Below are 57,114 nucleotides of genomic sequence, written 5' to 3'. Positions count from 1 at the left end.
AGCGCCGAGCTGACCCGGCTCGCGGGGTGGATGGCCTTCGACACCGGGCAGCAGGAGGCGGCGCAGCGGTACTACATCCAGGCCCTGCGACTGGCCCGGGCCGCGGCGGACGTGCCGCTCGGGGGCTATGTCCTGGCGTCGATGTCCTTGCAGGCGACCTACCGCGGCTTCGGTGACGAGGGTGTCGACCTCGCCCAGGCCGCGCTGGAGCGCAACCGGGGGCTGGCCACCGCCCGCACCATGAGCTTCTTCCGCCTGGTCGAGGCCCGCGCCCACGCGCGCGCGGGAGACGCCCAGGCGGCCGGGGCGGCCCTGAAGGCGGCGGAGGGCTGGCTGGAGCGGTCCCGCGAGGGGGACCACGATCCGTCCTGGCTCGGTTTCTACTCGTACGACCGTTTCGCCGCCGACGCCGCGGAGTGCTACCGCGACCTCAAGGCACCGCGGCAGGTGCGGCGGTTCACCGAGCAGGCGCTGTCGAAGCCGACGGAGGAGTTCGTCCGCTCGCACGGGCTGCGCCTCGTCGTGTCCGCGGTCGCCGAACTGGAGTCCGGGAACCTCGACGCGGCGTGCGAGCAGGGGGTGCGGGCGGTGGAGGTCGCGGGGCGGATATCGTCCGCGCGGACCACGGAGTACGTGAAGGATCTGCTGCACCGGCTCGAGCCGTACGGGGACGAGCCGCGGGTGGTGGAGTTGCGGGAGCGGGCCCGGCCCCTGCTCGTGGCCCCGGCGTAGGGCCAGGGTCCCGGTGCGCCCGCCCGGCCGGGAGCCCTACCGGGGCACCGGCCACCGGGGGCCTGCCCCACGGTTCTCATCGCCCGCCCGCGGCCCCGTCACGGCGTGCGGGTTTGAGGGCGTTGTCAGTGGCGCAGTGCACTATCGATAGCGGGAGGTGGTGCGGGTGCGGGCTGTCGCTCACGACTGTGACGTGCTGGTGATCGGCGGCGGGATCGTCGGCCTGTCGGCCGCGTACGCGATCACGCGTGCCGCGCCGGGGACACGCGTGACGGTGCTGGAGAAGGAGGCGGGCCCGGCCCGGCACCAGACGGGGCGCAACAGCGGGGTCATCCACAGCGGGGTCTACTACCGCCCCGGCTCGCTCAAGGCGCGGTACGCGGTGCGGGGCGCGGCGGAGATGGTCAAGTTCTGCGCGGAGTACGACATCGCGCACGCCGTCACCGGCAAGCTGATCGTCGCCACCGGGCGCGCGGAGCTCCCCCGGCTGCACGCGCTCGTGCAGCGCGGCCGGGAGAACGGCATCCCGGTCCGGGAGCTGGTCGGCGCCCAGATAGCGGAGTACGAGCCGCAGGTGCGCGGCCTCGCGGCGATACACGTCGGCACGACCGGGGTGTGCGACTACGTCGCGGTCGCCCGGCAGCTGGCCGAGTCGTCGGGGGCCGAGATCCGGTACGGCTCGCAGGTGCGGCGTATCGACCGGCGCCCGGACCTGGGGGTCGCCGTACGGACCGCGGACGGTGCCGTGGTGCGCGGGCGGGTGCTGGTGAACTGCGCCGGGCTGTACTGCGACGAGATCGCCCGGATGACCGGGGACGATCCCGGGATGCGGATCGTCCCGTTCCGGGGGGAGTACTACGAGCTGGCGCGGCCCGAGCTGGTGCGCGGCCTGGTCTATCCGGTTCCGGATCCGGCGTTCCCCTTCCTCGGCGTGCACCTCACGCGCGGCATCGACGGCGGCGTCCACGTCGGCCCCAACGCCGTCCCGGCGCTCGCCCGCGAGGGCTACGGCTGGGGCGTGGTCCGGCCCCGCGAGCTGGCCGGGACGCTGGCGTGGCCCGGATCGTGGCGGATAGCGGGCCGGCACTGGCGGTACGGAGGCGGGGAGCTGCGCCGGTCGGTGTCGAAGGCCGCGTTCACCAAGGCGGTACGGCGGCTGCTGCCCGCGGTGACGGAGGAGGACCTGGTCCCGACGCCGGCCGGGGTCCGGGCCCAGGCGGTGCTCCGGGACGGCACGCTGGTGGACGACTTCCTGATCCACGAAGGCGCACGGGCGGTCCACGTCCTGAACGCCCCGTCCCCGGCGGCCACGGCCTCCCTCCCGATCGGCCGTGAGGTGGCCCGCCGCGCGCTGGACGCGCTGGGCCGCGCATGAGCGGACGCACTCCGGCACCGGCAGGCGCGCCGGCCGCCCGCGTGTGCGGCACGGCACCCCACGCCCCGCCCACCCGGCGCACGTACACCCCACGCCCGCCCACCCGCGGCACGCACACCCCACGCCCGCCCACCCGCGGCACGCACACCCCACGCACACAGCGATCTCGCGCCCGCACGCCCACGCCCCCGTACCAGGACCCGCCCATCCCCCGAACCCGTAAAATCGAACCCACTGTGTATGACTCCCTGAACACCCCCGAAGCCCCCCACCCCGCCCCCGACAGCGTCGCCCGGCCGGTGCGGGCCAAGGGGGAGCCGCGTTTTCCGGACGGGCCCAAGGCGGATCCCGCCGGGTCGCACTTCGAGCGCCGGATCCGGAGTTTTCAGCCACGGCGGAGCCGGGTGACCTCGGGGCAGGCGGACGCGTTGCAGCGGCTGTGGCCCAAGTGGGGGCTGGACATCGACGGCTCGCGGGTCCTGGACCTGGCCGAGCTGTTCGGCAACGACAACCCCGTCGTGCTGGAGATCGGCTTCGGCATGGGCGAGGCGACCGCCCGGATGGCCGCCGCCGACCCGGACACCAACATCCTCGCCGTGGACGTACACACCCCCGGCCAGGGCAACCTGCTCAACCTCGCCGACCAGAGCGGCACCGGCAACATCCGGGTGGCCAACGGCGACGCCATCATCCTGCTGCGCGAGATGCTGACCCCCGACTCGCTCGACGGGCTGCGCGTCTTCTTCCCCGACCCCTGGCCCAAGAAGCGCCACCACAAGCGGCGGCTGATCCAGCCGGAGTTCCTCACCCTCGCCGCGACCCGCCTGAAGCCGGGCGCGCTCCTGCACTGCGCGACGGACTGGGAGCCGTACGCCGAGGTGATGCTGGAGGTGCTCACCGCGCACCCCGATTTCGCGAACACCCGGCCCGACGGCGGCTTCGCGCCACGCCCCGGCTTCCGCCCGCGCACCCGTTTCGAAGGGCAGGGGCTGGAGAAGGGACACGTGGTGAACGACCTGCTCTTCCGCCGCGTGGCTCACGAAGGTCAGCCGTAAAACGTTCCCTCGTTCGATCCTCCCCTCGTTAGGGTCAATGCCGTGGCGACCAGTCCCCCGTACCCGACGAATCCCGGCATCCCCCTCGGCGGCCCCCTGCACGCGCACTGGTGGCACCGGCGGTGGGTGCGGTACGGCGCGCTGATCACGCTGCTCGCGCTGTCCGGCCTGGTGATCCTGGCCCTGGTCCGGGAACAGACCGGCACCCAGGGCTTCCTGGTCGGCCTCGGCCTCGCGGTCCTGCCCGTGCCGCTGCTCATAGCCGTCTTCCGCTGGCTGGACCGGCTCCAACCCGGCCCCTGGCGGAACCTGCTGTTCGCCTTCTCCTGGGGCGCCTGCGCGGCCGCGCTGATCGCCATCGTCGCGAACAGCTTCGCGACCAGATGGATAGCGACCGCGACCGCGGACCCGACCAGCGCGGACACCTGGGGTGCCACGGTCATAGCCCCGGTCGTCGAGGAGTCCGCGAAGGCGGCCGCGATCCTGCTCCTCTTCCTCTTCCGGCGCCGCGACTTCACCGGCATCCTCGACGGAGTCGTCATCGCCGGGGTCACCGCCACCGGCTTCGCCTTCACCGAGAACATCCTCTACCTCGGCACCGCGTTCGGCACCGACCAGCTGGCCGGCCACAGCGGGATCGCCTCCGTGACCGCCGCGACGTTCTTCGTGCGGGTCGTCATGTCGCCGTTCGCACACCCCCTGTTCACCGTGTTCACCGGCATCGGCTTCGGCATCGCCGCGCTCGCCGGGGAGCGCCAGCGGCTGCGCCGCGTGCTGCTCCCGCCGGCGGGGCTGCTGCTCGCGATGGGCATGCACGCCCTCTGGAACGGCTCGGCGACCTTCGGCGACTACGGGTTCTTCGCGGTGTACGGCGGCTTCATGGTCCCCGCGTTCGGGCTGCTGACCTGGCTGGTGATCTGGACGCGGCAGCGGGAGCTGCGCACCGTCCGCGAGGAGCTCCCGGCCTACGTCGTGGCCGGCTGGATCTCGCCGGCCGAGCCGTTCGCCCTCGGCTCGATGCGGGCCCGCCGACTGGCCCGCGAGTACGCGGGCCACCACCTCGGCAGACCGGCCGCCCGGGCGGTCTCGCAGTACGAGGCGTACGCCACGTCCCTGGCCTTCCTACGGCACCGGGGCCGCCGGGGCCGGGCCCGCGCCGACTTCGTCGTACGGGAACGGGAGCTGCTCCAGGAGCTGTGGAGCCGCCGGGAGATCGCCCGCCCGGCCCTGGAGTACGCGGCTCGGATGACCGCCCCGCCGATGCCGGTGCTGATGCCACCGGTGTACGGCTGGGCGCCGGCGCACGGGCACGCGGCGCCCTACCCGGCGTACAACCCGTACCGGTCGTAGGGGCGCGCGCCGGTCTCCGGACAGCCGAAACCGGCCGCCCTGACGTCGGGGGGTCGCCGTCAGGACCGCCGGGGTTCGTGAGAAGCGCGTCCGGAGGAGGCCCTCAGGGGTTGAGGCCCTTGCTCTGCAGCCAGGCCAGCGGGTCGATGCCACCGGAGTCGCCGGTGTGCACCTCCATGTGCAGGTGGGCCCCGGTCACGTTGCCAGTGGCGCCCACGCGGCCGATCACCTCGCCGGTGGTGACCGTCTGCCCGACGCTGACGCCGATCGACGACTGGTGGGCGTACCAGATCTCGGTGCCGTCGTCGAGGGTCAGCACGGTCTTGTAGCCGTACGAGCCGTTCCAGCCGGCCTCGGTGATGGTGCCGCTGTGCACGGCCTTCAGGGGCGTGCCGGTCGGCGCGGCGAAGTCGAGGCCGGTGTGGTAGCCGGACGACCACAGGGCGCCGGCCTGGCCGAAGGTGGAGGTGAGGGTGTACGAGGAGGTCGGCAGCGTGAACTGCTTGGCCAGCGCGGCGAGTCGCTCGGCCTCGGCCTTCTGCCGGGCTTCCTCCTCGGCCTTGGCCTTGGCGGCGGCAGCCTTCTCCTTGGCCTCCTTCTCCGCCTTGGCCGCTGCCTCGGCGGCGGCCTTCTCGGCGGCGGCGACGGCCTCGGCGGCGGCCTTGGTCGCGACCTGCTCCTGCTGCTGCTCGGCCTGCGCGATGATGCGGGCGCGCAGCGTCTCACCGGCGCCGGTGGTGCCTTCCGCGGTGTCCGCGGTGGCCGTGGCGAGGCTGCTGAGCGGGGCACTCGCGGTCGAGGTGTCGGCGGAGTCGGAGTCGTCGGATATCAGCGAGCCGACGTTGGGCAGGTCGGGCATCGAGATCGACACCGGCGGCTTGCCGGTGTTGGCGCTCGCCATGCCGCCCGCGCCGACCGCGGCTATGACGCCGACGCCGAGAACGGTGGAGCTGCGGGCGAGTCCACCGCCGCGCTGCTTGCTGACGCGATGCCGGCCGCGTACGGGGCGGATGGTCTCCGCGGTGGGGTTCCACTCCTCCCACGGGCCCCCGTCGGTGCGCTGTGCGCCGTAGACGAACGTCTCGGTGCCGTCGGCGGTGCGCTGATCCGGCACGAACGGGGCCTGTGGGGCAGGCCGGTTGGACGCCACGTGGGCGTGCTCCTTTCCTTCCTTCTCGCCTACCGGGTTAGCTGACGGGTTCGGAGCAGGAAGGTCTCCTACGCGCGTAAACCAGCCGTGCTTCCACGGCGGCATACGCCCGATTCACCCCAAGATGGTGGTTCCCCGGTTCCCTTGTGCGGCCGGTGAGGGCCTCGCGCGGGATTCGGCGCGTGCGCACGGAGCCGCCTCTTGTGACGGCTGGGACGACCGCGCTGCGTTATCGGACGTTAATAGAACCGGGGCCTGATTTCCAAGCTGTTCCACTTGATCTTTAACGTTTCCTGCCAGGACGTACAGGGCCATGAGCGGCGAAAATCGGGCGAGTTGACCGCCACGCAGAGCGATCTCCACATCTGACCGTGTGTCAGTTGTTATGCGGAGGGCTTCCGTTCGATCACCCGCGGTGACAGTCGCCCTGCGGGCGCCGCACGGCGAGCAGTGCCATGTCGTCGGTGGTGCCGCCCCCGCTGTGCCGGCGGACCTCGTCGGCCACCACGCACAGCAGCTCCCCGGGCCCGCGGAAGGTCCGGCCGGCCAGCCCGGCCACCGGGTCGTAGAAGGCGCCCCGCGCGTCGCGGGCCTCGGACAGGCCGTCGGTGTACAGCAGCAGCGTCGCCCCGCCCGGGAACGGCGTCTCCTGCGCACGGTCCGGCCAGGTGCCCAGCTCGCCCATCCCGAGCGGCAGCGCCGGTTCCTGGGCGGGCAGCGCGCTCACCGTGCCGTCGGCGTACAGCATCAGCGGCGGCGGATGGCCGCGGTTGAGGATCCGTACGACACCGGCGTCGTGCGGAAGCTCGGCGAGTACGGCGGTGGTGAACTCCTCGAAGGCGTCGATGCCGTCCCGCCGTGAGCCCTCGCGCGTCAGCGCCCGCTCCAGCCGCTGCGCGACCGCCGCCAGCGTCGTCTCGTGCTCGGCGGCCTCCCGGAACGCCCCGATGACCACCGCGACCGCCGCCACCGCCCCCATGCCCTTGCCGCGCACGTCCCCGACCACCAGCCGTACGCCGTAACGGCTGTCCTGCACCGCGTAGAGGTCGCCGCCGATGAAGGCGTCCGCCTGGGCGGCCTCGTAGCGCGCGGCGATCTCGAACCCGCCGATCCGCTCCATCGGCTCCGGCAGCACCGCCAGCTGGGCGGCCTCCGCGATCTCCCAGGCCGAGTCGAGGCGGGCATGGCTGCGCCGGACGAGCCGGTTGATCAGCACGGCGAGAGCGGCGACCGTCGCCACCGTGACCGCCTCGGTGAGCGGCTCGACCTCCAGGGCGTCGCCGAACCGGATGTTCATGACCACGACCACCAGGAGGGCCACGACGCCGGTGAGGACCGTGGCCCGGCAGGACAGCAGGGGGGCGGCGATCAGCGGGGCGGCGGTGAACAGGGGGGCGCCGGTGAAGCCGCTGGGGGTCAGGTAGTCGTAGCAGCCGCCGATGACGAGGAGCAGGGCGGGGAGGAGGCGGACGAAGGTGCGGGCGTAGGAGATCGGGCGCTCCTCGGGGGGCGGCACGGGTGGCACCGGGCGGGAAAGCGACGGAGGGCCGCCCCGGCCGCCCCGGCCGGCGGGGCCGGGCGCGGCGTCGCGGGCCGCGTCACCGGGGACGCGGTCGCCGGATCTGGCGTACGGCCGCTCTCCTTCTCCCTCCGCAGGCCGCACTCTCGTCTCCCGTTACGCAGGTCGTCGCACCTGTCCAGGGTTCCTGGAGCGGACGCGGGGGACCAGCCGGACGGGCCGACCGGATGACGGAGGCCGCCGGCGTCCGGAAACGACTCGGGGCCGGAATCCATGATCTGGATTCCGGCCCCGGGCCTTCAGTAGCGGGGACAGGATTTGAACCTGCGACCTCTGGGTTATGAGCCCAGCGAGCTACCGAGCTGCTCCACCCCGCGTCGGTATGACACCAGTGTACGCCATGCGCGGGACGCTCCGCGCCACGGTTTCCGCAGGCCCACGCCGCCAGGACCTGGAGGTCCCTCACAGGGCCAGATGCCGGTTGGGCTCCTTGGCCGCCTCCTCGTACTCCGGAACCACCACCACGTCCACCCCGGCCCCCGCCAGAACCCCGCTCCCGTCGGCCCCCGCCACGAACGTGTCCGGCTCACGCCAGGCCGTCACCACGCGCCCCACCCCGGCGTCGAGGATCAGGCGCGCGCAGGGCCGGGGCCGGGAGGCGCGGTGGGTGCAGGGCTCCAGGCTGGAGTACAGCGTGGCGCCGGGCAGCCGGGGGTCGGCCGCGTCGATCTTGGCGAGCGCCGCCTCCTCCGCGTGGACGACCGGGTCACCGCCCTCCCGGGAGTGGCCCCGCGCGAGCTCCGTACCGTCCTCGGCCACGACCACCGCCCCGACGCTGAACGCCGACTCCGAGGGCGGGCACAGGTCCGCCAGCTCGCAGGCGAGGGCCAGCCAGCGGCGGTCGGCGGACGCGGCGAGGGTGCCGGTGCCGGGGGCGGTGGGCTCGTAGCGCATGAGGACCACGTCCTCGATCCGCCGGGTCTCGACCAGGCGCAGGCGTCCGGACTGGTACCGGCCCGGGCCGAAGAGGCGGGGCGCTGAGGGGTCGCCGACGAAGAGGGGAGCGAGCACCAGCTGGAGTTCGTCGGCGAGGCCCTCCAGGAGGAGCTGGGTGTGGACGGTGCCGCCGCCCTCGACCATCAGGCGGCTCACGCCCCGTACGTCGTGCAGATGCGCCAGGACCGCACGCCAGTCGAGCCTGTCGCCGAGGGCGACCACGTTTGCGGCCACGGGGTCGCCCTTGAGACGCCGGGCGCCCTCCGTCGTCGTATACACGACCTTTTCGCCTCCCGTGTGCCAGAAGTTGGCAGCCGGGTCCAGCTCGCCCGTGCCGCTCACCGTGACCTTGAGGGGGTACTCCGGCTTCCCCGCCGCGGTCCGGGCCGCCCGGCGTTCCGGGGAGTTGACCAGCAGCCGCGGGTTGTCGGCCCGGATGGTGCCGGCGCCGACGAGGATCGCGTCGACACCGGCACGCACCTCGTCGACCCGGTCGAAGTCGGCAGGGCCGGACAGGAGGAGGCGGTCGGGGCCGGTGTCGTCCAGGTAGCCGTCGAGGGACACGGCGGCTGACAGCAGCACGTAGGGGTAGGGCATGGGCGCACTCCAGGTCGGGGTCGGGGGACGGCGGTCCGGTGACTGGGCGGGCCGGCGGCTTGCGGGCGGGGGCTCTGTTTGAGCGGTCCGGCTCGCGGGCTGGGCGGCTTGTGCGGGTCGTGGGCCGGGCGGCTTGTGCGGGTCGTGGGCTGGACAGCTTGGTTCAAGTTTTAAGCAAACCTACACTGGCGGCATGACGACTCGCTGGCTCACCCCGCAGGAGCAGCGCGCCTGGCGCGCGTACATCGGGGCCACCCTGCTCCTGGAGGACACGCTCGACCGGCAGCTCCAGCAGGAGGCCGGCATGCCGCACATGTACTACTCCATCCTCGCCAATCTCTCCGAGGCCCCGGAACGCCGGCTGCGGATGACCGACCTCGCGGAGCGGCTGAAGATCACCCGCAGCCGCTTGACGTACGCCGTGACCCGGCTGGAGAAGGACGCACTGGTGCGGCGCGAGGAGTGCCCCTGGGACAAGCGGGGCAGCGTGGCCGCGCTCACGGACGAGGGCATGACCACGGTGGAGCGGGTGGCGCCGGGCCACGTGGCGACGGTGCGCGCGACGCTGTTCGACCATCTGACCCCGCAGCAGGTGGGGCAGCTGGAGGAGATCTTCACGGAGGTCGCGCAGGCGCTTCAGGATGCCGGCGCGGGCGGCGCGGCCGGCGACGTGCCGTGGCGACGCCGGTCGTCGCCGTGCTCCTGAAAAGCGGTCGCCGCCGGTCACGTACGCGTCGCGAGGACGTTCCCGGGTGATCGTGGTCGACAGTCCCGAAGACCCGGAGCACCCGCCGATGACTCAGGGGAAAGCCGGACCCGCTGTCATTGCTGGACACCGGGGTTCACGTGACTGTCTACTTCCACAGACTGACAATCCCTTCGGAGAACTCAGTCAACGCTGCCCAATAGCCGCGCGCGCTGCGGCGAGGTGACGGTCCTTCGCCTTCTCCAAGGCGCGGAAATACTCGCCTTCCTCCTCGATAGCCGCAAGTTGCATTCTGCGTTCCACGGAGAACCAGACAGATACTAGGTTGGTCTGCTCCTTGCATGCCTCATCGGCGACCGCGACGGAGATCTCTCTCCTGCGCGAAACGGCAAGTGCTGCGGGGTCATTTCGAGAAGTGCTCTGTTGAAGGCGTGCGCGGAGCGCAGATTGTGGTCCATGCCCGGCCGGGTGAATGCGAGTCGCGTTCATAGCAGGCTGAGATGCGCGGGGTGGGCTGGTGTGTCCGCCATGGAGTGGTTGCTTCGCGCGGCGACCGCGATCAGCGACTGCCGCCGAGGTCGTGGCTCTGGGCCGCGCGCTGTTTGCCGTCGATGTCCAGGCCGCCAGGGCGTCGACGTACGCATGTCGTACGGACTGTGCCGCTCGTCGGCGGCGAGCTCGCTGTCCGCGGCCTGGGGCGGGCGCGATGAACAACTCGGTCAGGCGCCCTCGTTGCGGGCGGGTCGGCGCAGCCGTCCCCGCCCGCGTCCACCCAGCGCTTGAACGAGCAGTTCCGTTGTTGGCGGGCCCGCTGCTCCACGGCCGCCGCGAGGACAGCTGGCGGGCTGGTCCTTCGCCGGGGGCGTCACCCAGCAACCGCCGTCATGGTCACGGTCTCGGGGACCTTCCGGCGCGTCCTGGCCACAACCGACCTGCCGCCCATCACCCTCCGAGACCTCCGCCACGTCTCTGCGACGCTCACGTATGGAGGCGGCGGCGACATCCACACGATCAAGGAGACCTTGCGGCACTCCACGATCACTTTGACCTCCGACACGTACACGAGCCTGCTCCCCGAGGTCGACCGCGCAGCGGCAGAGGCAGCCGCACGACTCGTTCCACGCCAACGCGGCAACGGGCGTGCAGCGGGGTGAGAGGGTGCAGGCCGCCCAGCTCAATGATTCAGGCTTTCCTGAATTCAGATTCGTCTGTACTCTCAGGGTGTGCTGACTATCGCCCCCGAGGTCGAGGTGCTCGCGCGCTTCGGCCGCGCGCTCGCCGACCCCATCCGCTGCCAGCTGCTGCTGGCCCTGCGGAAGGCACCCGCCTACCCCTCGGACCTCGCCGAGACGATCGGCGTCTCCCGGACTCGGCTGTCGAACCACCTCGCCTGCCTGCGCGACTGCGGGCTGGTCGTCGCCGTCCCGGACGGGCGCCGCACGCGCTACGAACTCGCCGACGACCGTCTCGGACACGCGCTGGACGACCTGCGCACCGCCGTGGTCGCCGTGGAGACCGACCGCACGTGCCCCGACGCCGACACCGAGGGATGCTGCTGATGACCGCGATATCCCTCGGCCCGAGCCCTGCCCGCCGGGACGCACTCGCCCACCGCATACGGTTCCTGGTCGCCGCGACCATCACCTACAACGTCGTCGAGGCGATCGTCGCGATCACCGCCGGGACGATCGCCTCCTCCACAGCCCTGATCGGCTTCGGCCTCGACTCCGTGATCGAGGTCTCCTCCGCCGCGGCGGTCGCCTGGCAGTTCTCCGCCTCCGACCACGCCGTACGGGAAGCGCGCGAGCAGCGCACCCTGCGGATCATCGCGATCTCGTTCTTCGCCCTCGCCGCGTACGTCACCGTCGACGCCGTCCGCGCACTGACCGGAACCGGCGAAGCCGAACGCTCCGTACCCGGCATCGTCATCGCCGCCCTCTCTCTGGCGGTCATGCCGTTCCTGTCCGCCGCCCAGCGCAAGGCCGGTCGCGAGCTCGGCTCCGCCAGCGCGGTCGCCGACTCCAACCAGACGCTGCTGTGCACCTATCTGTCGGCCGTGCTCCTGGTGGGCCTGGTTCTCAACGCCACCCTCGGCTGGTCCTGGGCCGACCCCATCGCCGCCCTCGTCATCGCCGCCATCGCCGTCAAGGAAGGGCGCGACGCCTGGCAGGGCAAGGGCTGCTGCGCACCCAGCGCCCACCCGGCCGACGGCATCCGTACGGAGACCGCTGCGGCCGACGCTTACGGCGGCGCGACGGGCTGCTCCTGCTGTTCGTGAACACTCCGCTGCGGGCCGGCGAGAGGATCGCCTTGCGGTAGCGGAGCCGAGGCAGATAGGGCATCCCGACAGCGAGAGGGCCCCAGTCGAACTGAGTCCAGGCGGTAGCGAAGCCCCGGCCGAGCAGAGCGATGAACCGGGCGATCGGCGGGGCCTGCTTCTCAAGGGCGAGCGGATGCAGGACGAGCGGCTCGACGACACGGCGCCGCGAAAGGCTGACCAGATGCAGCCGCTGCTGGTGGACAGCACCGCAAGGTCATCGAGCGGGATCAGGTGGTCGCCCGGGGATCGGTGCTCGCCGACGGGGATCACGTATCGCAGCAGAGCGGGGGTGCGGGCGACGTTCTCGGCGTGCGGATGGACCGGGGTGAAGGAGAGCTGGGCGGGCAACGCCCCCTCCACCAGGGTGGGCAGGCTCCGGTACACCTCGTCGAGGCCGCTGTCCGGGAAGCTGGTGACGAACCGGCCGGTGAGGGTGCCCGTGCTCCATGCGGGACGCACGGAAACGGTGAGCTCACCGCGGTCCAGGGCCTGCGTCGTCGATGCGTGCACCCGCACCGCCATCTCGACGTGCGGGGCGATGGCCGCGCCGTGCGGCTGGTCAGGGCAGACAGCTCATCGACATCCTCGCCCGTGAGCCGGATCTCCCGGGCGGCGCCCGTGAGCGCTGCCTGCCACGCCTTGGCCATCAGCAACTCGTCGCGCGGAAGCGCCTTCGCCGGCGGCTCCGGCCACACGGACACCGGGAAGTCGGCGGGCAGCCCCACTCCGGCGGCCTGATCGACCGCGTCCCCGGAAACGTTGTTGAGCAGCCGTAGTTTTGCCCACTGTTCGGCGTTGCGGCCTGTGTAGACGGACGGGTCGGCCTGGGTGCCCGGCTTCTTGAGCTCGATGTAACCGACGAGGGCGCCTCCGACCTCAACGGCATAGTCAGGGCGGGCTCCCATGTCGACAAGCGGGACTTCGCCAATGAGCGTGACGTCCAGACCCAAGCCACGGCATATGGACCGGATCATGTTCTCCAGCGGTCCCCGGAGCTGGTCTTCCTGCCACCCCCGCCTCTCAGCTTTGGCGTGACCTCCGCCCCAAACGTCGACACGGCGGCCTGCACTGCCTGCTCGAAGCTGTCATCGATCCTGCGACGGGACCCCATACCGCCCCCATCCCCAAGGCGGGCAGATCCGGCCGACGTCAAGTCAGTGCGGTCACCTGCCGCACCGTGCTCCCCGTCGGGGCCGGACTTTTCCGGCCCTCCCTGTTCCATGACCGTAGGAGGGGAGCGCGGGGTGCATGGAGGGTGCATGCGAGGGCGCACGGAAGCACCAATGTCATCGTCCAGCGACGGCTACACCAGCTCACCTTCCGGCTCGACCCGCAGACCATCACGCCGGGTGTGGAAGTCAGCCATGTGCGGCAGCGCCCACTCCCACTGCCGGGTGGCCCGTCCGTCGCGGAACAGCCATCTCCCCGCACAGACGCAGCTGCAGGTCGAAGTCGCATGATCAGTGCTGGTTCCCGACTTGGCGGACCACTCGATCTACCGCGTGCAGTCCGTCGTCTACGTCTGCGTCGGAGCGTGCCGCGAGGGACAGATTGCTGATGTCGTCGACAGCAACCGCGGCGTTCACCACCGGAAGCGAAACAGAGCATCAGCCCGGCGGCTACCGCGTCGACATCACGCACGCGAGCCCTGACTACGAATTCACAGTCTCAACGAGCCGTGGCACGCCGGTGGTTCTGCGTGCGTGCTTCGAACAACGCCCCTTCACCGAGCGCCCACCCGATCACGTTCCCCTTCATGAACGTCGAGATGGATGGCGACTGGCATCCGCACAGTTCCGATGATTTGCGCCGCCTCTCGGAGTCCCTCACGGCACACGCGGATCGGCTTCGGGAGCTTGCCGACCGCCTCGACGGTCTCACCAACGCCTTCGATGCCACAAAGGGGACCACGCCTGGGGCGGCGAACCCTAAGAAAGGACGCGGCAGCTGAACAAGCCACGCTGCCTGTTGGCACACCCGCTCACGCAGACGGACTCCACACGTGGCGTGGCCCCGGCCAGGAGGACTGGTCGGGGCCACGAAACCGCTGGTCAGAGCCACAGAACGGCCCTGGCCTCGGTAGGCCCTGTGGGACTCGAACCCACAACCAATGGATTAAAAGTCCACTGCTCTGCCAATTGAGCTAAGGGCCCAGGCGATGTCGCCTCCCCGAGCATAGCCGGAGGACGCCGCGTCGCCGATCGGGTATCGGGGAGACGGGGCCGTGGGCGGCGTGGAAGGGTCCGGAAGTGCTAGGGATCTACCGGTTCGCGAGGCCGACCGCACCGGAAGGGCACCGGACGAGCCCGTGCCGGTCCCGGGGAGCCGGTGGAGCGCGCCCGTCGTCTCCCGCGCGAACAGGTCCGCCGTTTCCGGCTGTGCCGTGGGTGGTGACGTTCCGGACGCCGGCCTGCGTAGGGAGAAGCGGCCACAGGAGAAGCCGCCCCGGCGGAAGCCGGCCTGGCGAAGGCGACCCAGGAAAGGCCGTGGCCCCCACCGATGGGTCGGTGGGGGCCACGGGGTCTGTCCTGCTCAGGCGTCAGCCGTTGCGCTTCCAGCGCGGCTTGTCCTCGCGGCGCCCGAAGGAGCCGCCGCCTCGGTGGTCGTCACGGCGGCCGTACGGACGCTCGTGGCCGCCGGAGCGGAAGCCGGGGCGGTCGCCCTGGCGGTCCCGGTTGAACGGGCGGTCGCTGCCCCGATGGCCGCCGCGCTCGTCACGCCGGTCGAAGGAGCGGGCGGGTCGGTCGTCACGGCGGAAGCCACCACGGTCGTCACGGCGCTCGAAGGAACGCCCACCACGGTCACCGTCACGGCGGTCGAAGGAACGCCCACCACGGTCACCGTCCCGGCGCTCGTCACGGCGCTCGTCACGGCGGAAACCGCCACGGTCGTCACGGCGCTCGAAGGACCGCCCACCACGGTCACCGTCACGGCGGTCGAAGGACCGCCCACCACGGTCACCGTCACGCCGCTCGTCACGGCGGAAACCGCCACGGTCGTCACGGCGCTCGAAGGAACGCCCACCACGGTCACCGTCACGGCGGTCGAAGGAACGCCCACCACGGTCACCGTCACGCCGCTCGTCCCGGCGCTCGTCACGGCGGAAACCGCCACGCTCGCCGCCGTCACGACGCTCCCGGCGCTCGTAGGAGGAGGCCCCGGAACGCTCGGGCCGCTCGGACCGCTCGACGTCCCGCGCCGCCACCTGCTCCGGCACCGCCACCTCGATCACGTCCGGCGCCTCGGTCGCCGCGGCCGCCTCGGCCACCGCGGTCTGCGCCTCGGCGACGGCGGCCTCCGGGTCCTCGCCGCGCTCGCGGGCGACCCGGGCGACCAGCCGGTCGGCCTCCTCACGCAGTTCGGCGGCGCGCCGCTGCGCCCGCTCCAGCTGCTTGGTGAGGTGGGCGACCTCGCGCTCGGCCTGCTGCGCGGCGTTGCCCGCGGACTCGGCCTGCACCTCGGTCATCGACCGGGCGCCGGTGATTTCGGCGACCTCCGGGTCGAAGGCGCCGGCGCCCTGGATGATGTGGCGCGAGGCGTCGACGCCCGCGTCCTCCATCAGGCGGAAGATCTGGCGGCGCTGGTGCGGCAGCGACAGGGAGACGACCGTGCCGGTGCGGCCGGCGCGCGCGGTGCGGCCGGCGCGGTGCAGGTAGTCCTTGTGGTCGCCGGCGGGGTCGACGTTCAGCACGAGGTCGATGCCGTCGACGTGGATGCCGCGCGCCGCGACGTCGGTGGCGACGAGGACGTTGACGTAGCCGTCCTTGAAGTCCGCCAGCGTCCGGGTCCGGGCGCCCTGCGTCATGCCGCCGTGCAGCGCCTCGGCCTTCGCACCGGAGTCGCGCAGCTGCTCGGCGACACGGTCGGCGCCAAGCTGGGTGCGGACGAAGATGATGGTGCGGCCCTTGCGGGAGGCGATCGCGGCGGTGACCGGGGCCTTGTCCTTGGGCTTCACGATCAGGATGTGGTGCGACATGGTCGTCACCGCGCCCTGGGCCGCGTCGACCTCGTGGGAGACCGGCTCGTTCAGGTAGCGGTCGACGAGGGTCTGGATCTCGTTCTCCATCGTCGCGGAGAACAGCATCCGCTGACCGCCCGCCGGAACCTGGTCCAGGAGCTCGGTCACCTCGGGCAGGAAGCCCAGGTCGGACATCTGGTCGGCCTCGTCGAGGACGGCGATCCGCACGTCCTCGAGGGAGCAGGCACCGCGGTTGATGATGTCGCGGAGCCGGCCGGGCGTGGCGACCAGCACGTCCACGCCCCGCTCCAGGGCGTAGATCTGGTTCCCCATCGACGTACCGCCGCACACCACCTTCATCTTCAGCCCGAGGACGTCCCCGTACGGCTGGAGCGCGTCGGCGACCTGCATCGCCAGTTCGCGGGTGGGGGTGAGGATGACGGCGCGGGGGCGCTTCTTCTCGGTGCGGCCGCCGGCCAGGGTGGCCAGGGTGGGCAGACCGAAGGAGAGGGTCTTGCCGGAGCCGGTGCGGCCACGGCCGAGGATGTCCTTGCCGAGCAGGGCGTCCGGGATGGTCGCGGCCTGGATCGGGAAGGGGGTGGTCACACCGTTCTGCGCGAGCTTGCGTACGACGCCCTCGGGCAGGCCGAGGGCGGCGAAGGTGATCTCGGGGACCTCGGGGGACTGGTCGTCGCCCGAGGGCATGACGGCGTGATCGGTACTGGCGATAGACATACGTCTGCGAAACCTTCCGGAGTCTCATCGGCACGCGCCCGTCAACTCCGTGATTCGCACACGACCGCCTCAATGCGGTCCGCCACGGTAAGGGAGAGTACGCGCCACACGGCGCGCTCTGCGGTGGCGCCGGGCAAATGGGATCAAACGATCTACCACCATACGCACTCACCACCCCGGAAGGCAAACCGGGCCGGAAACGGCTGCTCGGCGGCGCCCACCGGAAGCCCGGCGAGAGCTAGACCGGCACCCCCGCCTGGGGCGCCGGCTCCCGCTGGACCAGTTGCGGACTCGTGTCCTCGTGTGCCGACGAGGACGGCTCCGCGACCGTCGGCTCCGGGCTGGCCGGTGGCTCGGGTGTCGGCGGGGGCGGTTCCGGGGCCGGCGTGGTCCGGGTGGGGGTCGGCTCGGGCGGGGGCGGCGGCGGGTCGCCGCCCGGGTCGACGGGGTGCCCGGGGCCGGCCGGCGCCTGGCCCGACGCGGACGCCCGTGGCGCCTTCGCCGAGCCGGACGGCTCGGGCTTCGTCCCGGGCGAGGCCGAGCGGCCACCCTTGCCGTCCTTGCCGCGCGCGGGATCCGCGCCGCCCGCGGCCCCGCCGCCCGCGACGCCGCCACCGGACCAGGCCGTGCCTCCGTCGGGCGCCTCGCCGCCCCGTGGCCCCGCCGAGTGCGAGGGCCTGGCCCGGTCGCCGTCGTCGTCACCCACGCTCATGCAGCCGGCGGCAGCGGCGACGGCCACGACGGTGGCGGCCAGGCGGACAGGTACGTACAAGGGGCGCACGGGCAGCCACCTCCGGGGCGGGGTGATGGAGTCAACCTGCCCAACTCCCGCCGCCCACAAGAGGACACGCGCCCCGTTACCCGTATCCCAGCGCGTGCAGCCGCGCGTCGTCGATCCCGAAGTGGTGGGCGATCTCGTGCACGACCGTGATCTCGGTCTCCGCGACGACGTCCTCGTGCGTCTCGCAGATCCGCAGCGTCGGCCCCCGGTAGATCGTGATCCGGTCCGGCAGCACGCCCGCGTACCACTCCCCGCGATCGGTCAGCGGCGTCCCCTCGTACAGCCCGAGCAGCTCGGGATCGTCGGCGGGTGGTTCGTCCTCGACGAACACCGCGACGTTGTCCATCAGTCTCGTCAGCTCCGGCGGGATCCGGTCCAGCGCCTCGGCGACCAGTTCCTCGAACTCCTCGCGCGTCATCTCCAGCACAGGCCCATTGTCCGGTAAGACCCGGCGCTCCGAGACCCCGCCACCCGCCGCGTACGACCCGCTCGGCGTCGCATATCCACCTGCGCGCCCGGGCATACGGGACCAATGGCCCGCGTCCCAGCCGCAGTCCTGACCGCAATCAGCCGTTTCCGCCGCCGCCCCCGCCCCGCCGTCGAAGCCGCACTCGCCCCACCGCCCCCCAACCGCTGGAGCAGGGCCCTGGGTCTCACGGCCGTCGTCCTGCTGGGCGCGTGGCTGGGGCTGCTGGTCGTCGGAAACGTCCGGGTCCCGGTCGGCCCGATGGACACGACGATGGCCCTGCGCCCGTCCCTCACCGGCGGCACGAAGATCAATGTCTCGCCGCTGGGGGCCCTGCACTTGGACAGCCACGTCGCCCCGGTCCGGCTCGACGTGAACGTCGACCAGCTCGACCCGGACCGCTCCCAGGCCCTCGTCGACCACCCCGAACGCCTCTCCGGCCTCCAGGACGAGGTCGCCCGTGACGTCGGCCGGGGCGCCCTCGACCTCGCCGTGCGCTCCTGCGTGGCCGTCGTCGCCGGCGCGACCGCCCTCGGTCTCGCCGTCTACCGCCGCCCGCGCCGCGCCCTCGCCGCCGGCGGCCTCGCGCTCACCCTGCTCGCCGCCTCGGGGGCGAGCGCGTATGCCTCCTGGAACCCCAAGTCGGTCCTGGAGCCGAGGTTCTCGGGCCTGCTCTCCTCCGCGCCCTCCCTGGTCGGCGACGCCCGCAGCATCGTCACCGAGTTCGACGTCTACCAGCAGGAGCTGGCGCGCCTGGTGACGAATGTCACCAAGCTCTACGACGCCACCTCCACGCTCCCCGCGTACCGGCCGGACCCGACCACCATCCGCGTTCTGCACGTCTCGGACATCCACCTCAACCCGGCCAGCTGGAAGATCATCGCCTCGCTGGTCGAGCAGTACGAGGTGAACGTGATCGTCGACTCGGGCGACACGATGGACCACGGCACCTCGGCCGAGAACGGGTTCCTCGATCCGGTCGAGGACCTCGGGGCGCCGTACGTCTGGGTGCGCGGCAACCACGACTCGCGGCTCACCCAGCGCTATCTGCAGGACCTGAAGAACGTGCACGTCCTCGACGACGGCCGTGCCGTCTCGGTGGCGGGGCTGCGGTTCGCGGGGATCGGCGACCCCCAGTTCACCCCCGACCGAAGCAGCAAGCCGGGTGCCGAGGCCTCCCAGGAGCTGGCCGGCGCCCGCCTGGCCACCGCCCTGCGCGACCAGAGCGCGGCCGGCACCCCGGTGGACGTGGCCGTCGCCCACGAGCCGCAGGCCGCCCGGCAGACGGACGGCGAGGTCCCGCTGGTCCTGGCCGGCCATGTGCACCACCAGGAGATGGAGGTGCTGCCGTACGGCACCCGGTTGCGCATCGAGGGCTCGACCGGCGGCAGCGGTCTGCGCGCGGTCGAGGGCGCGCACCCGGATCCGATCGAGGCGTCGATCCTCTACTTCGACCGCGACACCCGCCGGCTCCAGGCCTGGGACGCGATCCGCCTGGGCGGCCTCGGACTCAGCACGGCGGAGGTCAGCCGCCACCTCGTGGCGGAGAACCAGCCGGGGGTCACACCGTCGGGCGAGCCGTCCGGCACCCCGTCGCAGGCCCCCTCCGGCGAACGGAGTCCGTGAACCGTTTTGGCGATCCCTCCCGCCATCCCATATGCTTCTCACGTCCCCGACGCGCTGAGAAGCGCCCAGGCGGGCCGATAGCCCTCATCGTCTAGCGGCCTAGGACGCCGCCCTTTCAAGGCGGTAGCACGGGTTCGAATCCCGTTGGGGGCACTCGCGAGCCGTACGGAAACCCACTCCTTGCCGGAGTGGGTTTTTTGTGTGCCGTGCGCGCCGCGCCGGCTCACGCGTGCTTGCGCAGATGTGCCGTCACCTGCATGCCGACCGCCGGGGACAGCCGCCCGGACGGTACGTCGAAGCCCAGCTCCCGGGCGAGCGTCGCACCCCGCAGGTCGAAGGCGGCCTCGGTGAGATGCGCCAGCGTGTCCACGGCGGCGCGGGTCCGGCCAGCCCGGTGACGAACAGGGCGGCCGCGACCGGCAGGGCCGGCCACCACCACACGGCCAGCGGCACGGTCAGCAGGCCCCACCCGGCGAGCGCGACGGCCGTGTCGAGTCCCGTGCGGGCCGAGCGCAGGGCGTTCTGCTCGGCGTCCGTCAGGACCAGCCACAGCCGGGGCCAGGAGAAGACGACGTCCAGCCGGTACCAGCCCCAGACCCGGGCGTCGACCGCGCCCAGCCGGTCCCCGGTCCAGACGGGGTGGGCGGGCGGCCGCAGGGCGACGGCGTTGCGGCGGGCGGCGAGTTCGTTCAGCCGGGCGCCGTCCGCGGCCGACGGCCGGGCGCCGACCCGGTCCAGTTCCGCCCGGTAGGCCTAGTCGGCCTCCGTCCACCGCGCGGCACGTCCGGCCGTGCGCCGCTCGGCCGGACGGCGCAGCACGCCGGGCCAGGGCTCGAACCACAGCCGCGCCAGCACCGCGGCGGCCCCCCGCGCGGCAAGCCCGGCAGCGGCCGACAGCAGCGGCAGCACGATCACGAACAGCCACACCGACGAGAGGGATGTGCCGATCAGCGGGCCGCCCGGTTCCAGCAGGCCGGTGAGCCGGCCCAGGTCCGCCCGGCGGGTGTGCCCCAGCCGGTACGCCACCGCCGCGCCCGCCACGTACAGCAGGCCGGGCAGCACCAGCAGGGTCATCCAGCGCTCGACGTATGTGCGGCCCAGTTCGACGAGTACCGCGTTCATCGCCCCGACGCCTGTCAGCCGAAGCGCAGCGGGCTGTCGTGCAGCGCGCACTCCGGCAGGTCGTCGCCGGGATGGGGCCGCTCGGCGCGGCGGCAGGTGCCGCGCGGGCACCAATAGCGCCCGTGCGCGACCCGGCCGGAGTGGTCGGCGCCGGGCAGGCCGACCAGTCCACCGGGTGGTTCGGCCCCGGTCACGTCCGCCGGCACGGCGCGGCCCGTCCATGCCTCCAGCAGCTCCAGCAGGCCCAGCTCCCGCAGCCGGCCGGTGACCGGCTCCCCGCGCCGGGCCGCCGCGAGGGCGTCCTCCAGCGCCTGGCCGTCGCCGGTCTCCGCGGCGACCTCGCGCAGCGCCGGAAGTTCCCGGCACAGCGCGCCCGGCAGCTCCGCCGTCTCCACGAAACGCTCTCCTCCCCCGATGAGTTGATGGACCATCATGATGCCCTGGACGCACAGCGACAGCGGTGGCCGACGAGGGCGGAGATGCGGGAGGACAGCGGCTGGGCACGGGCGCAGGGGCTCGTGGAGCGGCTCGGGCGACGGCTGGAGACCTTCTGGACCGAAGGGACCCCGGCGGCGGTGACGGCTCCCGAGGCGGTGGCCGAGGCGGACGAGTTGCGCCCGTACGTCCTGCTGTCCAGGGACGGCGACCCGAAGCTGTACGTACTCGACCGGTCGGTGGTGTGCGCGATCGCGCATCTGCACTACGCCCGGTGCCTGGTCATGGGCCCGGGCAGCGCGCGGGCCCGGCCCGAGGCGCAGCTGACGCCGATGCTGTTCGCGGTGGTCGCCCGGTTCGCGCCGCAGGAGGTACCGGAGGATCTGCGGCCGGCCCTGGCCGAGGTGCCCTGCGAGCCCTGGCAGCCGCCCGCTCCCGCCCCGCCCCGGCGCCGGCGGCGCCCCGCGTGCCGGCCGTGGACCAGTCGGACACCCCGGGCCTGCCACCTCTCCCGCACGCCGCGGCGGTGGTGCGGCGCCTCTCCGAACGCCTCCCCCGCACCACCGTCCTCACCGGCGCACAGGCAACCCGCGAGAAACTCCTGAACTCCCTCCCTGACCACCCCTACCTGCACTTCTCCGGGCACGGCACCCAGGACCCCACGGACTCGTCGGGCGGCGCCCTCTACCTCCACGACCACGAGCGGTCCGGCCCCCTGACCGTCGCGGACATCTCCCGCCTCCGCCTGGCGGACGCCCGGCTGGCCTACCTCTCGGCCTGCGAGACCGCACGGGGCGCCGCCACCCTGCCCGACGAGGCCGCCCACCTGGCCGGCACCCTCCAGCTGGCGGGCTTCACCCATGTCGTCGCCGCCCAGTGGGCCGTCGACGACGCCCGTGCCCTGAGGGTCGCGGACACCTTCTACGCCGGCCTGACCACCCCCGGCGACGGCATCGCCCCGGACCGGGCGGCGCACGCCCTGCACACCGCCGTCCAGTACCTGCGCCGCCGGAACAGCGACCCCCTGTGGTGGGCGGCGTACGTGCACACCGGTCCTTGACGTCCACACCGCAATGGCGGACGTCCACACGGGAATGGCGGGGAATTACCCGGTACGGGGCACCATCCACCCTCTGATATGCTGATCCAGCGACATCGGGCACCAAGAAAGTGCAGGTCAGCCACCGGGGAAGCCACCTTCCGGCGGATGTCTTCCACTCGTTTTGGAGACCACATCGCCGTGTGCGACACTGTCGTACGCAACAGCCTGGTCCTGTGGAGCAGTTTGGAGTGCTCGCCACCCTGTCAAGGTGGAGGCCGCGGGTTCAAATCCCGTCAGGACCGCTCGGGGTCGCACAAACCCCGTGGCTGGGTAGCTCAGTTGGTACGAGCGTCCGCCTGAAAAGCGGAAGGTCGCCGGTTCGACCCCGGCCCCAGCCACCCACGGAAACCCCCGTCGAGATCATCGGCGGGGGTTTCGCGTTGCCCGCCCGGACACCGGCAGGCATCCGCAGGCACCGGCACCGGCACCGGCACGAAATCGTTCGCCAGGGATTTCCCGAGGATGAGATCCTGGAAGCCGTATGTCTACCCAGCCTGCCCTCGCCCCCCGCCTGACGGACCTCTCCCTGCGCGACGCCCATCGGCTCGGCCGCAGGCTCGAAGGCGCACGCAAGATCCGCAAGCCGGAGGCCCGTGCCGCCGTACTCGCCGAGATCGAGACGGAGATCGAGAAGGCCGAGGCACGCATGGCCGAGCGCCGGGCGCAGGCGCCCGCGGTCAGCTACCCGCCGCAGCTTCCCGTCAGCCAGAAGAAGGACGAGATCGCCGACGCCATCCGCGACCACCAGGTCGTGATCGTCGCAGGTGAGACCGGGTCCGGCAAGACCACGCAGATCCCCAAGATCTGCGTGGAGCTCGGCCGTGGCGTGCGCGGCATGATCGGCCACACCCAGCCCCGCCGTATCGCCGCCCGCACGGTCGCCGAGCGGGTCGCCGAGGAGCTCGAGACGCCGCTCGGCGAGGCCGTCGGCTGGAAGGTCCGCTTCACCGACCAGGTGAACCCGGACGCCACCTTCATCAAGCTGATGACCGACGGCATCCTGCTCGCCGAGATCCAGACCGACCGCGAGCTGCGCGCCTACGACACGATCATCATCGACGAGGCCCACGAGAGGTCCCTGAACATCGACTTCCTGCTGGGCTACCTGGCGCAGCTGCTGCCGAGGCGGCCCGACCTCAAGGTCGTCATCACCTCGGCGACCATCGATCCCGAGCGTTTCTCCCGGCACTTCGGCGACGCCCCGATCATCGAGGTCAGCGGTCGGACATACCCCGTCGAGGTGCGCTACCGGCCGCTGCTGGAGGAGGACGCCGACGACGCCGACCGCGACCAGATCACCGCGATCACCGACGCCGTCGAGGAGCTGATGGGGGAGGGCAAGGGCGACATCCTGGTCTTCCTCTCCGGTGAGCGGGAGATCCGCGACACGGCGGACGCGCTGGAGAAGAAGAAGTACGGATTCACCGAGATCCTTCCGCTGTACGCGCGGCTCTCGCACGCCGAGCAGCACCGGGTCTTCCAGCCGCACACCGGACGCAGGATCGTTCTGGCGACCAACGTCGCCGAGACCTCGCTCACCGTCCCGGGCATCAAGTACGTCATCGACCCCGGCTTCGCCCGTATCTCGCGCTACAGCCACCGCACCAAGGTCCAGCGGCTGCCCATCGAGGCGGTCTCCCAGGCCAGCGCCAACCAGCGCAAGGGCCGCTGCGGCCGTACGTCCGACGGCATCTGCATCCGCCTCTACAGCGAGGACGACTTCGAGGCCCGCCCGGAGTTCACGGACGCGGAGATCCTCCGTACGAACCTGGCGAGCGTCATTTTGCAGATGACCGCCGCCGGCCTCGGCGATATCGAGAAGTTCCCCTTCATCGACCCGCCGGACCACCGCAACATCCGCGACGGCGTGCAGCTGCTCCAGGAGCTCGGCGCGCTGGACCCCGCGCAGAAGGACACGCTCAAGCGGCTCACCGACACCGGCCGCAAGCTCGCCCAGCTCCCGGTCGACCCGCGGCTGGCCCGGATGGTCCTGGAGGCCGACAGGAACGGCTGTGTCCGCGAGGTCATGGTCATAGCCGCCGCGCTCTCCATCCAGGACCCCCGCGAACGCCCCGCGGACAAGCAGGCGCAGGCCGACCAGCAGCACGCCCGCTTCAAGGACGAGACCAGCGACTTCCTCGCCTACCTCAACCTCTGGCGCTACCTGCGCGAGCAGCAGCGCGAACGCGGCTCGTCGTCCTTCCGCCGCATGTGCAGGCAGGAGTACCTCAATTTCCTGCGCATTCGCGAATGGCAGGACATCTACACCCAGCTGCGCACCGTCGCCAAGCAGATGGGCATCCACCTCAACGAGGACGACGCCCCCGCCGACCGCATCCACACCTCCCTCCTCGCCGGTCTCCTCTCCCACGTCGGGATGAAGGACGTGAAGGACGGCAACAAGAACGAGTACCTGGGCGCGCGCAACGCCAAGTTCGCGATCTTCCCCGGCTCGGCGCTCTTCAAGAAGCAGCCGCGCTTCGTGATGTCCGCCGAGCTGGTGGAGACCTCCCGGCTCTGGGCACGGGTCAACGCCAAGATCGAACCCGAGTGGGTCGAACCGCTCGCCGGCCACCTGATCAAGCGGACATACAGCGAACCGCACTGGGAGAAGGACCAGGCGGCCGTGATGGCGTACGAGAAGGTGACGCTGTACGGCGTCCCGATCATCGCCCAGCGCAAGGTGAACTACGGCCGGATCGACCCGGAGGCCAGCCGTGCGCTGTTCATCCGGAACGCGCTGGTCGAGGGCGACTGGCGGACCCATCACAAGTTCTTCGCCGACAACCGCCGGCTGCTCAGCGAGGTCGAGGAGCTGGAGCACCGCGCCCGGCGCCGCGACATCGTGGTCGACGACGAGACCCTGTTCGACTTCTACGACCAGCGGGTGCCCGAACACGTCGTCTCCGGCGCGCACTTCGACTCCTGGTGGAAGCACAAGCGGCACGAGCAGCCCGACTTCCTCGACTTCGAGCGCGAGATGCTCATCCGTGAGTCGGCGGAGGCGGTCACCAAGGCGGACTATCCGGACTCCTGGCGTCAGGGCCCGCTCAAGTTCAAGGTCACCTACCAGTTCGAGCCGGGCGCGGACGCCGACGGCGTCACCGTCCACATCCCGCTCCAGGTCCTCAACCAGGTCACGGACGAGGGCTTCGACTGGCAGATCCCCGGGCTGCGGGAGGAGGTGGTCACGGAGCTGATCCGCTCCCTCCCCAAGCCGATCCGCCGCAACTACGTGCCCGCGCCGAACTTCGCGAAGCGTTTCCTGGACACGGCCGTCCCCCTCCAGGAGCCACTCACCGCCACCATGGCGCGCGAGCTGAAGCGGATGGCCGGTGTGCCCTTCACCGCCGACGACTTCGACTGGTCGAAGGTCCCCGACCATCTGCGGATCACGTTCCGGATCGTCGACGAGCGGCGCCGCAGACTGGCCGAGGACAAGGACCTCGAGGCACTGAAGCTCCAGCTCAAGCCGAAGGCCCGCAAGGCCCTCTCGCAGGCCGCCGCGGCCACCGCGGAGCGCAGCGGCGGCGAGTCCGTCGAGCGCAAGGGCCTGACCGACTGGTCGATCGGCACCCTCACCCGCGTCTTCGAGACCCGCCGCGCCGGCCAGCCGGTCAAGGCGTACCCGGCGCTCGTGGACGACGGCGACACGGTCTCCGTACGCCTCTTCGACACCGAGGCGGAGCAGGCCGAGGCCATGTGGAAGGGCACGCGCCGGCTCATCCTGCGCAACATCCCGGTGAATCCTGCGAAGTTCGCGTCCGAGAAGCTGACCAACGCCCACAAGCTCGCCCTCTCCGCCAACCCGCACGGATCCGTCCAGGCCCTGTTCGACGACTGCGCGACGGCGGCGGCGGACAAGCTGATCGCCGACTTCGGGGGGCCGGCGTGGGACGAGGAGTCGTACCGCAAGCTCTACGACAAGGTGCGTGCAGAGATCGTCGACACGACCGTGCGCACGGTCGGCCAGGTGCAGCAGGTCCTGGCCGCCTGGCAGGCCTGTGAGCGCCGCCTGAAGGCCGTACGCAGCCCCGCGCTGCTGCCGAACCTCCAGGACGTCCGCGGGCAGCTGGACGCCCTCGTGAAGCCCGGCTTCGTGACGGCGACGGGGCTGGGCCGGCTGCCGCACCTGATGCGCTACCTGGTCGCCGCGGACCGCCGTCTGCAGCAGATGCCGACCAACGTCCAGCGGGACACCACGCGCATGCACAAGGTCCAGGAGATGCGGGACGAGTACGCGTGGCTCCTGGAACAGATGCCCCAGGGCCGGCCCGTCCCCGCCGCCGTCCTGGACATCCGCTGGATGATCGAGGAGCTCCGCGTCAGCTACTTCGCGCACGCGCTGGGCACGGCGTACCCGGTGTCGGACAAGCGGATCGTGAAGGCGATCGACGCGGCAGCGCCGTGAGGGGCCCCGCACGCTAAGTGAGTTCGACCAGGCGGCCCGGCTCCTGTACAGTCTCTTCTCGCAGCGCAACGCAGGAATCGCGCCGCGAAACCTGGTCCTGTGGAGCAGTTTGGAGTGCTCGCCACCCTGTCAAGGTGGAGGCCGCGGGTTCAAATCCCGTCAGGACCGCAGCAAAGCCGAGGCCCGCATCCCGCCAAGGGAAGCGGGCCTCAGTCATGACCGCGCCCGCACACACGCCACGCGGCCTGGCCACCCGGGAGGCCGCGCCCGCGGCGCAGCCGCAGTCGACACAGCAAATCCCGTCAGGACCGCAGCAAGACCGAGGCCCGCATCCCGCCAAGGGAAGCGGGCCTCAGTCATGACCCGCGTCCAGGGGAGAGCCCGGGTTCTGCGGAGTCCGGGCTGCCTTGCGTGCGGGGGCGCCTGCACGCCCGTGTGGCCCGCTACGCCGCCTTGACGGCGTCACATTCGGTCGGTACTCAGAAACCAGGGCACCACGCCCGCTGGGCCCCGGAGGTGGCGTATGGCGGCATCGGTGAGGCATGAGACGCGGGCGTTGCTCCGAGCGCATCTGTCGGCCGCGTCGTCGTACCGGCATGTGACCCGGCGCTGCCCGATCTGCCATCGGCTGCTGCGCCTCGCCCTCGCCATGGACTCCGCGCCGCTCGTGACGGACGCCCCGGAGGAGAGCGCCGAGGAGGAGCGCCCCGCCGGCGCATGATGCCCCCGTGGTCCTTGGGCCCCAACTCCCTTACCTCACATAGGGCAGAGGCAACAAGCACGTTGGCATGTGACGGGAGTCACCGCATGATTTTCTGAAGCAGCGGTACTTACCCGTCTCCTACAACTGGTCAATTTAATATGTGCAATTGCACTGCCGGACGGGCCCGCCCGCAGCAGCCCCGACACCCCTCCCCACACTCCGACAAGCCCGCCCACGGACTCACCACCCCGCGCACAAAAAAGATCGCGCTGGACCCGGCGGAGTCCAGCGCGATCGACGACGCACCCTGTCAGTTGCCCGAAGGCTCTGGGCGAGGGCCCTGTTGGGGCAGAACCCACGTCGCTTGGAGCTTGGCTTCGGACGCCTCGGCAGGTTGGGGGACCAGCCGATTTGCCCAGTTGTTGAGCTGTTCAGGCCTCGCTGCGCTGCTGCGGGATGCCCGCGAGCAGAGCGCGCACCTCAGCCTCGCGGTAGCGGCGGTGCCCGCCGAGCGTACGGATGGAAGTGAGCTTGCCGGCCTTCGCCCACCGCGTGACCGTCTTCGGGTCGACGCGGAACATCGTGGCGACCTCAGCCGGGGTCAGCAGCGGCTCGGCATCAGGGGTGCGAGCGGTCATGAGCGGCCTCCTCGGGAGAACCGAACCTTCTCGGTTCTTTCCTCTAAATTCTGCACCTTGACCCGCGTTGCCCGAAATGGCGGACGCGAGTCGAGTCGGTTATAGGACGAACGGCTTGTCCTCGGCACTACAACTACACCATCTGTCCAGCCGCGTCGGCCAAACCGATGGAATTGCCCTCCCAGGTGTTCATCAGCGACGGATGCCGATGGACCATGCCATAGCGGACAGTTACGCCACCGTGACGATCAGTCACAGGGCGATCAGGAGTCATCAGACCCCCCAAAGCACGCAATACGTGGATTCCGCCCATAGTTGAGCACACTGGGACGGACAGAGTCCTCCCCGGACTCCTTGTCCTATTTTGGCATGAGGATGGGCAAGGGACGCAAGAGTCATGTACGTGCGCTCCATCACCCTTGTCGCATGCATCACACTCTTGACGCATACGCCCAGATCTGGCTCTGAATCCCTTGCTGACGCCCCGTAAGGTACGTCACGGAACAGTACGTCAGTTCGCCGAACGCAGGTCTCGTACCGACCGCCAGCGCTCCACCAGCCGCGCGTACGCCTCGCCCGCCGCGGCCCCGTCGCCGGTGCGCAACGCCTCGATCCCCTCTGCCACGTCGGCCGCCGAGTGATCGCCCTCCAGGTCACCGGCCGGCAGGGCGTGCACCAGCCCGCCGTAGTCCAGCTCGACCAGCGAGCGCGGGTGGAACTCCTCCAGCCATCGCCCGACGTCCACCAGGCCGTCGATCAGCGGTCCCTCGTCCATGGCGTTGCGCAGCGTGCGCAGGCCACGGGCCACCCGGCGGCGGGCCTGGACCATGGGCGTGCGGTAGCGCAGCACGGGCGGGGCGTCGTCGGTGCCCCCGGAGCCCTTGTCGTACTCCCGCTCCTCGTCGGAGACGAGTACGAACCAGTTCAGCGGCACCTGCCAGGTCGCCGTGCGGATCCAGGGGCGGGCGTCCGGGTTGCCGGCCAGCCACCGCTCGTAGTCCTGTGTCGCCTGATGGCGCAGGACCGGCGGCAGCACCGCGTCCAGCAGGGGCGGCGCGAGCTCCTCCCCGAGGTCACCGAGCGCCTGCCAGCCCCGCAGCCGGGTCCGCCACGGGCAGATGTGCACCACGCCGTCGGCCTCCAGCACGAAGGCGTCACTGCTCTCGTGCACCGGCACCGGCACCGGCGGGGTGGGCAGCAAGTCGGCCAGGGAACGGCGAAGTTCGACCTGGTACGAGGGGCGGTCGCAACGGCGGGCGTAGCGCGCCCAGTGAGCGCGCTCCGGCTCCGTGAAGGCGGCCAGCGGCTCGTACACGCGCAGGTACGCCGCATACGGGACGATCACCGAGGACACCTTGGGCACGCCTGCTCCCTCCCCCGCCGCCTGCCGGGGAAACCTGCGGAACCCGCCCACAAACGTGCGGGAAAACTATGCAAATCGTCGCACGGACGTACTCCGTGCGGAGGTGATCCTGAGCACTGCTCGGTCGGCGGGGCCCGGAGGCTCTAATCTCGTGCTCACAGGCCCCGCCACCCGCACGGGACCCCTCCCATCGCCGCTTCTTGCCTCAGGAGTCACCACCGTGACCGACGTAACCGGCGCACCTGCTGATGTACTGCACACCCTGTTCCACTCGGACCAGGGCGGACATGAGCAAGTCGTGCTCTGCCAGGACCGCGCGAGCGGCCTGAAGGCCGTGATCGCCCTTCACTCCACCGCCCTCGGCCCTGCCCTCGGCGGTACCCGCTTCTACCCGTACGCGAACGAGGCAGAGGCCGTCGCCGACGCGCTCAACCTCGCGCGCGGGATGTCGTACAAGAACGCCATGGCCGGGCTGGACCACGGCGGGGGCAAGGCCGTGATCATCGGTGACCCCGAACGGATCAAGACCGATGAGCTGCTGCTCGCCTACGGCCGCTTCGTGGCCTCGCTCGGTGGCCGGTACGTCACCGCCTGCGACGTCGGCACCTACGTCGCCGACATGGACGTCGTGGCCCGCGAGTGCAGGTGGACCACCGGCAGGTCCCCCGAGCACGGCGGGGCGGGCGACTCCTCCGTCCTGACCGCCTTCGGCGTCTACCAGGGCATGCGCGCCTCCGCCCAGCACCTGTGGGGCGACCCGTCGCTGCGGGGCCGCCGGATCGGCATCGCGGGCGTCGGGAAGGTCGGCCACCACCTGGTGGAGCACCTGATGGCGGAGGGCTCCGAGGTCTTCGTCACGGATGTGCGCGAGGAGGCCGTGCGCCGGATCGCCGACCGGCACCCGGCGGTCACGGCGGTGGCCGACACGGACGCGCTGATCCGCGTCGACGGCCTCGACATCTACGCCCCCTGCGCGCTCGGCGGGGCGCTGAACGACTACTCCGTGCCGGTGCTCACCGCGCGGGTGGTGTGCGGCGCGGCCAACAACCAGCTCGCCCATCCGGGTGTCGAGAAGGACCTCGCCGACCGCGGGATCCTCTACGCGCCCGACTACGTGGTGAACGCCGGCGGCGTCATCCAGGTCGCCGACGAACTGCACGGCTTCGACTTCGACCGGTGCAGGGCGAAGGCCGCGACGATCTACGACACCACGCTGGCCATATTCGCACGTGCGAAGGCCGATGGGATTCCGCCGGCCGCCGCGGCCGACCGGATCGCCGAGCAGCGGATGGCGGAGGCCCGTACGGCCCGCGGATGGTGACGTTCCGCGGGGCTCGTCCGGGGGTTTGAGCGGTACCTGCCGGTGGACAGTTGGAGAGAACTCTCACTTCGACCGGCGGGTCGTCCGCCGATAAGTGGTTAAAATCGCCACTGACCAGCGAGGACGGGGCGCCTCGAAGGTTCTGGGCAGACGCGCGTGCTGCGGGCGACGTACCGTATGGGCGCGGGCTCAGGTACCGTGGAAGCCCTACGGACCGGTCTCTCCACGGAGAGCCCGTTCCGGATCATGAACGCGTGTCAAGACTCTGGGGCCGTCGAGCCCCGTCGTTGAGGGGGTCGAGCCATGGGGCGCGGCCGGGCCAAGGCCAAGCAGACGAAGGTCGCCCGCCAGCTGAAGTACAACAGCGGTGGGACGGACCTCTCACGCCTGGCCGAGGAGCTGGGCGCATCGACTGCGAATACGTCACCGAACACGAACGGTGACCAATTCGAGGACGATGAGCACGACGACGACCTGTACGCACGGTACGCCGACCTCTATGAGGACGACGACGAGGACGAGGAAGGCCAGTCCTCACATCGTCGCGGCGCTTGACCTTGCACTGAGCACTCACCCGGTCGGTGACCCCTGGTTACCGACCGGGTTCTGTGCTGCCCGCACGGGGCTCAGCTGTCGTAGTCACCCACCAGGGCCGCGCCCGTGGTGTGCTCGCCGCGGTCCGTGATCTCTCCGGCGACCCATGCCTCCACCCCGCGGTCGGCCAGTGTCGCCAGGGCCACCTCGGTGGACTCCTCCGGGACGATCGCGATCATGCCGACGCCCATGTTGAGGGTCCTCTCCAGCTCCAGGCGTTCGACCTCACCCGTCGTGCCGACGAGGTCGAAGACCGGTGCCGGGGTCCAGGTGGAACGGTCGACGACCGCGTGCAGGCCGTCCGGGACGACACGGGCCAGGTTGGCCGCGAGGCCGCCACCGGTGATGTGGCTGAAGGCGTGTACCTCGGTGGTGCGGGTGAGCGCCAGGCAGTCCAGCGAGTAGATCTTCGTCGGCTCCAGGAGCTCCTCTCCGAGGGTGCGGCCGAGGTCGTCGATGTGCACGTCGAGGGACAGGCCCGCCTGGTTCAGCAGGACGTGCCGGACCAGCGAGTACCCGTTCGAGTGAAGACCGGAGGCCGCCATGGCGATGACGGCGTCACCCGTTCGGATGCGATCCGCGCCGAGCAGCCGGTCGGCCTCCACCACGCCCGTTCCGGCGCCGGCGACGTCGAAGTCGTCCGCGCCCAGCAGCCCGGGGTGCTCGGCCGTCTCACCGCCCACCAGGGCGCAGCCGGCCAGCACACAGCCCTCGGCGATGCCCTTCACGATGGCGGCGACCCGCTCCGGGTGGACCTTGCCGACACAGATGTAGTCGGTCATGAACAGCGGCTCGGCGCCGCACACCACGATGTCGTCCATGACCATCGCGACCAGGTCGTGGCCGATCGTGTCGTACACGCCCATCTGGCGGGCGACGTCGACCTTGGTGCCCACACCGTCCGTGGCCGAGGCGAGCAGCGGGCGCTCGTAGCGCTTGAGGGCGGAGGCGTCGAAGAGGCCGGCGAAGCCGCCGAGGCCGCCGAGCACCTCGGGGCGCTGCGTCTTCTTCACCCACTCCTTCATCAGCTCGACCGCGCGGTCGCCCGCCTCGATGTCGACACCGGCAGCCGCGTAGGAGGCACCGGTGACAGGACCCGTCGCCGAAGGCGACTGATTGTCTGCAGCAGACATTGCCTGGGATCTTTCGGGTTGGTGATACGAGGCTTGGGTGCCTACGGACGGCGGATCGCGTCGGCCGCGGCCGTGGCCGCCGGACCGGCCGCCAGCTCCGTCTCCAGCAGCTGCTTGCCCAGCAGCTCGGGGTCGGGGAGCTCCATCGGGTACTCGCCGTCGAAGCAGGCGCGGCACAGGTTCGGCTTGGCGATGCTGGTCGCGTCGATCATGCCGTCGATGGAGATGTACGCCAGGGAGTCGGCGCCGAGCGAGGTGCCGATCTCGTCGATCGTCATGCCGTTGGCGATGAGCTCGGCGCGGGTGGCGAAGTCGATGCCGAAGAAGCAGGGCCACTTCACCGGCGGCGAGGAGATCCGGATGTGCACCTCGGCGGCGCCCGCCTCGCGGAGCATGCGGACCAGGGCGCGCTGGGTGTTGCCGCGGACGATCGAGTCGTCGACGACGACCAGCCGCTTGCCCTTGATGACTTCCTTCAGCGGGTTCAGCTTCAGGCGGATACCGAGCTGGCGGATCGTCTGGGAGGGCTGGATGAACGTACGTCCGACATACGCGTTCTTCACCAGACCCGCACCGAAGGGGATGCCCGAGGCCTCGGCGTAGCCGATGGCGGCCGGGGTGCCGGATTCCGGGGTCGCTATGACCAGGTCGGCATCGGCGGGCGCCTCCTTGGCGAGGCGGCGGCCCATCTCGACCCTGCTCAGGTACACGTTCCGGCCGGCGATGTCGGTGTCGGGGCGGGCCAGGTACACGTACTCGAAGACACAGCCCTTGGGCTTCGCGTCCGCGAATCGGGAGGTCCGCAGGCCGTTCTCGTCGATGGCCAGGAACTCGCCCGGCTCGACCTCGCGCACGAAGCTGGCGCCGACGATGTCGAGGGCCGCGGACTCGGAGGCGACGACCCAGCCGCGCTCCAGGCGGCCCAGGACCAGCGGGCGGATGCCCTGCGGGTCACGGGCGGCGTACAGGGTGTTCTCGTCCATGAAGGCGAGGCTGAAGGCTCCCCTGACCTGCGGCAGTACGACCGGGGCGGCCTCCTCGACGGTCAGCGGCTTGCCGTCGGGGTCGACCTGGGCGGCCAGCAGGGCCGTCAGCAGGTCGGTGTCGTTGGTGGCGGCGACCCGCGTGGTACGGCCGTCCTGCTTGGGCAGTTCGGCGACCATCTCGGCCAGCTGGGCGGTGTTGACCAGGTTGCCGTTGTGGCCGAGCGCGATGGAGCCGTGCGCGGTGGCGCGGAACGTCGGCTGGGCGTTCTCCCACACCGAGGCACCGGTTGTGGAGTAGCGGGCGTGACCGACCGCGATGTGACCCTGGAGGGAGCCGAGCGAGGTCTCGTCGAAGACCTGCGAGACCAGGCCCATGTCCTTGAAGACGAGGATCTGGGAGCCGTTGCTGACCGCGATTCCCGCGGACTCCTGGCCCCGATGCTGGAGGGCGTAGAGCCCGAAGTACGTGAGCTTTGCGACCTCTTCGCCTGGCGCCCAGACACCGAAGACGCCGCATGCGTCCTGGGGGCCCTTCTCGCCGGGAAGCAGATCGTGATTGAGTCGACCGTCACCACGTGGCACGCCACCGAGTGTAGGCGAGGTCGTCCACTGGTCCGAATTGGGGATACCGGGCGGTAACGGATCACTTCGCGGCGATCGCCGTCACCGTCTCGCCGTTTTCGCTGGTCAGCGTGAGGCTGCGGTGGTCCAGGCGGAAGCTCACCGTGCCGTCGAAGAGCCGCAGGAGGCGCTTTTCCTCCGCCATGAGTGAGGCTTCGCACATCATGCGCGTGGTGGACGCCGGTCCGAGGGTGATGCGCCCGTCGCGGACGGTGGCCTCGGCTGTCACCTTGTTGCACGTGAGGCGGCCGCTGACCGTGCCGGCGTCCTTGTCGAAGGTGAGGTGCGCCTTGCCCTCGGCACCCTGGGGGAGGGGCTCCGCGGCGCCGTCCGGGCCGCCCTTGCCGAGGCTGGTGACCGTCCACTTCGTCCCGTACAGCGGGGCGGGCTCCTCCTGCGTCAGGCGGACGGTGTCGCCGGCGTCCGTGGTGAGGGTGAGGCGCTCGCCGGTGACCTCGGTCTTCAGGGGGCCGTCGGCGAGAGTGCGGGCGAGGTTCTTCTCGAAGGTCATGGGCTTCTCCCCGCAGGCCATCTCGGTCGCCGTGGCGTCGCCCAGCCGCAGGCGGTCGCCGTCGAAGGAGGCCTGCGCGCTGAAGTGGTTGCAGCCGTAGTTGCCCTCGGCCTTGCCGCTGTCGTCGATCGTGACGTGCGCGTCGGCGGGGGCGTCGTGCTGCGTGCCGTCGACGGTGACGCTGTCGACGCTCCAGTGGACGCCCGTGACGGGCTCCCGGGCGTCGGCCGTCGTACTGCCCGCCTGCTCACTGCCGCAGGCGACGGCGAACGGGAGGAGGGCGAGGGCCGCGGTGAGGGTGATGCTCTGCTTCTTCCTGTACATGCCGATTCGACGGGTCGGGTGGGGTGATCGGTTCCCCTCTCAGGCCAGCAGCGGAAGGAGTTTCTCCAGATCGGCCCGTCCGCCACTGGCGCTCACCTTCGCACCGGCTACGGCGTCCGCCCAGGTGAGGCGTCCGGTCGCGAGCCGGACCCAGGTCAGCGGGTCCGTCTCGATCACGTTGGGCGGGGTGCCACGGGTGTGCCGCGGCCCCTCGACACACTGCACCACGGCGTACGGCGGGATCCGCACCTCGGTCGAACCGCCGGGGGCCTTCGCGGCGAGCGTGTCGGCGAGCAGCCGGGTGGCCGCGGCCAGGGCCTGCCGGTCGCAGGGGATGTCCAGCCCGGGCACGGCGGCGTTCAGGTCGTCGGTGTGCACGACGAGCTCGACGGTGCGGGTGACGACGTAGTCGGCCAGGGGGAGCGCGCCCGCGCCGGTGGGGAGCAGGCGGGTGCCCGGATGTGTGTCGACGCCTGCCGTGAAACGCCGCTCCGCGTCGGCGAGGTACGCGTCCAGGTCGGGGTGGTCCCCGGCGAGGCGGTGCGCGGTGCCGGCGATGGCGGGCGCGTCGGCGGCGATGGCGGCGGGCCAGTCCGTCGGCCGGGCGTCCTGCCGTGCGGGCTCGGGCTCACCGAGCAGGCGGCTGACGGCCGTGAGGGCCATCCCGATGTGCGCGACGAGGTCCCGTACGGTCCAGTCGCCCAGGCCGGTGGGCAGGGCGAGCTGCTCCGGGGTGAGGCCGGGGACGGCCCGGCGGACCTCGCCGAACTGGGCGAGGACGGCAGCACGGGTCTTGACGGGGTCGTAGGCGCGGGGGCGCTTCTTGGCCGGGGGCATGGCGGGAGCCTAGTCAGCGGCGAAGGCCGAGGGCGCCGGGAGCCGCACGTGCGTGCAGCGGCGACGGCCGGTGCCGTACGCGCGGAACACCTTCCCGTACCCGGGTGCCATCAGCTTGTCGGCGTAGGTGTGGAAGGACACGAAGCACTCGCCGGGGACCAGACGCGGCACCGGATTCGCGCGCTCTCGCACGCGGTCAGGTACCTTCACCGCTCCCCCGTCACCCGTGATCTCCGGCTTCAGCCAAGGCTACCGGGGCCACCGGCAGCACAGCGCCCGCACGGGAAGGCCCCGCTCCGGCGACGGGGCGGGGCCTTCACTGCAGGTGCCGGGGGAACTCAGGCGAGCAGCGCCGGAATCGTCGCCTCGTGCGCCTCGCGCAGCTCTGCCAGGGTGAGCGTGAACTCGCCCTGGACGTCCACCGTGTCGCCGTCGACGACACCGACGCGGGCCGCCGGAAGGGCGCGGGCGCCGCACATGTCGGTGAAGCGGAGTTCCTCGGAACGCGGGACCGCGACGATGGCGCGGCCCGCGGACTCGGAGAAGAGGAACGTGAAGGCGTCCAGGCCGTCGGGGACGACCAGGCGGGCGCCCTTGCCGCCGAGCAGTGCCGACTCGACGACCGCCTGGATCAGGCCGCCGTCCGACAGGTCGTGCGCGGAGTCGATCATGCCGTCGCGGGAGGCGGAGATCAGGATCTCGGCCAGCAGGCGCTCACGCTCCAGGTCGACCTCGGGCGGCAGTCCGCCGAGGTGGTCGTGGACGACCTGGGACCAGGCCGAGCCGCCGAACTCCTCCCGGGTGTCGCCCAGGAGGTAGAGAAGGTGCCCCTCCTCCTGGAAGGCGACCGGCGTGCGGCGCGCCACGTCGTCGATCACGCCGAGGACCGCGACGACCGGGGTCGGGTGGATGGCCGCCTCGCCCGTCTGGTTGTAGAGCGAGACGTTGCCGCCGGTCACGGGCGTGCCCAGCTGCCGGCAGGCGTCCGCCAGACCGCGCACGGCCTCCGCGAACTGCCACATCACCGCGGGGTCCTCGGGCGAGCCGAAGTTCAGGCAGTCGGAGACCGCGAGCGGCTTCGCGCCGGTCGTGGCCACGTTCCGGTAGGCCTCCGCGAGGGCCAGCTGGGCGCCCTTGTACGGGTCGAGCTTGGCGTACCGGCCGTTGCCGTCCGTGGCGATGGCCACGCCCAGGCCGGTCTCCTCGTCGATCCGGATCATGCCGGAGTCCTCGGGCTGCGCGAGGACGGTGTTGCCCTGGACGAAGTGGTCGTACTGGGACGTGATCCACTTCTTCGACGCCTGGTTCGGGGACGCCACCAGCGTGAGGACCTGGTCCTTCAGCTCCTGGGAGGTCTCCGGGCGCGGCAGCTTGTTCGCGTCGTCGGCCTGGAGGGCGTCCTGCCAGGACGGGCGGGCGTACGGGCGCTCGTAGACCGGGCCGTCGTGGGCGACGGTCCGCGGGTCGACGTCGACGATCTTCTCGCCGTGCCAGTAGATCTCCAGGCGGTCGCCGTCGGTCACCTCACCGATGACCGTGGCGATGACGTCCCATTTCTCGCAGATCTCCAGGAAGCGGCCGACCTTGCCCGGCTCGACGACCGCGCACATCCGCTCCTGCGACTCGCTCATCAGGATCTCCTCGGGGGAGAGCGTCGAGTCACGCAGCGGTACGTCGTCCAGGACGACGGTCATGCCGCCGGAGCCGTTGGAGGCGAGTTCGCTGGTCGCGCAGGACAGGCCTGCGGCACCCAGGTCCTGGATGCCGACGACCAGCTTCTCGGCGAACGCCTCCAGGGTGCACTCGATGAGGAGCTTCTCCTGGAAGGGGTCGCCGACCTGGACGGCGGGGCGCTTGGAGGGCTTGGCGTCGTCGAAGGTCTCGGAGGCCAGGATCGACGCGCCGCCGATGCCGTCGCCGCCGGTCCGGGCGCCGTAGAGGATGACCTTGTTGCCCGCGCCGGACGCCTTCGCGAGGTGGATGTCCTCGTGCCGCATCACGCCGATGGCACCGGCGTTGACCAGCGGGTTGCCCTGGTAGCAGGAGTCGAAGACGACCTCGCCGCCGATGTTGGGCAGGCCCAGGCAGTTGCCGTAGCCGCCGATGCCGGCGACGACGCCGGGCAGGACGCGCTTGGTGTCGGGGTGGTCGGCGGCGCCGAAGCGCAGCGGGTCGACCACCGCGACCGGGCGGGCGCCCATCGCGATGATGTCGCGGACGATGCCGCCGACACCCGTGGCCGCGCCCTGGTAGGGCTCGACGTACGACGGGTGGTTGTGCGACTCGACCTTGAAGGTGACCGCGTAGCCGAGGCCGACGTCCACGACACCGGCGTTCTCACCGATGCCCACCAGCAGCGCGTCGCTCTGCGGCGCCTTCTCGCCGAACTGGCGGAGGTGGACCTTGGAGGACTTGTAGCTGCAGTGCTCGGACCACATCACCGAGTACATGGCGAGCTCGGCGCCGGTCGGGCGACGGCCGAGGATCTCCACGACGCGCTCGTACTCGTCCTTCTTCAGGCCGAGTTCGGCCCAGGGCAGCTCGACGTCGGGGGTCGCGGCCGCGTGCTCGACCGTGTCCAGAGGCGTCCTGCTCATGCGTTGACCAGCTTCTTGAGGATCGAGGTGAAGAAGGGCAGGCCGTCGGTGCGGCCGGTGCCGATGAGGGACTCGACTGCGTGCTCCGGGTGCGGCATGAGGCCCACGACGTTCCCGGTCTCGTTGGTGACGCCGGCGATGTCGCGCTGGGACCCGTTGGGGTTGACGTCCAGGTAGCGGAAGGCGACGCGGCCCTCCGCCTCCAGTTCGTCGAGGGTGCGCTCGTCGGCGACGTACTGCCCGTCGATGTTCTTCAGCGGGATGTGGATCTCCTGGCCGGCGCTGTAGTCGCTGGTCCAGGCGGTCCGGTCGTTCTCCACCCGCAGCTTCTGGTCGCGGCAGATGAAGTGCAGGTGGTTGTTGCGCAGCATCGTGCCTGGCAGCAGGTGGGCCTCGGTGAGGATCTGGAAGCCGTTGCAGATGCCGAGCACCGGCAGTCCGGACTTAGCCTGCTCGATCAGGGGTTCCATCACCGGCGAGAAGCGGGCGATGGCGCCGGCGCGCAGATAGTCGCCGTAGGAGAAACCTCCGCACAGCACCACCGCGTCGACCTGCTTGAGGCCCTTGTCCCTGTGCCAGAGGGCGACGGGTTCGGCGCCGGCGATACGGATCGCGCGCTGCGTGTCCCGGTCGTCGAGGCTGCCCGGGAAAGTGACGACGCCAATACGAGCGGTCACTTGGCGGCCTCCGCGACTTCCTCCACCTTGATGGCGAAGTCCTCGATCACGGTGTTGGCGAGGAAGGATTCCGCGAGCTCGTGGATGCGGGCGAGCGCGGCCTCGTCGACCGGTCCGTCCACTTCCAGTTCGAATCGCTTTCCCTGACGTACGTCGGAGATGCCGTCGAAACCGAGGCGCGGCAGTGCGCGCTGCACCGCCTGGCCCTGGGGGTCGAGGATCTCCGGCTTGAGCATGACGTCGACTACGACGCGTGCCACTGGCACTCCCGGTGTGTGGTGCTGAGCAGGTTCCTTCAGACTACCCGCACAAAATTTCTACGCGGGTAGAGTTGTAGGAAGCTACGGATCGATGGTCACAGTCATGCATCGACAGAGCGCGTTCACGAAAAGTTCCGGGAAAGATGCGAGATCCACCCGCGAGAGCTATTGCGTCGGGACACGCGGAGAGATTTAGTCGGGCTTCACAATGCTTTGCCGGGCACTGTACAAATGAATTGGCAAAAGCCGACACTCGGCATGAGGTCCCAGCTGAGCTGGATAGACATGCCGTACGAAGGGACCGATATTCGTGGCGCAGAAGGTCGTGGTCACTCTCTTTGACGACATCGACGGCTCGGAAGCGGCGGAAACGATCGCCTTCGGACTCGACGGCAAGTCGTACGAGATCGACCTGAATGAAGCCAATGCCAAGAAGCTGCGTAAGGCGCTCGCGCCCTACGTGGACGCCGGCCGCAAGCGGTCGAGGTCGGGCAAGGCCTACCGGCAGACGGAGGTCGCCCCGGACCCGGCGGCCGTGCGGGCCTGGGCGCAGGCGAACAAGATGGACGTACCCGCGAGGGGCCGCATCCCCAAGAAGGTCTACGAGGCGTTCACCGCGGCGCAGTGAGCCCGGCCGCCCGAACCGACTCCGTGGGCCGGGCCCCGACGGGCGCTCAGCCGCCGCCCGGTGCAACCGACTTGCACAGCACCCCGGGTGATCAGCTAGAGTCTGGAGCACGCCGCCGGGCGGGGAGGAAAAAATCCCAGCTCACGGAGTACATGCGGGTGTAGTTCAGTAGTAGAACATCCCCCTTCCAGGGGGAAGGCGCAGTGTGCAATTCCTGTCACCCGCTCTGCATCGCCGTCCGGACCACTCTTGTGGATCAGGTAGGCTGGTGCTCGCACCGATCGATGGCTTCTCTTTCAGGCCGACGATCGGGGTGCATGCGGACGTAGCTCAGTTGGTAGAGCGCAACCTTGCCAAGGTTGAGGTCGCGAGTTCGAGCCTCGTCGTCCGCTCTCTTTGCGAAGGCCCCGGTCAATGACCGGGGCCTTCGGCGTTTTCCCCCTGCGCCGGGCGTCTGACATTTGTCATGCGCAGGCATGACAGCGCGCACTGCTTCCGGGCTTCTGCCGCCGTGATGCTGAAGGCATGAACACGAACGAGCACGAGCACGTGATTGAGGTCACCGACCTGAGGCGTGTCTACGGGGGCGGGTTCGAGGCGGTGCGCGGGATCACGTTCCACGTGAAACATGCCGAGGTCTTCGCGCTGCTGGGCACCAACGGGGCGGGCAAGACGTCGACCGTCGAACTGCTGGAAGGCCTCGCGGCACCGACCGGGGGCCGGGTGCGGGTGCTGGGGCACGATCCCTACGCCCAGCGGGCCGCCGTACGGTCGCGCACGGGGGTGATGTTGCAGGAGGGGGGCTTTCCCTCCGAGCTGACCGTCGTGGAGACCGTCCGGATGTGGGCGGGTTGTACGAGCGGGGCGCGGCCGGTGGACGAGGCGCTGGAGCTCGTCGGGCTCGGCCGGCGGTCCGGCGTCCGCGTGAAGCAGCTCTCCGGGGGTGAACGACGGCGGCTGGATCTGGCGCTGGCGCTGCTCGGCAGGCCCGAGGTGCTGTTCCTGGACGAGCCGACGACCGGGCTGGACGCCGAAGGGCGCCGGGACACCTGGGAGTTGGTGCGGGAGCTGCGGGACGCCGGGACGACGGTCCTGCTGACCACGCACTACCTGGAGGAGGCCGAGGGCCTGGCCGACCGGCTGGCGATCCTGCACAAGGGGCGGATCGCGGCGGCCGGCACGCCCGCCGAGGTGACGGCGTCCCAGCCGGCCCGGATCTCCTTCGAGCTGCCGGACGCCTACCACCTCGGAGATCTACCGGCCCTCGCTGAGCTGGGGGTCGTCGGCCACGAGGTGCACGGGCGGACCGTACGGCTGCGCACGCACGAGGTGCAGCGGACGGCCACCGAAGTACTGGTGTGGGCCCGGGGCGCCGGGGTCGAACTGCGCGGGCTCGATGTGCGATGCGCCTCGCTGGAGGAGGCCTTCCTGCAGATCGCCGGGCGGATGTCCACAGCGGAGAAGGAGGAGGTGGCGGCCGTATGACCACGGTCACCGGACGGATGAACGCCCTCGCACGGGCGGAGCTGACGCTGCTGGGACGGAGCCGGGCGACACTCGTCACGGCCGTGCTCGTGCCGCTGTTGCTTCCGCTGAGCGTGCGGGCGGCGATCGACGGAATGGATCTCGCGGACGCCGGGCTCACGGTGGGGACCGTCCTGCTGCCCGCCGCGATCGGGTTCTCCCTGCTCTTCGCGGTGTACGCGGCGCTCACCAATGTCTATGTGGTGCGACGTGAGGAGCTGGTGCTCAAGCGGTTGCGCACCGGTGAGCTGCGGGACGCGGAGATCCTCGTCGGGGCCGCGTTGCCGGCCTCCGGCATCGGGCTGGCGCAGTGCGTGCTGCTGGCGGCCGGCAGCACGGTCGTTCTCGACCTCGGGGCGCCGCCCGCGCCGCATCTCGCGGTGGCCGGTGTGCTGTTGGGGCTGGTGCTGTGCGGGGCGCTCGCCGCGGTCACGGCCACGTTCACCAGAACCGCCGAGAGCGCCCAGGTGACCAGCCTGCCGATGATGTTCGTGTCCATGCTCGGCTCGGGTGTGACCGTGCCCCTGGAGGTGCTGCCCGACCGGCTGGCCGCGGTGTGCGAGCTGCTGCCGCTGACGCCCGCCGTCACGCTGGTCCGCGGGGGATGGACCGGGAACCTGCCGGCGTCCGAGGCCCTCGGCGCCATGGCGGTCGCGCTGGTCTGGATCGCCGTCGCCGTGTTTGCTGTACGGCGATGGTTCCGCTGGGAACCGCGACGCTGACGGAGGGAAGGGGCAGGCAGGTGTCAAGGCCGGGGAGCTGGTGGCGGGGGAAGAGCACGCCGGCGAAGGTGGAGACGTACACGCGGTGGTCGTTCCACTTCTTCGCGGTGATCGAGTTCCTCACGGCCGGGCTTCCCGCCGTCGGCGCGGTGGGGCCGCGGCTCGGCGGCCTGCTGATGCTGGTGGTGGGCGCGCACTGCGCGATCGGCGCCGTGACCGCCTCGCGGGCGCTGGACTGGACCCGGGGTCGGCGTGAGCAGCCCGTGCGGCTGATGTGGACGCTCGCCGTGGTCACCGCGGCCTACGCCGTCGTGGCCCTGGCGGTCTCGGAGCACGGCCCGGACCGTGACGGCGTCGATTCCGCCGCGGGGTCGGTCTTCGGGGTCGTCGTGGTCTTCGGCGGCGGCATCATCGCGCTCGGGGTGCGTGACCGGCGGCGGGTGTTCGCGGTCGTCGGGGGCTTCGCGGTGGGCGCTGGACTCCTGGCGTACCCGATGCACGCGTCCGTGACCTCCGCGCTGGTCGTCTCGTTCGTCGTCCTGCTCGGCGCCGGGTTCCTCGCCTTCACCTCCGTCTTCTCTGTCTGGCTGCTCGACGCCGTCTACGAACTCGACGCCGCACGTGAGACGCGGGCGCGGCTCGCCGTGGCGGAGGAACGGCTGCGGTTCGGGCGGGACATGCACGACGTGATGGGACGCAACCTCGCCGTGATCGCGCTGAAGAGCGAGCTGGCCGTGCGGCTGACGCGGCGGGGGCGCGCCGAGGCGGTGGACCAGATGATCGAGGTGCAGCGGATCGCGCGGGAGTCCCAGCGCGAGGTGCGCGATGTCGTCCGCGGATACCGGGAGGCCGACCTCGGCGTCGAACTCGCCGGTGCGCACGGCGTGCTGACGGCCGCCGGGATCTCCTGCGAGGTGTCCGGGGAGGACGCGGCGGCGGGGCTGCCGGGCGAGGTCCAGTCGGCGCTGGGGTGGGTGGTGCGGGAGGCCACCACCAATGTGCTGCGGCACGGGGATGCCGCGTTGTGTGTGGTGAGGCTGCGGGTGACCGAGGGGCGTGTGGTGCTGACGGTGGAGAACAACGGGGCTGCCGGGACCGCCGGTGGCGGAGGGGGATCCGGGCTGGCGGGGTTGCGGGAGCGGCTGGCGGCGGTCGACGGGACGTTGGAGGCCGGGCCCGCCGGGCGGGGGCTGTTCCGGGTGGTGGCCGAGGTGCCGCTGGCGGCCTCCGTGCAAGAGGTGGCGTAGTGACGGTGCGCGTGCTGCTCGCCGACGACGAGCATCTGATCCGGGGGGCGCTGGCCGCCCTGCTGTCGCTGGAGGACGACCTGATGGTGGTCGCCGAGGCGGCGAGCGGGCCCGAGGCGCTGGCGATGGCGCGGGCGCACGAACCCGACGTGGCCGTGCTGGATCTCCAGATGCCCGGCGCCGACGGTGTGAAGGTCGCCACATCGCTCCGGGCCGAACTGCCCGGCTGCAGGACGCTGATCGTCACCAGCCACGGCCGGCCGGGGCATCTGAAGCGGGCGCTGGCGGCAGGCGTGCGGGGGTTCGTGCCGAAGACGGTCAGCGCGCAGCGGCTCGCGGAGATCATCCGCACCGTCCACGCCGGGAACCGGTACGTCGACCCGGAGTTGGCCGCCGATGCCATCTCCGCCGGGGACTCGCCGCTCACCGCGCGGGAGGCCGAGGTGCTGGAGCTGGCCGCCGACGGGGCCCCGGTCGCCGAGGTCGCCGAGCGGGCGGCGCTCTCCCCGGGGACCGTGCGGAACTATCTGTCGTCGGCCGTGTCCAAGCTCGGGGTGGAGAACCGGCATGCGGCTGTCCGTCTCGCCCGCGAGCGGGGTTGGGTATAGTTGCTGTCGCGCCACGGCGCACTGCGGACGTAGCTCAGTTGGTAGAGCGCAACCTTGCCAAGGTTGAGGTCGCGAGTTCGAGCCTCGTCGTCCGCTCTGGACAAGCCCCCCGGTTCCGGCCGGGGGGCTTCTTCGTCTTCTGCCGGGCCTTTCATCCGGCTACGACCAGCTGAGGCCCGTCAGACGCTCGTACGCCTCCACGTACTTGGCCCGGGTCGCCTCGACGACGTGCCGCGGCAGCGCCGGCGGGGGCTGCTCGGCTGCCCGGTCCCAGCCGGACTCGGCCGAGGTCAGCCAGTCACGGACGTACTGCTTGTCGTACGACGGCTGCGAACGGCCCGGCTCCCACCGGTCGGCCGGCCAGAAGCGGGAGGAGTCGGGGGTGAGGACCTCGTCGGCGAGGACGAGGTCCTCACCGTCGAAGCCGAACTCGAACTTGGTGTCCGCGAGGATGATCCCCCGGTCGCGGGCGATGTCGCGGGCGCGCTGATAGACGGCGAGGGTGGCCTGGCGCAGCTGGGCGGCGGTCTCGGCGCCGACCTGACGGGCGACCTCCTCGTAGGAGACGTTCTCGTCGTGCTCGCCGACCTCCGCCTTGGTGGCCGGGGTGAAGATCGGGGCGGGGAGCTCGGAGCCGTCGACAAGGCCTTCGGGGAGAGCGAGGCCGCAGACCGTGCGGGACTCGGCATACTCGGCCAGGCCGGAGCCGGTGAGGTAGCCGCGGGCCACGCACTCCACGGGGACCATCCGCAGTGACTTGCAGATCAGGGTGCGGCCCGCCCAGTCGGCGGGGGCGCCCGGCGGGAGTTCGGTGCTCAGGACATGACTGGGGACCAGGTCGGCGAGCTGGTCGAACCACCACAGCGACAGCTGGGTGAGGACGCGGCCCTTGTCGGGGATCTCGGTCGGCAGCACCCAGTCGTAGGCGGAGATGCGGTCGCTGGCGACCATCACGAGGTCGCCCGCCTCGTTCCGGTACAGCTCTCGCACCTTGCCGGTGTGCAGATGCACCAGGCCGGGGACCTCGGTCGGCTCGGGCTTTTCGACGAATCCGGACACGGTTCCTCCCCGTGGTTCTGTCCAAGTGGGTCGATTCTCCCGTATGCCGGGCTGGGCGCGGACAGCGGGTCAGGGGGCGTGGTGACCGGTCGCGCCGGGCGGCCGGACCGGTCACTCACGTTTGCAGATGCGGTCCAGGAGGTTCGCGGTGGCCCGCTGGACGCGGGCGTCCACATGGCCGGGCCGGTCCAGTGCCGGGGACCACGCGAACGTTCCGGCGGCGAAGACCAGGGCACCGGAAGGGGCGCGGTAGAGGGACGTCTCCTGATGGCGCAGGACGCCCTCGCTGTCGGTGTACGGGGAGTGGGCGAGCAGGATGCGCTCGTCGTGGTCGGGCAGCGGGGTGCGCGGGAAGTAGCGGTCGGCCTCTCCGGCCACGAGGCCCTCGATCTCGTCGCCCTCGTGCGCGCCGGTCGCCTCCCACAGCCAGTGGCCGGCGTTGCGGACGATCAGCGGACGCGGTTCGGGGACCCGGCCCGCGTACTGGATGCCGATCAGCTGCTGCTCCGGGCGGTCGATCTCCCGCCACAGCACCGGCCTGCCCGGACCCTTGCGTTTGCGGCAGGTCAGGAGCCGGTTCGGGGTGCCGGACGGGGACGGGCCCAACTCCACCTGCCAGTACATGCAGTTGGAGGAGAGGAAGACGAGGGACGTGCCGTGCTCGCGGGCCAGCTCCGCCGTGCGGCGCATGTGCGTGGACCAGTACTCGTCGTGGCCCGGGAAGACCAGGCCCCGGTACCGGGCGGGATCGACGCGCCCGGCGTGCAGGTCGCGTGCGTCCGCGTAGGCCAGGTCGTAGCCGTAGCGCTCGGCCCAGCGGATGAAGTCGTAGGCGTGGCCCACGTGCAGGGGCAGGCCCGCGCCGGCGTACGGCCGGTCGAAGGAGACGGTCGTCGCGGCGTCGGACTCGCCGAGCAGCCGGCCGTTCTCGTCCCAGGCGTGGTAGAAGCTCGCCCCGGTGCGGCCGTCCTCGGGATAGAGGTTGTACGCCTGCCAGGTGACGTCCGGCAGCACCAGCAGCAGGTCGGCCGGGTGGTCGTTGCGGACCGTGAAGGGCACGTGGGACCGGTAGCCGTCGGCGGTGGTGAGGACCGCGACGTATGCGCCCGCACTCCAGTACGACGGGATCTGCAGCCGCCACGACAGCCACCAGTGGTGGCAGGAGACCGTGCGATCGGCGGTCAGCGGTGGGGGCTGGACGATGCCCGAGAGGCGAGGGCTGGTGGTGATCTTGGCCGCGCCGTGGCCGCCGTAGTGGCCGATGCGGTAGATGTCGACGGCGAATTCCTGGGGCGGGTCGACGGTCACGTGGAAGTCCACGGCCTCGCCGGGAGCCACCGCGCCGGTGGAGATGAAGCCCTTGATCTGGCGGCGCACGTCGTCGGCGGCCCGTGGTCCGCCGGAGCGGGGGCCGGGGACACGGGAGGCGGCGCCGCCGGGAGGCTGCCGGGCGCCGGGGACCGGGTCCACGTACCAGGGGACGACTTGTCCGGTGTCGTCGAAGTACGTCTCGCTGCCGCGCAGCCAGGGGAGCGGGCCCTGGCCGAAAGGATCCGTCACCGCGTGTGCCAGGGCTCCCGACTCCCAGCGGCGAATCTGCTCCGACCCCATGGTCGCTTCCCCTCCCTCGGCGCCGTTCGTTTCCGGTGGTGCGGTCGCTCTCCGGCGGTGGTGAGCGCGCTGTGGCGCGGCACGGTGCGGCCGTCTTACCGCGACTGTCCTATGTCGAGTGCGTTTGCCATGTGCGCGTTCAGTACCCAGCACATCACATTACGCACGGACTCCGTCACTGTTCGTTTCGAATTGACCGAAAGCGGAAGCGATGGCTCCGCGGGAGGTGGGGCGGAGGGCCGGAGCTTCGGCGGCCGGAGCCTGGGTGACTGGGTGGCTGGGTGGCTGGAGCTCGGACGCGCCGGAGCCTCGGCGGCTGAGCTCGGACGGGATGCGCCGGTGACCGAGGGCCGGCCGGGCTCAGACGAGCCGCACGGGTTTCTCCGGGCGTATCCCGACCTCGGCCAGCCAGGCTCTCAGCGGGGCCGGGTCGCCGTCCTCTATGAGGCTCAGGACCCGAGGGGTCAGGTCGGCGGCCCGTTCGCCCTTGACCAGGAGGGACGGGCCGTCGAGCCAGTCCAGGCCGGGGGTGGCGCCTGCGGTGTCCATCGCGGCGCAGCAGACCATCGCCGTGACGTGATCGGCGAGCAGCTCGCGGGGGGTGCGCGGGGGCTGGAGCGGGAAGAGGGGGAGGGCGCCGTCGTCCCAGAGGGCGTCGGGGGTGAGGACGGGCACGGTTGCGCGCGGTGGGGTGCCGGTCGCCTCCTCGCGGGCGAGTTCAGCGCGGAGGCCCGCGGCAAGGGCGGCGCTGCGGGGGTCGGAGGGGGCAAGGTCCTCCGGGTCGTCCGGGTCCATCAGGGTCTCCGGGTCGTCCAAGTTCTCCAGGTCGACGATGTCATGCAGTGCTTTGAGGTCGGTTGGGTCTGTGGGGGCTGCCGGGTCCTTGGGCGTTGTGGGGGGTGTGGGGGGTGTGGGGGGTGTGGGGGCTGCTGGGTGCATTGGGACTATGGGGTCTGCGAAGTCTCCGGCGGTGGTGGGGGTCCTGAGGCCTTCGGGGTTTTCGAGGGAGCAGAGGTTTTCCCGGTCGGTGCAGGGGGCTGGGGCGGCGTCCAGGGCCGAGGCCGGGTCGGTGGGGGCCGGGCCTGTGACCGGGGCCGTCCCGATGCCCGAGGTCTGGTCTGTGGCCTGGGTCGGGTCCGCGTCCGACGACGGGTCGGTGGCCGCGGCGGCGTCTGTGGCCTGGGTCGGGTCCGCGTCCGACGACGGGTCGGTGGCCGAAGCCGGGGCCGGGGCCGGGGGCGGGGCCGAGGGCGGAGATGAGGTCGGGTCGGTGGCCGAGGGCGGAGACGTGGCCGGGGACGAGGTTGGGTCTGTGTCAGGGGCGGCCGGGGTGGCGGGACCGGTGGGGGGGTGTGCGTTCCGGAGCGTGGCCGGGGGCGCTGATGTGCTGCCCGGTGCGTCGTGGTCCTCGAGGTCCGAGGTGGGGGCCGGGTCCGTCAAGTGGTTCAGGACTCGGGCCAGGGTCGGGCCATGGTCGGTGTCGCGGGTGGTGCGGCGTACGCCGAGGGTGTCCAGGACGCGGTGGAGGCGGGCCGCGTCGGTGCGCCACTTGCGGTCCACGACCTCGTCCGGATACTCCTGCCAGGCCACCGGCGACCAGTCGGGGCCGGACTCCGCCGGACCCCCGTGGAAGAGGCGGGCGGCGAGCAGCGAGGTGGCTTCGTCCACCAGGCCGGGCTCTTCGAGCAGGTCGCACGCGGGGCGCTCGCCGAGCCGGGAGGCGAAGCCCTCGGCCAGGCGGTCACGCCGGGACAGCTCGGTGAGGGCCGCGACGACGCCCGCGTCCAGCCGTGACGGCCAGCGGCCCATGCGCCAGGCGGGCAGCGCGACCCGGGTGAGCAGGCGGTCCCAGCCGGCGTAGGCGAGCCCCACCTGCTCCTGCGCGACGATTCGCAGCCCGTAGTCCACAGCCTGTGCACGCTCGGCCGCCGCGGCGGCGACCCCGCGCTCCATCTCGGCCGCGTGCTCCCGGCAGCTGCGCAGCAGCACGCGGGCCAGCCGGCCGGCGCCCGCGTACACCGTACGGATCGCTGGTCCGCGGCCCGGCGCCGCGGCCACGGCGACCGCCGCGTCCAGGGCCCGTACGAAGCGCCGGGCGGCGGCTATGTCGGGGTGTGCCGAGGGTCCCGTACCGGCGACGACCGGGGCGAGGACCGCGCGCAGTTCGCCGACGCGCATCCACCACAGGAAGGGGGAGCCGATGACCAGAACGGGGCTGGCCGTCGTACGGCGATGGCCGTGCCGTCGGTCGGGACCCGCCGTCCCGTCGCGGTCGTCCGGCCGGGCAGGGGGCCCGTGGGACGGATGGGTGCGGTCCTCCAGCCAGCTGTCGCAGTCCGGGGTGAGCGCTATGGCGGAGGGGGCAGGGACGTCGAGGCGGTCGGCGAGGTCGCGCACCAGCCGGTACAGGTCGGGGGCGGCCGCCTCGGCGATCGGGACCGTGGGGCTCATGGCGGGGCGGGCGCGGGCGAGGAGCAGCGCGAAGCCGCCGGCGGCCAGCAGCACGAGGAGCGCTACCGCGCTCACCGCCCAGCGGGCGCCGTCCCACCCCCTGCCTGCGAGATGGCCGGTGGAACCGCCCGCCAGCAGGACCACGGCCACGGCCGCGGGCAGCACGGCGACGGCGAGCGCCCTGCTGCGGACCCGCAGCACGGCCAGCGCGCGGGCACGCGCCGTCAGTGTCCCTGTCTCCACACCGATGCCCATCACGTCCGGACCTCACCCCCTCCCGTCCTGGCATTGCTGGCTGTCCTGGCGTTGCTCACTCCCCCACTGTGGCACCCACCACTGACATCGCAATGCCGGTGGGCCAAGTGCCGGAACGCTTGCGCCGCACCCTAGTTGGGGCCCCGGCCCCCGTCAGCCGGATAGGACATCGGTCACTCGATGGAATGGCTCTGGGGAAAGGTGTATGACGCAGGGCAAGGATCAGGCCCCGGATCCGAGAGGAATCCGGGGCCTGCGGAGTGCCTGGTCAGGCGGCTGGCGAGGGGCAGGGGCGAGGTTCGGGCTAGGCGCCCGTCGCCGCCTTCGCCGCGATGTCCGTCCGGTGCTGGGAGCCGTCCAGGTGGACGCGGGTGACGGCGCGGTACGCCCGTTCGCGGGCCTCGGTGAGATCGCCGCCCGTCGCGGTGACGGACAGGACCCGGCCGCCCGCGCTGACGACGCTGTCGCCGTCCCGCCGCGTGCCCGCGTGCAGGACGTAGGCGTGCGGGGCGTCCTGCGCGGCCACCGCGTCGAGGCCGGTGATCGGGTCGCCCGTACGGGGGGTGCCGGGGTAGTTGTGCGAGGCGATGACGACGGTGACGGCCGCGTCGTCGCTCCAGCGGAGGGGTTCGAGGCTCGCGAGGTTGCCGGTGGCGGCGGCCATCAGGATGCCCGCGAGGGGGGTCTTCAGGCGGGCCAGGACGACCTGGGTCTCCGGGTCGCCGAAACGGGCGTTGAACTCGATGACCCGTACGCCCCGGCCGGTGATCGCCAGACCGGCGTAGAGGAGGCCGGAGAAGGGGGTGCCGCGGCGGCGCAGCTCGTCGACGGTGGGCTGGAGCACGCTCCGCAGGACGTCGTCCACGAGCTTCGGGTCGGCCCAGGGCAGCGGGGAGTACGCGCCCATGCCGCCGGTGTTCGGGCCCTCGTCGTTGTCGAGCGCGCGCTTGAAGTCCTGGGCCGGCTGGAGCGGGACGACCGCGTCACCGTCGGTCACCGCGAAGAGGGAGACCTCGGGGCCGTCAAGGTACTCCTCGATGACGACCCGGTCACAGGCGGCGGCGTGCGCCCTCGCGGCGTCGAGGTCGGCGGTCACGACGACGCCCTTGCCCGCGGCGAGGCCGTCGTCCTTGACGACGTACGGCGGGCCGAAGGCGTCGAGGGCCTCGTCGGCCTCCGCTTCCGTCGTACAGACGTACGAGCGGGCGGTCGGGACCCCTGCTGCGGCCATGACGTCCTTGGCGAACGCCTTGGAGCCCTCCAGTCGCGCGGCCTCCTTGGAGGGGCCGAAGACGGCGATGCCCGCCTCACGCACGGCGTCCGCGACCCCCGCGACCAGCGGGGCCTCCGGGCCCACGACCACCAGGTCGGCGCCGAGCCGTTCGGCAAGGGCGGTCACGGCCGCGCCGTCCAGCGCGTCGACCGGGTGCAGCTCGGCCACCTCGGCGATGCCGGCGTTGCCGGGGGCGCAGTGCAGCGCGGTGACTGCGGGGTCGAGGGACAGGGAACGGCACAGGGCGTGTTCGCGGGCGCCGGTACCGATGACGAGGACCTTCACGGGGTCAGCCTAACGGGAGCGGGCGGGGCGGGTTTGTGGGGGATGCCCAAGGAGGGGAGGGCGAGGCGTTGTGCGTTTCTCCGAAGGGGGCGGCCACCGGACATCGCGTCGAGCCGCCGCTCTCAGGCCGCCGCCGCTCTGCGATCAGCCGGGGCAAGGTACGCGGCTTCCGGTCTCCGGTCTCCGGTCTCCGGTCTCAGACAACGGGCCGCAGCTTCCGGCCCCTGATTCCCGGCCCCCTGACTCCCGGCCCTCTGACTCCCGGCCCCCTGATTCCCCGGTCCTCGGGCCTCGGGCCTCGGGCCTCGCAGGCTCCCGCGGCGGTGCGCCTCAGTCGTTCGAGAACTCGTCCATCACCGTCGCCCCCAGCTCCCGCACGATCAGTTCCTGGCCGGAGAGGGCCGACTCGTCCAGGTCGGGGTCGTCGTCCTCGGGGACGTCGTCCTCGATGGAGACGGGTGGCGGTTCCGGCGCGGAGGGCCGCGCAGGGGTGTGGGTGGGAACGGCCGCCGCAGCGGGTGACGCACCGGCCTGGGCGGGCGCGGCCGAGGTGGGCTGCGTGGGCGCCGGGCGCTGGGCGGTCGTGGCACCGCCGCCGGTGCCCGCCTGCGTGCCGCCGCCGTAGCCACCGTTCGCGGCGCCACCAGCGCCGTGACCCGTGGCGCCGCCTCCGCCGCCGTGGCCGCCGGACGTCCCGCCGCCGTATCCGCCTCCGCCGCCGCTGCCCGGCGGCGGGGGAACCGAGCCGCCGCCCGAGGGGTCGACGAGGGCCTCGATCTTCCAGTGGACGTTGAACTGCTCGGCCAGTGCCTGCCGCAGTACGTCCTCGCTGCCGCTGCTCGCGAAGTTGTCGCGGGCGCCGACGTTGACGAAGCCGAGTTGGAGGGTGGTGCCGTCGAAGCCCGCGATCTGGGCGTTCTGGCTCAGGAGGATCCAGGTGAAACGGCGGCGGTTCTTCACCGCTTCGAGGATGTTCGGCCAGAGGGAACGGGGGTCGAGGCCGCCTCCCGGGGGCGGGGAGGCCGGCGGGGCCGACGCGGGCGTGGGTGTGGGCGCCGGTGCGGGTGCCTGGGGGGCGGGAACAGGAGCCGTCGAGGCGCGGGCGCCGCCGGGGGGCGCGGCCGTGGGCCAGCCACCGGGGCGCCGGGTGGCGCCGGAACCGGCGGGAGCGGCGGTGGGCCAGGCGCCGGGCGCGGCCGGGGCGGAGGGCTGTGCCGGGGGTGCGGTGGGCGCGGGGGCCGAGGGCGGCTGCGGGGCGGGCTCGCCCGTGCCGGGGGCCGCGGGGGCGCCCTGACCGCCGGGGTGTACGTCACCCCGCTGGTCGCCGGGGCCGGACGGGCCCCCGCCCGGCTCCGGCGTACCGCCGCCCGAGGCCCGTACGGCGGCTCGGGCGGCCGCGACTCCAGCGCCCGGCGGAACGGGCGCACCGGTGGCCGAGCCCGCGGGCGCTCCCGCGTGCACGTCGGGCCCGGGCACGTACCCCATGGCGGGCGCGCCGGCGCCCGTGGAGAAGCTCACGCCCCGCTCCAGGCGGTCGAGGCGGGCCATCGTCGAACGTTCGTCGCCGTAGGCCGCCGGCAGCAGTACGCGCGCGCAGATCAGCTCGAGTTGCAGGCGGGGGGAGGTGGCGCCGCGCATCTCGGTCAGGCCCTCGTTGACGAGGTCGGCGGCGCGGCTCAGCTCGGCGGGGCCGAACGTGCCCGCCTGGGCCTGCATCCGCTCCAGCACATCGGCGGGGGCGTCGATGAGCCCCTTCTCGACGGCGTCCGGAACGGCCGCGAGGATGACCAGGTCCCGCAGCCGCTCCAGCAGGTCCGCGACGAAGCGGCGCGGGTCGTTGCCGCCCTCGATCACGCGGTCGACGACCTCGAAGGCGGCGGCGCCGTCACCCGTGGCGAACGCCTCGACGACGGAGTCGAGCAGGGAACCGTCCGTGTAGCCCAGCAGCGACGTGGCCATGGCGTACGTCACACCGTCCGCACCGGCGCCGGCGAGCAGCTGGTCCATGACGGACATGGAGTCACGTACGGATCCGGCTCCGGCCCGCACGACGAGCGGCAGGACACCGTCTTCGACCGGGATGTCCTCCTGGCGGCACACCTCGCCGAGGTAGTCCCGCAGGGTCCCGGGGGGCACCAGGCGGAACGGGTAGTGGTGCGTACGCGACCGGATGGTCCCGATGACCTTCTCGGGCTCGGTGGTGGCGAAGATGAACTTCAGGTGCTCCGGGGGCTCCTCGACGACCTTGAGGAGTGCGTTGAAACCGGCCGACGTGACCATGTGGGCCTCGTCGATGATGTAGATCTTGTAGCGGCTGCCCGCGGGCCCGAAGAAGGCCTTTTCCCGCAGCTCACGGGCGTCGTCCACACCACCGTGCGAAGCGGCGTCGATCTCGATGACGTCGATCGAACCGGGGCCGTTGCGCGCGAGGTCCTGGCACGACTGGCACTCACCGCACGGCGTCGGCGTCGGCCCCTGCTCGCAGTTCAGGCAGCGGGCCAGGATCCGGGCGCTGGTCGTCTTGCCGCAGCCACGCGGACCGCTGAACAGGTACGCGTGATTGACCCGGTTGTTCCGCAGCGCCTGCTGCAGCGGGTCGGTTACATGCTCCTGCCCGATGACCTCGGCGAACGACTCCGGGCGATAGCGGCGGTACAGCGCGAGAGACGACACGCCTACGAGGTTATAGGCGGCCACCGACAACGGGATCCGCCCGGGAACCGAGGGTCTGCGGGATCCTCCGAGACCCCGGACACGCAAACGCCCCCCACGCACCCGCCAGAGCCGACCTACCCTTGCTGCCTTCCGGCCCTGGGGGAGTTCAGTCAGATAGCGCCGCGTGAGGGGCTTCGCACAGCCTACCTGATGCTGAGGTGCGGGAACGAGTTCGCGAGCACTCCTCTCGGTCATGTAATGTTTCCGGCGGAGGATTCGCCTAGAGGCCTAGGGCGCACGCTTGGAAAGCGTGTTGGGGGCAACCCCTCACGAGTTCGAATCTCGTATCCTCCGCAGCCGCCCACCTGGGCAAACGAAGGCTCCGACCGGATCACGGTCGGAGCCTTCGTCATTGCTTGGTTGCAGTTTTGGTTGCAGTCTCTGGTTACCACCCGTTGAGGACGGCCCGGCACCCGCGGCAGTACATCGCTGCGTACCGCCCGTACCTGCGCATCAGCTGACCGCACCCGGCGCACGGCCCCAGCTCCCACGTCGGGCATCCCAGCGCGGCGGAGGCGGCGGCCCGCTCGACTGGGGTGATCCGCATCGGATCACGAGAGCCCTGCACCGGCATGCGGGGAAGGGTGATGCCACCAGTCGGCTGACCGAGGTCACGGATGAGCCGGGTGTCGCTGACGAACCGGCCTTCTTCTCCTGCCCGGCAGGCGCGGTCGATCTCCTGCTCGGCGAAGGTGATCACGTCGTCGTCCTCTTCGGCCGTGGCTCGGAGTAGAGGGGTCCGTTCACCGACGATCTCCTCCCACAGCATCCGGTCGCCCGCCGACACCCACATGTGCCGACCAGCCCGGCCGTTGCCGCGGCTGGGCACGTAGACCGGGACGCTCTCCCCCGTGGCGCTCTGCAAGACCAGATCTTCGATGTAGACCGGCTTCTTCTCAGGCACGCACAGCGCGGGCACGAACCAGTCGGCGTGAATCGCGCCACAGTGACCGGCACCCTCGCTGACGAGGCAATGGCGGTCGCTGCTCGGCACGCACTTCCAGACCTCCAGGTGGCGGTACCCGCCGCGGATCACCATCTCCTTGCCGTCGGCGATGTCCTTCCACGGCATGTCGTCGACGCGCGCCCACGGCGCACGGTCGATCAGGGAAGCCGTCCGGTCCTTCGCCACCCACAAGGGCGTGATGCCGTACTCCACAGCATTGACCGAGCGCCGGTGCACGCTGCTGGGGCTGACGTGGTGGTACTGGATCTCCCAGCCGATCCGTGTACCGCTGGGCCCGGTGACGACGGCGTCGGTTACGCTCCGCCGGTTGGCTACGGGAACCTCAGCCTCGGAATCCAGCCCATACCGCGCGGCGGTCTCGACAACGCGCTCCTTCGTGGCCTTGTGCTGAGCGCTCTCCGCCGGGGTCGGCTTGTGTGTGACCGGCAGGTGAGAGGCAACCAGGGGCCTTCGGCCGCCTACCCGGCCTCGGCGGATGAACATCCATGGAGGCTTTCCCCCTGTCTCCGACTGACACTCCCGCCCCTCGTGGTGCGCCAGGCATTCCAGCAGTTGCGGGTCGCGGTCGGTGATGCTCGCGGTGATCTCGCCGAGCAGCTCCGGACGGCCCGGATGCCCGAGATCGGGTAACGACAGATTGATCTCTATGCCATATCCGGTGTGCCACACCCCGTTAGCCATTCCTCCACGATAGGAACGTCCACTGACACTCAACAGGGCGCGCACCCGGGGAACATGGCGGGGGCAGGCCAGCCCCCTTGCACGGCCCTGCAGCGCGGTGTGAGGGCCGCATCAGCAACGGGCCCTCGCACGGAGATCAGCCGGCGTTCTCCTCATCGTTCAGGAGTCGCATCGCGTAAACCTGTTCCTCGGGGTGCCGTGCCAGCCGCGCCATCACCCAGGCAGTGCGAGCGTCCATGCCTGGCCCGAACTCGGCGGCCAGGCGGCGGGCCTGCCACGTCGTCCGAGGTGCTAACACCCGGCGCGCGAGCGGGAAGCGTACGCAGCCGGTGCCGACTGCCGTCCTTCCTGTCGGCATGCGGCCACTCACCGAGGAGGGGTCGGGTCCGCCTGGTGCGTGCGATGTCGAGTCGGCCACCCGGCGAGTGTCGCGGCGCAATCGGCCTCTACGGAGGCGATCGGGCCGGTGACCACCGGAAAGAGCGGCGGACGTGGCTGTCGTTGACGTCCGAGGTGGTCGTGTCGTCCACCGGTACCGGGCCCACGTGGCCCTGTCGGGCAATCGGGATCCGGACATGGCCAACTTGCGCCCTTCTCGCGCTGCTTTGGGCTGATCAGACTGCGGTACACGGACCTGTGGGGGAGGCTTCGATCGTGGCTGGGCGTAGACGGGGTGCGGCTGCTCGCAGGCGGCGGGCGGCGCGGCTAAAGGCGGTGGCGGCCGGCGGTGGCCTGGTACTGGTCCTGCTGGTGGTGTTCTGGTCGGCCGTGTGGCCATACGTCACGGGCGCGTTGGTCCTTGGCGGCGTCGGTGCGGTGGGCTGGTGGCTGTGGCGTACAGACCGGCTCGTGCGTGGGCGGGACCGTCTGTGGCGGCAGGAAGAGGCGGTGAAGGCCGGGCACCGGACTCTCGCCGAGGTGGACGCGATGACCGGCACCGAGTTCGAGGACTTGGTCGCAAGCCTGTGCCGACGCGACGGGTGCACAGAGGTCCGGCGGGTGGGCGGTGCCAACGATAACGGCGCCGACGTCGTCGGCCGTCTCCCGGACGGGCGGACCATAGTGATCCAGTGCAAGCGCTATGCGCCGAGCAGCACGATCGCGAGTCGCGAATTGCGCGATCTGCTGGGTGCCAAGGTGCACTTCGGGGCCGACCTGGCGGTGTTCGTGACGACCACGCGCTTCAGCCGGCCCTCCGAGAGGTTCGCGGTGCAGCACGGCATCCTCGCCGTGCACCGCGATCACCTCGGCTTGTGGAACAACGGGGCCTCCCTACTGTCCCTGAGCGAGGTGAACGGCCGCGGCCAGGGAGACGCTCGACACCGGGCGCGCTGGAAGCGGGCGTACGGGAGATGACCGGCCTCGCGGGTGTGCGAGGCCGGTCTTGCAGGACGTTTTGCAGTGTGGCCTCAGGTTGCGTCGACATCGCTTGTCGACGGCGGCGCGGTTACACGCGGGCGGGTACGCCGGCCAGGCCGTCGTCACCATCCTCGCCGTCTTCGGCGCGTTTCTTGCGATCGCGTGCTCCGTCCAGGCTGTCGAGGCTGCCGCGTAGGAAGTCCGCGAGGGTGCTGGCGGTCTCCGCACCGGCTGAGGCACCGGGTAGGCCCTCGATACGCAGGCCGGAGGTCGTGTGGGCGACGGAGTAGCCCAGTTCCTGGAGGATGCCGGTGAGTGCGTGGTGCACGGAGGCACGTGTGCTGCGGTGCAGGAGGCCGGCGCGTCCGTCGGCCAGTCCTTCGGTCTGTTCGCGTGCCGCGGCTGAGCGTGCGGTAGTGGAGACGAACCACTCCAGTGATGCGGCCCTCGTGCCGGCTGACGAGATCAGCACGCCGACGGCTTGAGTGCGGTCGTCTGTTTCTGCGACGGGGAGCCCCATGCCTTTGCAGAGGGTCTCCAGTTCGGTCGCGATGTGGTTGCCGTCGTGACGGTGGGCGCCCATGAGGGGAAAACTTGTCAGGACTTACTGAGCTGTTCCCAGTAACCGTCGGATACCGTCCGTGAGCACGAGGCGCGTCGCGCGATCCGCGGTATCCCCAAGTCCGGGCAGGCGTAAGGCCCCTGGTAGGAACGATCTTGCGACAGAA

At 71.4% G+C, this 57,114-nt stretch carries 47 protein-coding genes, 10 tRNA genes, 1 other RNA gene, 3 pseudogenes and 1 riboswitch (1 of these 62 only partly in view); of the genes and pseudogenes, 30 read left to right on the top strand and 31 right to left on the bottom strand.

Annotated elements, in window-relative coordinates; genetic code table 11:
- From ACGF8A_RS31680 to ACGF8A_RS31665, 4 genes are all read left to right on the top strand, one after another.
- A protein-coding gene (locus ACGF8A_RS31680) for an MFS transporter (protein ID WP_393113703.1) crosses the window boundary here: on the top strand, positions 1–732 show its 3' portion. Its footprint begins 693 nt before the window's first position; 732 of the gene's 1,425 nt are visible here — the last part of the coding sequence; the start codon falls outside the window, past its left edge; its stop codon occupies positions 730–732.
- A gap of 160 nt (positions 733–892) precedes the next feature.
- Positions 893–2,107: an L-2-hydroxyglutarate oxidase gene (gene lhgO / locus ACGF8A_RS31675; RefSeq protein WP_393113702.1), complete on the top strand. Its 1,215-nt coding sequence runs from the start codon at positions 893–895 to the stop codon at positions 2,105–2,107.
- A gap of 236 nt (positions 2,108–2,343) precedes the next feature.
- Complete coding sequence (trmB, locus tag ACGF8A_RS31670; protein ID WP_393113701.1) at positions 2,344–3,162, top strand: tRNA (guanosine(46)-N7)-methyltransferase TrmB; 819 nt, start codon at positions 2,344–2,346, stop codon at positions 3,160–3,162.
- Between the two features lie 42 nt (positions 3,163–3,204).
- Positions 3,205–4,512 carry a PrsW family intramembrane metalloprotease gene (locus ACGF8A_RS31665; protein WP_393113699.1) on the top strand — a complete coding sequence of 436 codons (1,308 nt, stop codon included), beginning with the start codon at positions 3,205–3,207 and terminating at the stop codon, positions 4,510–4,512.
- A gap of 103 nt (positions 4,513–4,615) precedes the next feature.
- Here the strand turns inward: ACGF8A_RS31665 and ACGF8A_RS31660 are convergent, their stop codons facing one another.
- The 4 genes from ACGF8A_RS31660 to ACGF8A_RS31645 form a co-directional block, all read right to left on the bottom strand.
- Positions 4,616–5,662 (bottom strand): M23 family metallopeptidase, encoded by a 1,047-nt coding sequence (locus ACGF8A_RS31660; RefSeq protein ID WP_393113698.1) that lies wholly within the window; start codon positions 5,660–5,662, stop codon positions 4,616–4,618.
- 11 nt (positions 5,663–5,673) lie between these two features.
- Positions 5,674–5,853: riboswitch (cyclic di-AMP (ydaO/yuaA leader) on the bottom strand.
- 215 nt (positions 5,854–6,068) lie between these two features.
- A complete protein-coding gene (locus tag ACGF8A_RS31655) occupies positions 6,069–7,325 on the bottom strand; it encodes a PP2C family protein-serine/threonine phosphatase (protein WP_393113696.1) in 1,257 nt (418 codons plus the stop codon).
- Positions 7,326–7,484: 159 nt separating this feature from the next.
- Positions 7,485–7,558 (bottom strand) — tRNA-Met (locus ACGF8A_RS31650).
- An 85-nt stretch (positions 7,559–7,643) separates the two neighbouring features.
- Complete coding sequence (locus ACGF8A_RS31645; protein WP_393113695.1) at positions 7,644–8,774, bottom strand: dihydrofolate reductase family protein; 1,131 nt, start codon at positions 8,772–8,774, stop codon at positions 7,644–7,646.
- Positions 8,775–8,967: 193 nt separating this feature from the next.
- Between ACGF8A_RS31645 and ACGF8A_RS31640 the strand changes: the two genes are divergently transcribed.
- The 4 genes and pseudogenes from ACGF8A_RS31640 (at position 8,968) to ACGF8A_RS31625 (ending at position 11,758) form a co-directional block, all read left to right on the top strand.
- A complete protein-coding gene (locus tag ACGF8A_RS31640; protein ID WP_393113693.1) occupies positions 8,968–9,480 on the top strand; it encodes a MarR family winged helix-turn-helix transcriptional regulator in 513 nt (170 codons plus the stop codon).
- 890 nt (positions 9,481–10,370) lie between these two features.
- Positions 10,371–10,634, top strand: a pseudogene (locus ACGF8A_RS31635) (site-specific integrase); the annotation flags it as partial.
- A gap of 69 nt (positions 10,635–10,703) precedes the next feature.
- On the top strand, positions 10,704–11,039 hold the full coding sequence (locus ACGF8A_RS31630) for an ArsR/SmtB family transcription factor (protein ID WP_393113692.1): 336 nt from the start codon (positions 10,704–10,706) through the stop codon (positions 11,037–11,039).
- Entirely contained in the window at positions 11,030–11,758 is a 729-nt protein-coding gene (locus ACGF8A_RS31625; RefSeq protein WP_393113712.1) for a cation transporter, read from the top strand. The genes ACGF8A_RS31630 and ACGF8A_RS31625 overlap by 10 nt, the downstream gene beginning before the upstream one ends.
- Before the next feature lie 22 nt (positions 11,759–11,780).
- Here ACGF8A_RS31625 and ACGF8A_RS31620 read toward each other — a convergent pair.
- Both ACGF8A_RS31620 and ACGF8A_RS31615 read right to left on the bottom strand, forming a co-directional pair.
- Positions 11,781–12,346: pseudogene (locus ACGF8A_RS31620) on the bottom strand (lantibiotic dehydratase); the annotation flags it as partial.
- Between the two features lie 26 nt (positions 12,347–12,372).
- Positions 12,373–12,705 (bottom strand): annotated as a pseudogene (locus tag ACGF8A_RS31615) (hypothetical protein); the annotation flags it as partial.
- A gap of 343 nt (positions 12,706–13,048) precedes the next feature.
- Between ACGF8A_RS31615 and ACGF8A_RS31610 the strand changes: the two are divergent.
- Positions 13,049–13,603, top strand: a complete 555-nt coding sequence (locus ACGF8A_RS31610) for a DUF6907 domain-containing protein (protein WP_393113691.1) — start codon at positions 13,049–13,051, stop codon at positions 13,601–13,603.
- Complete coding sequence (locus tag ACGF8A_RS31605; RefSeq protein ID WP_393113690.1) at positions 13,557–13,751, top strand: DUF6907 domain-containing protein; 195 nt, start codon at positions 13,557–13,559, stop codon at positions 13,749–13,751. The genes ACGF8A_RS31610 and ACGF8A_RS31605 overlap by 47 nt, the downstream gene beginning before the upstream one ends.
- Before the next feature lie 129 nt (positions 13,752–13,880).
- Here the strand turns inward: ACGF8A_RS31605 and ACGF8A_RS31600 are convergent.
- The 4 genes from ACGF8A_RS31600 to ACGF8A_RS31585 all read right to left on the bottom strand — a co-directional run bounded on the left by ACGF8A_RS31600 (position 13,881) and on the right by ACGF8A_RS31585 (position 17,701).
- A tRNA-Lys gene (locus ACGF8A_RS31600) sits at positions 13,881–13,953 on the bottom strand.
- A 386-nt stretch (positions 13,954–14,339) separates the two neighbouring features.
- A complete protein-coding gene (locus ACGF8A_RS31595; RefSeq protein WP_393113689.1) occupies positions 14,340–16,493 on the bottom strand; it encodes a DEAD/DEAH box helicase in 2,154 nt (717 codons plus the stop codon).
- Positions 16,494–16,731: 238 nt separating this feature from the next.
- Positions 16,732–17,274, bottom strand: a complete 543-nt coding sequence (locus ACGF8A_RS31590) for a hypothetical protein (RefSeq protein WP_393113688.1) — start codon at positions 17,272–17,274, stop codon at positions 16,732–16,734.
- A gap of 76 nt (positions 17,275–17,350) precedes the next feature.
- Positions 17,351–17,701, bottom strand: coding sequence for a metallopeptidase family protein (locus ACGF8A_RS31585; protein WP_393113687.1), 351 nt, complete (start codon positions 17,699–17,701; stop codon positions 17,351–17,353).
- Between the two features lie 105 nt (positions 17,702–17,806).
- Here ACGF8A_RS31585 and ACGF8A_RS31580 point away from each other — a divergent pair, with 105 nt between their 5' ends.
- On the top strand, positions 17,807–19,366 hold the full coding sequence (locus ACGF8A_RS31580) for a metallophosphoesterase (RefSeq protein ID WP_393113686.1): 1,560 nt from the start codon (positions 17,807–17,809) through the stop codon (positions 19,364–19,366).
- Between the two features lie 80 nt (positions 19,367–19,446).
- A tRNA-Glu gene (locus ACGF8A_RS31575) sits at positions 19,447–19,519 on the top strand.
- Between the two features lie 70 nt (positions 19,520–19,589).
- Here ACGF8A_RS31575 and ACGF8A_RS31570 read toward each other — a convergent pair.
- The 3 genes from ACGF8A_RS31570 to ACGF8A_RS31560 form a co-directional block, all read right to left on the bottom strand.
- Positions 19,590–19,736 (bottom strand): hypothetical protein, encoded by a 147-nt coding sequence (locus ACGF8A_RS31570; RefSeq protein WP_393113685.1) that lies wholly within the window; start codon positions 19,734–19,736, stop codon positions 19,590–19,592.
- A gap of 383 nt (positions 19,737–20,119) precedes the next feature.
- Positions 20,120–20,488, bottom strand: coding sequence for a hypothetical protein (locus ACGF8A_RS31565; protein ID WP_393113684.1), 369 nt, complete (start codon positions 20,486–20,488; stop codon positions 20,120–20,122).
- 14 nt (positions 20,489–20,502) lie between these two features.
- Positions 20,503–20,883 (bottom strand): hypothetical protein, encoded by a 381-nt coding sequence (locus ACGF8A_RS31560; RefSeq protein WP_393113683.1) that lies wholly within the window; start codon positions 20,881–20,883, stop codon positions 20,503–20,505.
- Positions 20,884–20,948: 65 nt separating this feature from the next.
- Here ACGF8A_RS31560 and ACGF8A_RS31555 point away from each other — a divergent pair, with 65 nt between their 5' ends.
- The 6 genes from ACGF8A_RS31555 (at position 20,949) to ACGF8A_RS31530 (ending at position 27,157) form a co-directional block, all read left to right on the top strand.
- Positions 20,949–21,983: a CHAT domain-containing protein gene (locus tag ACGF8A_RS31555; RefSeq protein WP_393113681.1), complete on the top strand. Its 1,035-nt coding sequence runs from the start codon at positions 20,949–20,951 to the stop codon at positions 21,981–21,983.
- Positions 21,984–22,192: 209 nt separating this feature from the next.
- A tRNA-Asp gene (locus tag ACGF8A_RS31550) sits at positions 22,193–22,267 on the top strand.
- A gap of 22 nt (positions 22,268–22,289) precedes the next feature.
- A tRNA-Phe gene (locus ACGF8A_RS31545) sits at positions 22,290–22,363 on the top strand.
- A 143-nt stretch (positions 22,364–22,506) separates the two neighbouring features.
- The gene (gene hrpA / locus ACGF8A_RS31540; protein ID WP_393113680.1) at positions 22,507–26,436 is read left to right on the top strand and encodes an ATP-dependent RNA helicase HrpA; all 3,930 of its coding nucleotides are present in this window, start codon (positions 22,507–22,509) and stop codon (positions 26,434–26,436) included.
- Between the two features lie 93 nt (positions 26,437–26,529).
- A tRNA-Asp gene (locus tag ACGF8A_RS31535) sits at positions 26,530–26,604 on the top strand.
- 355 nt (positions 26,605–26,959) lie between these two features.
- Entirely contained in the window at positions 26,960–27,157 is a 198-nt protein-coding gene (locus tag ACGF8A_RS31530; RefSeq protein WP_393113679.1) for a DUF6274 family protein, read from the top strand.
- Positions 27,158–27,570: 413 nt separating this feature from the next.
- Here the strand turns inward: ACGF8A_RS31530 and bldC are convergent, their stop codons facing one another.
- Both bldC and ACGF8A_RS31520 read right to left on the bottom strand, forming a co-directional pair.
- Positions 27,571–27,777 (bottom strand): developmental transcriptional regulator BldC, encoded by a 207-nt coding sequence (gene bldC, locus ACGF8A_RS31525; RefSeq protein WP_003949541.1) that lies wholly within the window; start codon positions 27,775–27,777, stop codon positions 27,571–27,573.
- Positions 27,778–28,288: 511 nt separating this feature from the next.
- The gene (locus tag ACGF8A_RS31520; RefSeq protein ID WP_393113678.1) at positions 28,289–29,140 is read right to left on the bottom strand and encodes a hypothetical protein; all 852 of its coding nucleotides are present in this window, start codon (positions 29,138–29,140) and stop codon (positions 28,289–28,291) included.
- 220 nt (positions 29,141–29,360) lie between these two features.
- Here ACGF8A_RS31520 and ACGF8A_RS31515 point away from each other — a divergent pair, with 220 nt between their 5' ends.
- Both ACGF8A_RS31515 and ACGF8A_RS31510 read left to right on the top strand, forming a co-directional pair.
- Complete coding sequence (locus ACGF8A_RS31515) at positions 29,361–30,461, top strand: Leu/Phe/Val dehydrogenase (protein WP_393113677.1); 1,101 nt, start codon at positions 29,361–29,363, stop codon at positions 30,459–30,461.
- 303 nt (positions 30,462–30,764) lie between these two features.
- Positions 30,765–31,016 carry a DUF3073 domain-containing protein gene (locus tag ACGF8A_RS31510; RefSeq protein WP_393113676.1) on the top strand — a complete coding sequence of 84 codons (252 nt, stop codon included), beginning with the start codon at positions 30,765–30,767 and terminating at the stop codon, positions 31,014–31,016.
- Between the two features lie 71 nt (positions 31,017–31,087).
- Here the strand turns inward: ACGF8A_RS31510 and purM are convergent, their stop codons facing one another.
- The 8 genes from purM to purS form a co-directional block, all read right to left on the bottom strand.
- Complete coding sequence (purM, locus tag ACGF8A_RS31505) at positions 31,088–32,188, bottom strand: phosphoribosylformylglycinamidine cyclo-ligase (RefSeq protein ID WP_393113675.1); 1,101 nt, start codon at positions 32,186–32,188, stop codon at positions 31,088–31,090.
- Between the two features lie 41 nt (positions 32,189–32,229).
- The gene (gene purF / locus ACGF8A_RS31500) at positions 32,230–33,756 is read right to left on the bottom strand and encodes an amidophosphoribosyltransferase (protein WP_393113674.1); all 1,527 of its coding nucleotides are present in this window, start codon (positions 33,754–33,756) and stop codon (positions 32,230–32,232) included.
- 61 nt (positions 33,757–33,817) lie between these two features.
- Positions 33,818–34,630 carry an META domain-containing protein gene (locus tag ACGF8A_RS31495; RefSeq protein ID WP_393113673.1) on the bottom strand — a complete coding sequence of 271 codons (813 nt, stop codon included), beginning with the start codon at positions 34,628–34,630 and terminating at the stop codon, positions 33,818–33,820.
- Positions 34,631–34,669: 39 nt separating this feature from the next.
- The gene (locus ACGF8A_RS31490; RefSeq protein WP_393113672.1) at positions 34,670–35,467 is read right to left on the bottom strand and encodes a sterol carrier family protein; all 798 of its coding nucleotides are present in this window, start codon (positions 35,465–35,467) and stop codon (positions 34,670–34,672) included.
- A 9-nt stretch (positions 35,468–35,476) separates the two neighbouring features.
- Positions 35,477–35,659: a hypothetical protein gene (locus ACGF8A_RS31485; protein WP_393113671.1), complete on the bottom strand. Its 183-nt coding sequence runs from the start codon at positions 35,657–35,659 to the stop codon at positions 35,477–35,479.
- A 146-nt stretch (positions 35,660–35,805) separates the two neighbouring features.
- A complete protein-coding gene (gene purL, locus ACGF8A_RS31480) occupies positions 35,806–38,064 on the bottom strand; it encodes a phosphoribosylformylglycinamidine synthase subunit PurL (protein ID WP_393113670.1) in 2,259 nt (752 codons plus the stop codon).
- Positions 38,061–38,741 (bottom strand): phosphoribosylformylglycinamidine synthase subunit PurQ, encoded by a 681-nt coding sequence (gene purQ / locus ACGF8A_RS31475; RefSeq protein ID WP_393113669.1) that lies wholly within the window; start codon positions 38,739–38,741, stop codon positions 38,061–38,063. The genes purL and purQ overlap by 4 nt, the downstream gene beginning before the upstream one ends.
- Positions 38,738–39,001, bottom strand: a complete 264-nt coding sequence (gene purS / locus ACGF8A_RS31470) for a phosphoribosylformylglycinamidine synthase subunit PurS (RefSeq protein ID WP_393113668.1) — start codon at positions 38,999–39,001, stop codon at positions 38,738–38,740. The genes purQ and purS overlap by 4 nt, the downstream gene beginning before the upstream one ends.
- Before the next feature lie 310 nt (positions 39,002–39,311).
- On the opposite strand from purS, the gene ACGF8A_RS31465 reads away from it, so the two are divergent.
- The 8 genes from ACGF8A_RS31465 to ACGF8A_RS31430 all read left to right on the top strand — a co-directional run bounded on the left by ACGF8A_RS31465 (position 39,312) and on the right by ACGF8A_RS31430 (position 43,826).
- Positions 39,312–39,629 (top strand): Lsr2 family protein, encoded by a 318-nt coding sequence (locus ACGF8A_RS31465; protein WP_365454801.1) that lies wholly within the window; start codon positions 39,312–39,314, stop codon positions 39,627–39,629.
- A 154-nt stretch (positions 39,630–39,783) separates the two neighbouring features.
- Positions 39,784–39,855 (top strand) — tRNA-Gly (locus ACGF8A_RS31460).
- 93 nt (positions 39,856–39,948) lie between these two features.
- A tRNA-Gly gene (locus ACGF8A_RS31455) sits at positions 39,949–40,021 on the top strand.
- Between the two features lie 133 nt (positions 40,022–40,154).
- Positions 40,155–41,114 carry an ABC transporter ATP-binding protein gene (locus ACGF8A_RS31450; protein WP_393113667.1) on the top strand — a complete coding sequence of 320 codons (960 nt, stop codon included), beginning with the start codon at positions 40,155–40,157 and terminating at the stop codon, positions 41,112–41,114.
- The gene (locus ACGF8A_RS31445) at positions 41,111–41,875 is read left to right on the top strand and encodes an ABC transporter permease (RefSeq protein ID WP_393113666.1); all 765 of its coding nucleotides are present in this window, start codon (positions 41,111–41,113) and stop codon (positions 41,873–41,875) included. The genes ACGF8A_RS31450 and ACGF8A_RS31445 overlap by 4 nt, the downstream gene beginning before the upstream one ends.
- A 20-nt stretch (positions 41,876–41,895) precedes the next feature.
- Positions 41,896–43,122, top strand: coding sequence for a sensor histidine kinase (locus ACGF8A_RS31440; protein WP_393113665.1), 1,227 nt, complete (start codon positions 41,896–41,898; stop codon positions 43,120–43,122).
- Positions 43,123–43,127: 5 nt separating this feature from the next.
- A complete protein-coding gene (locus ACGF8A_RS31435; protein ID WP_393113711.1) occupies positions 43,128–43,730 on the top strand; it encodes a response regulator in 603 nt (200 codons plus the stop codon).
- 23 nt (positions 43,731–43,753) lie between these two features.
- A tRNA-Gly gene (locus tag ACGF8A_RS31430) sits at positions 43,754–43,826 on the top strand.
- Between the two features lie 63 nt (positions 43,827–43,889).
- Here the strand turns inward: ACGF8A_RS31430 and ACGF8A_RS31425 are convergent.
- From ACGF8A_RS31425 to ffs, 6 genes are all read right to left on the bottom strand, one after another.
- Positions 43,890–44,789, bottom strand: a complete 900-nt coding sequence (locus ACGF8A_RS31425) for a phosphoribosylaminoimidazolesuccinocarboxamide synthase (protein ID WP_393113663.1) — start codon at positions 44,787–44,789, stop codon at positions 43,890–43,892.
- Between the two features lie 111 nt (positions 44,790–44,900).
- Entirely contained in the window at positions 44,901–46,400 is a 1,500-nt protein-coding gene (locus tag ACGF8A_RS31420; RefSeq protein ID WP_393113662.1) for a N,N-dimethylformamidase beta subunit family domain-containing protein, read from the bottom strand.
- A gap of 360 nt (positions 46,401–46,760) precedes the next feature.
- Positions 46,761–49,106, bottom strand: coding sequence for a hypothetical protein (locus ACGF8A_RS31415; RefSeq protein WP_393113660.1), 2,346 nt, complete (start codon positions 49,104–49,106; stop codon positions 46,761–46,763).
- Between the two features lie 304 nt (positions 49,107–49,410).
- Complete coding sequence (purD, locus tag ACGF8A_RS31410) at positions 49,411–50,664, bottom strand: phosphoribosylamine--glycine ligase (RefSeq protein ID WP_393113658.1); 1,254 nt, start codon at positions 50,662–50,664, stop codon at positions 49,411–49,413.
- Positions 50,665–50,994: 330 nt separating this feature from the next.
- A complete protein-coding gene (locus ACGF8A_RS31405; RefSeq protein WP_393113657.1) occupies positions 50,995–53,337 on the bottom strand; it encodes a DNA polymerase III subunit gamma and tau in 2,343 nt (780 codons plus the stop codon).
- 83 nt (positions 53,338–53,420) lie between these two features.
- Positions 53,421–53,515: signal recognition particle sRNA small type (gene ffs / locus ACGF8A_RS31400), an RNA gene on the bottom strand.
- A 73-nt stretch (positions 53,516–53,588) separates the two neighbouring features.
- On the opposite strand from ffs, the gene ACGF8A_RS31395 reads away from it, so the two are divergent.
- Positions 53,589–53,673: transfer RNA gene (locus ACGF8A_RS31395), tRNA-Ser, on the top strand.
- 91 nt (positions 53,674–53,764) lie between these two features.
- On the opposite strand, the gene ACGF8A_RS31390 is transcribed toward ACGF8A_RS31395, so the two are convergent.
- Entirely contained in the window at positions 53,765–55,015 is a 1,251-nt protein-coding gene (locus tag ACGF8A_RS31390) for a hypothetical protein (protein WP_393113656.1), read from the bottom strand.
- Positions 55,016–55,741: 726 nt separating this feature from the next.
- Here ACGF8A_RS31390 and ACGF8A_RS31385 point away from each other — a divergent pair.
- The gene (locus tag ACGF8A_RS31385) at positions 55,742–56,383 is read left to right on the top strand and encodes a restriction endonuclease (RefSeq protein WP_393113655.1); all 642 of its coding nucleotides are present in this window, start codon (positions 55,742–55,744) and stop codon (positions 56,381–56,383) included.
- Between the two features lie 91 nt (positions 56,384–56,474).
- Here ACGF8A_RS31385 and ACGF8A_RS31380 read toward each other — a convergent pair whose 3' ends face one another.
- Entirely contained in the window at positions 56,475–56,969 is a 495-nt protein-coding gene (locus ACGF8A_RS31380; RefSeq protein WP_393113654.1) for a hypothetical protein, read from the bottom strand.
- Positions 56,970–57,114 lie beyond the last annotated feature (145 nt).

This window comes from Streptomyces sp. NPDC047706, from assembly GCF_043204795.1.
Lineage (GTDB): Bacteria > Actinomycetota > Actinomycetes > Streptomycetales > Streptomycetaceae > Streptomyces.
Note: the sequence above shows the minus strand (reverse complement) of the source record. Positions and strands in the feature narration are given on the sequence as shown.

Coding starts and splice junctions, on each gene's coding strand:
- ACGF8A_RS31645 (WP_393113695.1), bottom strand. CDS start 8,774: ATGCCCTACCCCTACGTGCTGCTGTCAGCCGCCGTGTCCCTCGACGGC.
- ACGF8A_RS31640 (WP_393113693.1), top strand. CDS start 8,968: ATGACGACTCGCTGGCTCACCCCGCAGGAGCAGCGCGCCTGGCGCGCG.
- ACGF8A_RS31625 (WP_393113712.1), top strand. CDS start 11,030: ATGCTGCTGATGACCGCGATATCCCTCGGCCCGAGCCCTGCCCGCCGG.
- ACGF8A_RS31610 (WP_393113691.1), top strand. CDS start 13,049: ATGGAGGGTGCATGCGAGGGCGCACGGAAGCACCAATGTCATCGTCCA.
- ACGF8A_RS31605 (WP_393113690.1), top strand. CDS start 13,557: ATGAACGTCGAGATGGATGGCGACTGGCATCCGCACAGTTCCGATGAT.
- ACGF8A_RS31595 (WP_393113689.1), bottom strand. CDS start 16,493: ATGTCTATCGCCAGTACCGATCACGCCGTCATGCCCTCGGGCGACGAC.
- ACGF8A_RS31580 (WP_393113686.1), top strand. CDS start 17,807: ATGGCCCGCGTCCCAGCCGCAGTCCTGACCGCAATCAGCCGTTTCCGC.
- ACGF8A_RS31565 (WP_393113684.1), bottom strand. CDS start 20,488: ATGAACGCGGTACTCGTCGAACTGGGCCGCACATACGTCGAGCGCTGG.
- hrpA (WP_393113680.1), top strand. CDS start 22,507: ATGTCTACCCAGCCTGCCCTCGCCCCCCGCCTGACGGACCTCTCCCTG.
- ACGF8A_RS31530 (WP_393113679.1), top strand. CDS start 26,960: ATGGCGGCATCGGTGAGGCATGAGACGCGGGCGTTGCTCCGAGCGCAT.
- bldC (WP_003949541.1), bottom strand. CDS start 27,777: ATGACCGCTCGCACCCCTGATGCCGAGCCGCTGCTGACCCCGGCTGAG.
- ACGF8A_RS31510 (WP_393113676.1), top strand. CDS start 30,765: ATGGGGCGCGGCCGGGCCAAGGCCAAGCAGACGAAGGTCGCCCGCCAG.
- purM (WP_393113675.1), bottom strand. CDS start 32,188: ATGTCTGCTGCAGACAATCAGTCGCCTTCGGCGACGGGTCCTGTCACC.
- ACGF8A_RS31495 (WP_393113673.1), bottom strand. CDS start 34,630: ATGTACAGGAAGAAGCAGAGCATCACCCTCACCGCGGCCCTCGCCCTC.
- ACGF8A_RS31490 (WP_393113672.1), bottom strand. CDS start 35,467: ATGCCCCCGGCCAAGAAGCGCCCCCGCGCCTACGACCCCGTCAAGACC.
- purL (WP_393113670.1), bottom strand. CDS start 38,064: ATGAGCAGGACGCCTCTGGACACGGTCGAGCACGCGGCCGCGACCCCC.
- ACGF8A_RS31450 (WP_393113667.1), top strand. CDS start 40,155: ATGAACACGAACGAGCACGAGCACGTGATTGAGGTCACCGACCTGAGG.
- ACGF8A_RS31445 (WP_393113666.1), top strand. CDS start 41,111: ATGACCACGGTCACCGGACGGATGAACGCCCTCGCACGGGCGGAGCTG.
- ACGF8A_RS31420 (WP_393113662.1), bottom strand. CDS start 46,400: ATGGGGTCGGAGCAGATTCGCCGCTGGGAGTCGGGAGCCCTGGCACAC.
- ACGF8A_RS31415 (WP_393113660.1), bottom strand. CDS start 49,106: ATGGGCATCGGTGTGGAGACAGGGACACTGACGGCGCGTGCCCGCGCG.
- ACGF8A_RS31380 (WP_393113654.1), bottom strand. CDS start 56,969: ATGGGCGCCCACCGTCACGACGGCAACCACATCGCGACCGAACTGGAG.